This is a genomic window from Prochlorococcus sp. MIT2309, assembly GCF_059772305.1.
This window is the reverse complement of sequence record NZ_CM186282.1, coordinates 1716240-1773910: the sequence shown is the minus strand read 5'-3', so window position 1 is coordinate 1773910 and position 57671 is coordinate 1716240. Positions and strand designations below refer to the sequence as shown.

Sequence of the window (57671 nt, the reverse complement as noted above, 5' to 3'; positions counted from 1 at the left end):
TTTGACCTTCCTTTGGTGGATTAACTAATGGGTATTTCAATTTCCAATTTTCTATTTGAGCAAGCCAATCTTTTGTATTTGATTTAATATCTTTTCTCTTGCTTAATTCAAGTAATTTTTTTAGATTCTCTCCTACATCTCCCAGTACTGCAACTTCTGCAAAACGATTTTTATTAACCTCAGCAGGATCTATCTCAAAATGAATTACCTTTGCAGAGGGTGCAAAGGTATCGAGTTTTCCAGTAACTCTGTCATCAAAACGAGCTCCAACAGCAATAAGCAAATCGCAATCAGTTACTGCAAAGTTTGCGTAGGCAGTTCCATGCATTCCAAGCATCCCTAATGAGAGATATTCTTTTTCGTCAAATGCGCCTTTTCCCATCAAAGTTGTTGTAACGGGAATGCTATGACGCCTAGCAAAAGAGGACAAAACTTCATGAGCACCAGAGGAGACAGCACCACCGCCAACATATAAAAGTGGTTTATTCGCATTTTCTATCAGATCAAGAGCATCTATTAGAGATTGTTCGTCTGGAACAGGAGGTAACCTAAATCCCTTTGGGAGAACAGATCCAGGATCAACTGGCTCGTAGTAAAAAAGCTCTTGACCAACATCTTTAGGTATATCAATCAATACAGGTCCAGGTCTGCCTTCGGCAGCTATCACAAAAGCCTGAGAAACTACTGAGGCTATCTCCGAGGGATCTCTAACAACCCAAGAATGTTTAACAATAGGGAGTGTAATTCCAAAAATATCCGTCTCTTGAAAAGCGTCTGTTCCAATTGCGGGTCTAGGTACTTGTCCTGTTATGACTACTAATGGCACAGAATCCATTTGTGCTGTTGCGATACCAGTAACTAGATTTGTTGCCCCTGGACCAGATGTTCCAAAACAAACCCCAACTTTGCCGGTAGATCTTGCAAAACCATCAGCAGCATGAGCTCCACCTTGCTCATGCCTAACCAAAATATGCTTCAACCAACCTTGCTCCTCAGCTTTGTAAACTGCATCGTAGATCGGCAAAATTGCGCCACCTGGGTAACCAAAAATTGTATCAACTCCATTTCTTCTTAAAGAATCCATAAGGGCATCAGCCCCAAGAGTAAGTTTATTGCGTTTTTTTTCCGACTCACCCAGAGCCAAAGATGCTGACGTCAGGGTCACGGCAAATTCAATTTAATTAATTAACAATAAATGTTACTGGATACTTTAGAAAATGGATAAAAAAATATGAAATAAGAAAACAAGAAATTCTAAAACTGCCGTTCAATTTATCTAATTCAGAGCAATCCAAGGTTATGTAATGGTCCACTACCCATGAAAAACTCAATGAAAAACACCAAAAATACAATCATTGCAACTCTGCCATTCCATACTTCGGAACTGTTGTTCCACCCCCATTGCCATTTCTCTTGAGGATATAACTTTACTCTCTCAGGCAATTTTGAGGCATCATCAAGGGTAACTTCAGGTCCATCAAGACAAGAGGTTACCAAATCTGCAAGACCTTTAATGAAAATAGGGTGGGTATTTAATGCCCTAACACGGAAGAAATTTTCGATGCCAGATTTTTCAGCCAGCTCTCGATACTCAATATCTATTTCCTGAAGAGTTTCAATATGTTCACTTACAAAACTTATTGGTACAACTACAAGTTCTCTTGTTCCTCCTTTACCAAGAGTTGCCAAAACATCCTCTGTATATGGCTTCAGCCATTCTTCAGGTCCGACCCTACTTTGATAAGAAAGAGTATAAGGATTTGTATAGCCAAGCGTTTTTTCGAGTTTATCGATTATTAAAATTGAGCAATTTTCTATTTCATCTTTATAGGGATCTCCAGCATCATCAACATAACTTTTGGGTACACCATGAGCAGTAAAACAAACATGAGCTTCTTGGGGGGTGTTGCATTTTTGTATTTGCTCTTGGATAAGTTCAGCCATTGCTTGCACATACCCTTCTTGATCAAACCAACTCCTTATGCACCTAATTGGTATTTTCTTAAATTCATTATCAGAGACTCTTAATCTACTCAATTCTCTAAAACTCGATCCAGATGTACTTATAGAAAAGTGTGGGTATAAAGGTAGAACAACGACTTGTGTTACTCCATCAGCTTTTAGATCTGCAACAGCAGACTCAGTGAAGGGATGCCAGTAGCGCATTGCGATATAGCTAGTAGCGTCAATACCTCTTTGTCGAAGTTCACTCTGTAATTCTCTTGCTTGTTGTTCAGTAATGCGCCTAAGAGGCGAACCACCGCCAATAGCTTCATATGCTTTTTGAGATTTTGTACTTCGCAGGGTGCTTATTAACCACGCAAGGGGTTTTTGAAAGGCTGGAATAGGCAGTCTTATAATCTCTGGATCTGAAAAAAGGTTGTAGAGAAAGGGGCCGACATCTTTTATTCGCTCCGGTCCCCCAAGATTCATTAAGAGGACTCCAACGCGAGACATTCATAGAAGGCAATGCTTAAAATAGATTAGCTGCTGAAAACTTAAAATTAACTTGAAAAATTGTTAAAATGATGACATAAGCAACTTCCAAATTTTTCAAACCATTTAAAAATCATATTTTTATAAAACACCTCATAACAAGAAAGTAAGTTAGTAATAAAAAATCAAGATTGAAATTGGCTTTCTACAATTTTTGAGTTATAACATAATTAAAATCTTTTTTGTTAAAAATAAGACCTAGAAAAAATTACTACAAAGTAATATGAATTTCTCAGAGAATATAAAAATAATTAACGATAAAATAGCTAAAAATGGATCCAAGATAAAGATCGAAAAAAGAGGCAAAACATTAAGTTTTAGGGGAATTTTACCTTCCAAAGAAAACAGTAACCTTACAAAATACCAAAGAATCAGCTTAAATTTACCAGCAGACTTGGAAGGATTAAAGAAATCTGAGAAACTACTTGAATTATTGTTACTTCAACTTCAACACAATCAATTCAATTGGAGTAATTGGAATAGGTCAACTTCAAAAAAGAAGGGTTCAGCGAAAAATTCACTCAATGAGGCTATTAAAAACTTTGAGGCATTTTTTTTTAAGGAAGGTAGTTCAGCAAGCAAAAGGACAACTTGGGATTCAGCATACAAACCCTATCTGAAAAAACTTGAAATATTACAAGATAAAAAAAATTATTCAATCAATCCAAAGCTTTTTTTTGAGACTTTAGAAACTTATCAACTTAATAGCAGAAGCAGATTACAATGTTCATCTTCATTAGGAATCTTTGCAAAGTTTTTGAATATTGAGTTATCAGATAATTGGAAAAAAATAGCTTTAGGTTATGGTCTTAAGCAATATAATTATCGGGAATTACCAAGTGATGAGAAAATAATAGCTTTATGGGAACAGATACCTAATCCCGAATGGAAGTTGGTGTTTGGAGTAATGGCAACATATGGACTCCGAAACCATGAGGTTTTTTTCTCTGATTTCTCATCAATAAAAAAAACTGGGGATAAAGTAATAAGAGTTTTACCAACAACAAAGACTGGCGAACATGAAGTTTGGCCATTTCATCCAGAATGGGTAGATCTTTTTCAACTAGAAAAGCTAAGTAAAGATAAAAATCATTTACCTCAAATCAATATAAATTTAAGTACTACAACTCTTCAAAAAGTTGGTAGAAGAGTTTCCGAACAATTTAGAAGATATAAATTACCTATCACGCCTTACTACCTAAGACACGCATGGGCTGTAAGAACAATTTTGATTGGATTGCCTGATACAGTTTCGGCAAGAATGATGGGTCACTCGGTATCAATTCACAATCGTACATATCATCATTGGATAACGAGAAGAGACCAACAGAAAGCTGTAGATGCAGTTATTGATAAAATATAATCTTTTTTAAAGTAATTTTAAATAAAAACAACAAATATATTTATTATAGTTGCCAAATATAGATTAGAATTTTCTCTTAGTAAGAGACTACCAAAATGACTAAGGAAAACAAAGAAATTAAGAAAAAAATAGAAGCAGAAAGTCTAGATAAATCCTCCAATGAAATTGGAATAGGGGGATTCACAAAAGATGAAAAGGATGAGGAAAGCTATCGTAATAAGATGCAAAAAAGAAAAGAAATACAAATGAAAAGATTAGGCTTAAGAGACAAAAAAAAGGGATTGTTAATAGTATTTACAGGCAACGGTAAGGGTAAAACTACAGCTGCACTTGGTCTTGCTTTGAGAACTTTAGGACATAAGAAAAAGGTTGCAATAATACAATTTATCAAAGGTGGTTGGACGCCAGGAGAATATGAATCTCTTAAATTATTTGGTGAAAACCTCCACTGGCATTCTCTTGGTGAAGGATTTACATGGGAGACACAAGATAGAATTAGAGACAAGGAATTAGTCAATGAATCCTGGGAAAAAGCTCTTAAATATCTAAATGATTATTCCTTCAAGCTTGTAATACTTGATGAAATCAATATAGCAATTAAGCTTGGATATATTTCTTTTGAAGAGGTAATAGAGGGAATTAAAATGAGAGATCCAGCAAACCATGTTGTTTTTACTGGAAGAAATGCTCACAAAGAACTTATTGAAAAAGCAGATTTAGTTACTGAGATGAAATTAATCCATCATCCTTTTAAAGAAAAGGGAATTAAAGCTCAAGAGGGAATAGAATTTTAAGAAAGCAAATATTCTTTTAATGGATGTATTCACTTACTGTATAAATACCTTCTTATGAATCCTTATATGCAATAAAGTTTTTTTTTACATATTACTGTTCTAATCATTCCATCTCTTCATAGCTAGCAAACCAATACAGAACAATTTTCTGTTCGATACCCTTGCTACCGTCAATTAGTTATTGTTCATGAATGGCATTCGCACGAGCCCTCATAAAACTCAGTGGTGAAGCGCTGATGGGAGACAAACCATATGGAATTGATCCCGAAATTGTTCAATCAATTGCCTCGGACATCTCACAAGTTGTTTCTGATGGAATTCAAATAGCAATTGTTGTTGGGGGTGGGAATATTTTCAGGGGTCTAAAAGGTTCCGCTGCTGGCATGGATAGAGCCACAGCGGATTATGTTGGGATGCTTGCAACAGTAATGAATGCCATAACACTTCAAGATGGTCTTGAGAGAGCAGGCGTTGCAACAAGAGTCCAATCAGCTATTGATATGCAACAAATTGCAGAGCCATATATCAGAAGAAGAGCAATTAGGCATTTAGAGAAAGGAAGAGTAGTTGTTTTTGGTGGTGGCTGTGGAAATCCTTTTTTTACAACAGACACAACAGCAGCTTTAAGAGCAGCAGAAATAAATGCTGAGGTAGTTTTAAAAGCAACTAAAGTAGACGGAGTATATGACCGAGATCCGAAAAGATTCTCAGATGCAAAAAAATTCACAAACCTTACTTTTCAGGAAGTCTTAAGTAAAGAGATTGGTGTTATGGACAGTACGGCTATTGCTCTGTGTAAAGACAACAAGATCCCAATAGTTGTTTTTGATATCTTTCAACCAGGTAATATCAGAAAGGCTGTATCAGGAGAAAAAATTGGTTCAAGGATATCTATTTAAATCTGGAATTAATATTATTCTCATTTAAAATAAAACTATTATCAAAAAATATATGGAAAACCAAGAAGAGCTCGAGTCAAGTATGCGTAAATCCGTTGAGGCTGCTCAGCGAAATTTCAATACTATTAGAACTGGTAGAGCAAATACATCATTACTTGATCGAATATCCGTTGAATACTATGGAGCAGAAACCCCATTAAAATCACTAGCAACCCTTGGCACTCCAGACTCTCAAACAATCTCAATACAGCCTTTCGACATTAGCTCTCTACCTCTAATAGAAAAAGCTATAGGTACAAGTGATCTTGGTTTCACTCCAAATAATGATGGGAAAATAATCCGAATAAACATCCCGCCATTAACTGAAGAGCGTCGTAAAGAATTTTGCAAATTAGCCTCTAAATATGCTGAAGAAGGTAAAGTTGCTTTGAGAAATATACGTAGAGAATTAATTGAAAAAATAAAAAAACTCGAAAAAGACTCCGAAATATCCAAAGATCAAAGCCATGATAAACAAGAACAAGTTCAAAAAATGACCGACAAGTTTATTAACGAAATAGAAAAAAATCTTTCAGAAAAAGAATCTGAAATTCTAAAAGTTTGATAACCAAAGATGTCCTCATTATTGGAGCTGGTGCAGCTGGTTCTACAGCTGCATTTCATCTAGCATTAGCAGGAAAAAAAGTCGTTATTGTTGAAAAGAGCGTTAAATTATCGACTAAACAATGTGGAGGTGGTGTCGCATCATCAATACAAAAATGGTTTCCTTTTGATTTAGAACCAAAGGTAGAAGAAATAATAAAAACCGTTGAATTCAGCTGGTGCTTGAAAGATAGGGTAACTGCGAACTTAGGAAATGCAGAACCTTTCTGGATTGTTAGAAGAGAAGAACTCGACGAATTCATAAGAGAACATGCTGTTAATTTAGGCGTTGAATTAATAAGGCCATTTAATGCTATAGATCTCAAAAGAGATAACAATATATGGAAAACAACCTCGAGTGAAGGTATTCAAATTGAAGCCAAAACTGTAATCATTGCAGATGGTTCGGCCTCTCCATGGCCCCAAAAATTTAAAATTGGCCCTCAAAAACCTCACTTTGCATCAACATTATCTTTAAGGTTGAAAGGAAGAGGAACACTAAAAAATGGAACTGCAAGATTTGAATTTGGGTTAGTTCGTAATGGTTTTGCTTGGGCATTTCCTATGAATGATGAGATTAATTTAGGAATAGGTACTTTTTTGGATGAAAATATAGATATCAAAAGTGAGCTGATACTAAAAAAAATCTTGCCTAGCTTGGGCTTTAATTATCCTCAAAATAATCACAAACTAGTGTCCTTAAGAGTTTGGAATGGTCATTCTCAACTTCACGGCTCAGGCATCCTTGCCGTAGGAGATGCCGCTTCTCTTTGCGATCCCTTTCTTGCAGAAGGAATAAGGCCTGCAATATTAAGTGGTTATGAAGCAGCTAAAACAATAAATCTCTTGTTAGACGGAGATATTGAAGATTTAAGTCCTTACACAAATTCCATTAAACACAATTGGGGGAAATCTATGGCTTGGGGGAAAAGAATATCTCAAGTTTTTTATAGATTGCCCAAAATTGGATACAATCTTGGAGTTAAAAGACCAACAGCCCCAGAGAGAATAGCTCAAATACTTTCTGGAAAAATGAGTTATGAAGATATTGCCCAAAGAGTAATTAAAAGATTACTTTTTCAGAGAAATTAAGTATTTTTGGATTATATTAAAATTTATTTTCGAAGATATTGAAATAAGCGCTAAGAAGATCTAACTGTTATGACTTATCAATGGGGAGGGATTTTTTTTACTCTCAATGATGTTTAAACGCTCGGTAAGTTGAGTTTCAAGTGTATTTATGGCCTTACTAAATCCGTCAATACCCTCCTTAAGTTTTTCGGAGGCCATTCGGTCACCTGCCATCAATAGATCAAAGCTTGTTTGATCTATTTGAATATTCTCATTTATCTCTTTAGGATTTGATGCATTTAATTTCAATTCCAATTTTCCATTTTGAGATTTTAATTCCTCAAGAAGCTTGGGCGAAATTGTCAACAAATCACATCCAGCGAGTTCCTTAATCTCATCAAGATTTCTAAAGCTAGCTCCCATAACCTCAGTTTTAAAACCATTGAATTTGAAGTAATTAAAAATTTTAGTTACTGATACAACTCCGGGATCTTCATTACCAGGGTAATTTTCTTTTCCAGTAGCAGCTTTATACCAATCAAGAATTCGGCCAACAAATGGAGATATCAAAGTTACTCCAGCTTCAGCGCAAGCTACAGCTTGATAAAAATTGAATAATAACGTTAAATTACAATGAATTCCATCTTTTTCGAGAGACTCAGCGGCCTTAATACCTTGCCAAGTAGAAGCAATTTTTATTAACACTCTATCTTTGGAAATACCAAAACTCTCGTACAATTTAATTATTTTACGAGCCTTGGCAATTGTGGAATCAGTATCGTAACTAAGTCTTGCATCTACTTCAGTAGATACTCTTCCAGGGATGTAGTTTAGTATCTCCCTTCCAAAATAAACACAAATAAGATCTAATGCTTCTGATACGACTTCTGTAGTATTTGCTTTATTGCCACAGTTTCTGCGAGATGAATTTAATGACTCATCAATTAAGTATTGATATGAAGGATTTTGAGCAGCCGCTAAAATTAACGATGGATTAGTGGTTGCATCTCTTGGCTTGAAGTTCTTAATAGCCTCAAGTTCGCCAGTATCTGCGACCACAACAGTCATTAAGGATAATTGCTCAAGAAGGGAGGACATAAACATTTGTTATTGGACTTAAACCTAGCTATTTCTCGACTAAATTTCAGCTTGAAAAGAGTTTTAAATATTAATTATTTGATAAATTTTCATTATTTAAATAATTAGATGATTAAGTCCTTTTGAGTGTAGGGGGTACTTTCTCTATTACCAGCAAGCTTTCAATGATTTTTTTCGCAACAGGAACTGCCACAGTCGATCCGTATGCATATTCTTTTTTGGGATCATCAATTGCAACAAGAACTACATATCTAGGTTTATCAACAGGCAATATCGCAACAAAACTGCAAATTTTAGAAGTATAACTTTGTCCATTTTGTGAATTATCAGCTGTTCCTGTCTTCCCTGCTATTCGATAGTTTGGCGTCAAAACGCCTTTTCCACTACCATTTTCTACAACTGATTCCATCCAAGAAAGCACTGTTTTAGTGACCTCTGGACTAAAGACTTGGATGTTTTTTTGATCTTTTGAATGCCCCAAAATATCCTCAGAGAAACCTTTTGTGATGTGGGGAGTAACTTTCATTCCCCCATTTGCAATTAATGCATGCAATTGAACAAGTTTTAAAGGTGTTATGGAGAAACCTTGCCCGAAGGATGCAACTGCATGGTGAATTGGTTGTTCAAGAAATAATTTTTTATTTCTAAGTTGACCGCCAACTGCTCCTGGCAAATCAGTATCAGGAGCTTTACTAATTCCCAATTTATCTAACCACTCCCAATAAGAAGATGAGTCTAAGTTTTGCATAATATTTACCATGCCTACGTTGCTTGAGACTTCTAGAACTTTGGCATAATTCATAAAACCGTTAGCTTTATGATTCCAATTTTTTAAAGGCCAACCACCAACGGTAACTGTTCCTGAATCATAGACAGAACCATCTGATGTAATGACACCTTCTTGCAAAGCAAGTGCAAGATTTATCGGCTTGAAAACGGATCCGGGTTCAAATAAATCCTGTACGGACCATTCTTTGAAACGATTGGGAGAATAATTCCAATAGCTATTTGGATCATAGGTTGGCGTTGAAGCTAAAGCTAAAATTTCTCCATTGCTAGCATCCATTACGATGCCGACACCTTTAGAAGCATTCCATGCTTTAACTTGCTTTGCCAATTCTTTTGCAGTAATCATTTGTAAACGCGTATCTAATGTCAATTGCAACTCATGATCGTCTCCTTTGAAAACGCCAGCTTTTATCTCATCCGGTAAGGGAGTACCATCCGCTCCTTTTCTGAGATAATGAGTTTGCTCATTCCTCAAAAATCTCTTATTTAGACTTCTCTCTAGACCTGCCTGAGGGACCCTATCATGATTTAAAAAACCAATTACATTAGCGAAGAGATCGCCCTGTGGGTAAAATCTTTGGGGATAGGACTCTAAATCAATACCACTTATTCCAAGATTTTTTATCTGAGATGCAACTTCCTTGGATATGCCTTCCTTTACTCTTACACCTGAATCCCTTCCATCAAAATAAGATTTTAATTTCAATGTAGACATAGAAAGGTATGAGGAAAGTTCTGTTGCGACCTCTAGGGGTTCACGAATTCTATCGGCAGAATCACCTGGAAAATTAAAATATTTTGGATGAGCCCATAGTCGATATCTCTCTTCATCAAACGCTACAAGCTTACCATTCCGATCGATTATTGAGCGTCTAATACCTAACGGTAGATTCCTCTCAATTTGAAAGGATCTAGCTCGAGCTCTCAGAGAGGAAGATTGAATAATTTGAAGCCATGCCGCTCTGCCACTGAGAGTTAGTAAACCAAGGCAAAGAATAAAAAAAACTAATTTCAACCTATTAACTGGAATAATATTAAGCGGAATTGTCTTTCTATTTCCTCTTTTTCTAAAATGGTATCCTCCTGATGTGTCTATTGACATTTAATAACCCTCACTAAAAGGATATTTTTTTTTTAAATTTTCATTGGCAAATAATTTTAACTTAAACTTATCAATCAAATTAATTTTTTTCTCTTTTCCCTTTTTCAGATAAAGTAAATTAGAAGTTTTAGTCTCAACCAATGATTGATCTGAACTTTTAATTATTAAATGATGTCTTTCTAGCATAGAGATTGACTCCTTAAGCTTATTAATAAGATTTCTTGATGACTCCAAATTCGAGAAAGATTGTGTCCACAAATGCTGCCCATGAAGGGAAATTATTGACATTATTACTAGGACAAAAATTAATCCAATTAAAGATCCATCAATGATTCTATGTGTAGCAGCAAGAAGTGGATATCTACGAATGAGTTCTTTATTTGTTGAACTAAAAATTGATTGCTTGAATAAATTTTTATATTTAAAACTAGAATTTTCTATAATGGAATTTTTATTTTTTATTTTCTGATTTCCAACATAATGAAGATTCACAATTCTGAAATGGATTCGCAAACACTTTCAGTGAAACACTACAAATATGTGTTTGCAAGAGTAAATCAGATAATTCTCCACAATTTATTTTGCCAACAATAAAAGATTTGTGAATGTCATCCCATTCCAAAGTGCGTGCATGACAGCACAGGGTAAAAGCTTCCCAGAACTTAATCTCAAAATACCTAGGCCCACGCCAAGTACAAATAATGGTGGGAGCTCTCCCACACTTAGATGTGCAAGTGCAAAAACAAGAGCACTTAAAACAATTCCTCCATATCGGCCAAATTTCGCTGCCAAGACAGGTAAAAGAGCTCCCCTAAAAATCAATTCTTCAAAGGCTGGAGCTAATATAACAGTAGTTATCAATAGTAATATTAGTGCAAATTTATTTTGACTATTCAGAACAAGGTCAAGCAACGGATTACTTCCACCCGGATCTCCAAAAAATAAAGTTATCAACCAGCCAGATAGCAATACAAATGGGATTACGATCAACCATGCTCTAATTGCTTGAGATATTGATTTTTGAATAGGTTTTATTCCCCACTGTAACCAGCCCCCCTCTGGCATCTCGCTAATAGTAAGTTTTCGTAGCTGTTGAAATAGAATCAGCAGTGGAGGGATAGTCATAGAGATATATCCTATCAATACTCTCAAAGATTCTCCCACAGGCACACTCAATCCATCCGTTATGAAACCACTTAAAGGTATTATTACTGCAGGGAAGAGAACCTCCCCAAGTACAACAAATCCTCCAAAAATCAACAGCATCATGTCAACGATCGTGAGTGGTAGTTGTGTTTGATTTGGCCAAGGAATATTTTTTTTTCTAAAAGCTACCCATAATTGCTTTAATAAAAGAATGAGGCCAATAGCTACAGCTATAAATGGGAAAAACAGAATTGTTAATAATTTTATTGCAATCCATTTAGATGTTTCAGAAAAATCGCAATCATAGATATCTCCATTAACGGCATCACATGTTAATTGATATAAAAGTGGATCTTTTTTTAATTCCGCCAGTATATCTGGATTAGAATTGAATTTTGAGGCATACTCTGATGAATTCAAGAGAAGTTGTTGAATTGGAATTATTTTTTTATTAGTCAAATTACCTTTCAGAATTTCATCTCTAAGTTTTTGTGTTGGCTGTAGAGCAGCCAACACAATTTTATTTCTATCATCTAACTCATTGAAGGGGATTTCTTCAAGAAGACCTCTAAGGCTTTCTTTAGGATCATCACTTGTAAGTGATAAGAAAGGTTCAGGAAGAATATGAGATGCTACCACTGACATTTCTTGTTGCCTCAAGGAGAGTTTTGGAGCAACTGAGGGCCGATCAAAGCTTTCCTGAAGGCCTTTTTGCCAAACAAGTATAGTTAGGAAAAGAGAAAAGAAAGCCGCCAATAACTTCCATAGAGGAGTAGCTTGTCTCATACAGATCGAATAAAATGGATTAACTGAACAACGAACATTTAATTTTAATCAAGATTCGTTTGTGGTTTTCTCCATGTTAGTTCCAATCAAATCATCAAAGCCCTTCTGCACATGACTTTACGTCTGATTTTTGTCCGTCATGGCTTAAGTACCTTCAATAAAGATCATCGTATTCAGGGACGTAATGATCTGTCCACTCTTACTGAACAGGGGAAATTGCAAGCTATTGCAGCTGGAAAATTTCTATCAACAAGTCCTATTTCCAGAATTTACAGTTCGCCTCTTAAAAGAGCTGCAGAGACAACAAAAGGAATTGTTGAACAGCTTCAAAGTTCAATTATTCCAATTTATACTGACGACTTATTAGAAATTGATCTTGAAGCTTGGAGTGGTCTCACTCGTGATGAAGTTAAGTCAAAATTTCCTGATGCCCACGAGATATGGAAACAAGATCCTGAGCAGCTTGAGATAAAAAGACTTAATGGAGAAACTTATAAACCAGTAAAAGAATTGATGTTACAAGCAGATTCATTCATAAAAAAAATTATTGAATCGCATGAACAAAGTACTAAAGAGAATATTTTGGTAGTTGGGCATAATGCAATTTTAAGATGCTTAATCCTTAATTTACTAAATAATCCGCCACAGGGATTCAGAAAAATTCAAATTGATAATGCTTCCATATCCATAATCAATATTGATAAAAATAACAGAGATCATCGAATGAATCAGCTTGAATGTCTTAATAGCACCAACCATTTAGGCACTGGCATACCAAATAAGAAAAAGAAAGGTCGTCTAATTTTAGTAAGACATGGTGAAACAGATTGGAATCTTGAAGGGCGTTTTCAAGGTCAAATTGACATTTCCCTTAATCATAATGGGAAAAAGCAAGCATCAGCCGCGGGTGATTTTCTAAAAAATACACTCATCACTAAGGCATTTAGCAGTTCAATGAAGAGGCCACAAGAAACTGCTCAAATTATTTTGGATCATCATCCCAACGTAAAATTAAAACTCCTAAATGACCTCGTAGAAATAAGTCATGGCCTTTGGGAGGGAAAACTTGAATCTGAAATAAAAGAAAAATGGACAGAACTGCTTGAGATCTGGAAAGAATCTCCTGAAAAAGTTACAATGCCTCAAGGAGAAAATCTCAAGGAGGTTTGGGAAAGATCAAATAAGTGTTGGAAAGAAATTTGTGAATCTCTTGAAGATCGAGATACTGCTTTAGTTGTAGCTCATGATGCTGTCAACAAAACTATTTTATGCAATATTCTAGGCTTAACAGAAAAAAATATTTGGGCCATTAAGCAAGGGAATGGTGGAATTACTATTATAGATTTTGTTTCTGAAGGAAATCAACTTATTACTTGCTTTAATTTAACCTCACATTTAGGAGGTGTATTTGATACTACGGCTAGCGGAGCGTTGTAGATGTTTCGTACACTTTTTTTTGATAAGATTCAGACTCTTCATGACTCAGTGCAAAATGTTATTGAAGATTCTGCCCTTATTATCGATAATGAACTTAAAGCTTTTGGAGCAGAAGCCAGAAAGATTGCGAAAGAGCGCTCTATAAAAACTCAAAAATGTGATGGTTTACTTCTAGCACCATGCTTAGTAGATCCTCACTCAATTTTAATTTCTCCACTGAATAACCAAATTGAAACTCTTAAGAGTTTGAAAAAGAAGGCCTCTCAAGCTGGTTACGGACAAATAGCTCTTTTACCGAAGGGAAATCTTTGGAGAGATCGGCCAGAGCTTCTTAGTGGATTTAATAGTAAAAACAGTGACATAAGGATTCATCTATGGGGCGCATTAACTCTATCGGGGCTTGGGAGTGAACTTGCTCCACACGCAAATCTACTTGAAGAAGGAGCAATTGGAATAACTGATGGCGATTTTATGCCCGCTGTAGATATTATCCGCAAAGCTATCCTTGCGAATGAAATTGATACTTTTCCAATTCTTTTAGCTCCAAGAGATCAAATAATTCAAAGCAACGGCATTGTCAGAGAAAGCGTTGAGACCCTTCGTGCAGGATGGGAACCAGATCCCATAGATAGTGAGACTCTTCCTCTCTCTCAAATTCTTGAACTTCATAAGAAGTACCCGAGTTCACAAATCAGGATTATGAACTTGTCTACCAAAGAGGGTGCCTTTTTGCTTGATTCTCTGAAATCACCGCCAATTTGTAGTGTTCACTGGTGGCATCTAGTAACAGACAACTCTACTTTAAAAACTTCAGAAATAGGATGGAAAGTTATCCCTTCAATTGGAAGTCCACGAGATAGAGAGGCTTTGAAAAATTCACTTAATAACGGTTTAATTAGTGCTGTTGGCGTAAATAATATTTCCCTAAGTGAGCAAGATATTTTCTACTCCTCAGGGGAACGTCTACCAGGAATTAGTGGTTATAACTTACTTTTACCATGTCTATGGAATGAATTAATTATTAAATCTAATTGGTCTATTAAAAAGCTGTGGGATGCAATTAGTTTTGGCCCTTCAAGATTGCTCAATTTAAAACCCGAAGAATTATCTCTTGAAAGCAGACGATGGCTAATATTTGATCCTGAAGAATGCTGGGTCCAATCAAACAAAAATAATAATTCAAATTGTGTGGCTAATGAACCTCTCAAAAATCAAATTATCAAGGGGAAGGTAATTGCCTGCGGCTTGAGGGAGTGAGAAGACCAACCCTATTAATAGGCCAGAATCTCCAAACAGCTCTACCAATGATTTCCTTGTTAGGCAACATATGACCACCAGGCCATGATCTTGAATCCCAACTGTTAGCACGATTATCTCCTAAAACAAGTACGTGATTGGGAGGAACTACTGTCTGAATAGAATTACATGAGTTCAATATAAGAGTATCTGATTTACAATAAAGAGGCGCATAATTTTCAAAAACCAGCTTTTTATCGATAAATACTTTTCCCCTTCTATCGATAAATACACTATCACCTGAAATTCCAACAACTCTCTTTATGTAAGCATCGCATGCTGGGTCTACAAATCCTGTGAAAAAATTAAAGACAGGAAAAGTTAATAAATTACATTTCCATTTTTGTGGTAAATCATTTTCCCTTTCTGATATCAGTTTTTGATCAAATGAATATGGAGAGTTAAAGACTACTATTTCCCCTCTCTTTGGATTTCTTTGCCTAAAAGTAACTTTTTCAATGAGCAACCTATCATTTATTTTAAGATTTGGAAGCATCGATCCAGAGGGAATATATCTAGCTTCACCAAGAAAAACTCTTATTACAGTGTAAAAGAATATAGTTACAAATAAAGGAGACAAAATATCAGCGAAAGGGTCAAATTTATCAGAATTATCATTCCTTGAACTATTATTGAAAAGTTTATTAAATTCAATTTTTTTTAGTTTGTTCAACATGAAAACTAATTTGATTTTCAATCTTTCATGAAAGATACTTCCAACACCAATATATATCAATCATCTATTTATATTTGCTTTTATACATTTGGCAAGAAGTGATTCAACTGCATCAAAATCTCTCCACCCATCAATTTCTATAACCCTACCCTCGAGACTTTTATGTGTTCTAAAGAATTCAGCAACATCCTCCAACTGATTTGGAGCAATTTGCCTGATACTATTAATATTTTTTTGACGTGGATCTTCTACGGGAACACACAGTATTTTCCCGTCATAAGCTCCAGTATCGTGAAGGTCTAGAACACCAATCGGCCTAGACCTAATCAAGCAACCAGCAAAAGTTGGTTCTTCCATTATGACCATCGCATCAAGAGGAGCTCCGTCTTCGGCAAGTGTATTAGGGATAAATCCATAATCAAATGGATATCGAACAGACGAATGCAAAACTCTATCAAGAGACATGATGCCTGCCTGTTCGCAATATTCATATTTATTCCTACTCCCAGCGGGTATCTCTACAATGAGATTTACCAATCCCTCTGAGGGGCAGGGAGAAATAGTAGTTAAATCCATTGATTTCTCAAGGAAAATTTGTAATTTTGTAAATACATGAAAGATCTACCAAAATAATCTCAGTGGAGCAATCAAGTAATTCAAAGTAAAAATAATAACGTCAGAATTCTAATTTAATAAATTCGTTTGTGATCTAATCTAGTTGCTATGAAATTTTTTTAAAGGAATAATATTTTTTCTATGCGGCAGATCTATCATCAAAATCGGACTTATTAGAGATGTTAGAACTGGGTAACTTTTCTAGTTGCTTTCTGATCTCCCTGAGTTCTTCAAGTATTGAATTAAGAACATTCTGAGTAACCGTAGAGGGTGAATTTAGTACTTCAACGTTTACCTCTTTAATACGAAGAATATCTTTAGCAAAGCGCGCTACCTCATTAGGATGAAAAAGTAGAGGGTCTTTTTGATCTGTTCTGTATTCAGGGTTAAGTTTTCTTGGGTTAAAAGCAGGGTTGATATTCCTGGTGTCTGTATTTGTATACCTATACACAGAGGCCCTGGATCGATTGAGTGTTCTCTGAACTTCCTCAATACCTATCAAAGATTCAGGAGATGATCCGACCGATTGAATTTCGTTATTGATTCCCAAATCTTCAGAGGGTTTAGGAGTTTGTAACGACCCGTTGAACATAGTACTAAAAGTTTTTGTGCTCTCTAAAAATGTTGTCAGAACTTAGCAGATGTATCCCGCTAGTACAAGCAAGAAATATACCGATTTTTTTGAATAAGGTCACTGTTGTAAGAGGATATATTGTTTAGATGACAAAAAGACATCATGAGAGTCTCAAAAATAATGCTTTCAACGCAGAGAAATGTTCCTGCAGAAGCGGAAATAATCTCCCATCAACTTCTCCTACGGGGAGGTTTCATAAAAAGAGTTACCTCGGGTATTTATGCTTATTTACCCCTAATGTGGAAAGTTTTGCAGAAAATTACAAATATTGTTCAGGAAGAGATGAATGAAATTGGTGGATTACAGACATTGCTTCCACAAATTCATCCATCAGAACTTTGGAAGGAGAGTGGAAGATGGGAAGGTTATACAAATGGAGAGGGAATTATGTTCAATCTTAAAGACCGACAGGGTAGAGAAGTCGCTCTTGCCCCGACACACGAAGAGGTCGTCACAAAAATAGCGAAAGAAACACTTCATTCCTACAAACAACTGCCAATTATTCTTTACCAAATACAGACAAAATTTAGAGATGAAATACGCCCAAGATTCGGATTAATGAGAAGCCGTGAATTTATTATGAAAGATGCTTATTCTTTCCACAAAAGTGAGCAAGATTTAAACCTTACTTATAAAAGAATGGATCAAGCATATAAAAATATCTTCCTAAGGTGCGGTTTAAAAACAGTTGCAGTAGAAGCAGACAGTGGAGCAATTGGAGGATCTTCATCACAGGAGTTTATGGTTACGGCTGATTCTGGTGAAGACTTGATTCTTATTAGCAGTGATGGAAGCTACGCCGCAAATCAAGAAAAGGCAATCTCAGAGGCTACTACTCCGGTTAAGATTGCATCCAAATCAAATAAGCCAAAAGAGATCAAAACGCCAGGTCAAAGCAGCATAAAAGACTTATGCAAAGAGCAAAACATTGATGCATCACAAATAATAAAGGTAATAATTAAACTAGCTATTATTGAAGGAGGCAAAAAACAACCAATATTAATAAGTATTAGAGGAGATCAAGAGCTGAATGAGATAAAATTAATTAATGAAATTACTATACATTTAAAAAAATCTTTATTAGATCTTTTACCAGTAACCAATGAACTTTTAGCTAAAGAAGGTCTTGGAGATTTACCATTTGGTTCAATTGGACCTGACTTAAATAATAATTATCTTAAAGATGCATCAAGCTGGGAAAAATACTTTTTAAGATTTACTGATTGTACAGCTTCTAATCTCGATAATTTCGTCTGTGGAGCTAATAAAGTTGACACTCATAGGATTAGTTTCAAATGGGATTTACTAGGTGGTAAAGCAAAAGTTGTTGATATTAGAAAAGCAAATGCGGGAGATAGATGCATTCACGATAATAGACAAATTCTCTCTGAATGTAGAGGCATAGAAGTAGGGCATATTTTTCAGTTAGGAAGAAAGTACTCTAAATCTTTGAATGCTAATTTCACAAATGAGAAAGGTGGTCAAGAACCTTTTTGGATGGGATGTTATGGAATAGGAATTTCAAGACTAGCTCAAGCTGCTGTTGAGCAAAATAATGATGCAAATGGCATCATTTGGCCCTTAACAATATCTCCATTTGAAATCATAATAACCGTTGCAAATATGCAAGATGAAGTACAAACAAAATTGGGAGAAGATTTATATAAAAAATTAATTCATGAAAAAATTGATGTACTTTATGATGATAGAAATGAAAGAGCAGGGATTAAATTCAAAGATGCAGATTTAATTGGGATTCCCTGGAGATTGACTGTGGGTAGAGATTCCAGCATAGGAAAGGTGGAGTTGTTTAACAGATCCACAAATACTGCAGAGATTTTGTCCGCTGAGACTGCTCTTTTAAAAATACTGGGAGAAATAAAAAGTAAAAAAAGGTAATTTTCTCTTTGAAGTTATAGAGTTAGTAAAATAATAATTCAATTCTTAGGGATGATTTACTCAATACAAAAACTTCTCGGCAAGTTTTTCAAGTTTGCATTGTCATTATGTCTTTGCTTTTGCATAAGTTTTTTATCACTGAGTCATGAAGCCATAGCCGGTAAAACCTCCATGACTGGTGACTACACCAAAGACACCATAAACGTTGCAAAAAGCCTCAAAGACAATGTAATCGATGAAATAGCAGACACTGAAGATTCCCTAAGCGGGGAAGAGACTGTTTTTTTAATAACCGACTACATCTCTAGATATAGGAATAGATCTCAAATCAATAAAAGCCTTTCCTTTACAACTATGCAGACAGCATTAAACGCTCTAGCAGGGCACTACAAAACATTTCCCAACAGGCCAGTGCCTGAAAAACTTAAGAATCGTCTGAACGATGAACTATCAAAAGCAGAGGACCTTGTCTTGAAACAAAGCTAAAAGTTAATCTTTTATTCATTTCTTTGACTCAAGTGGGGTGTATCTGTAAATGTAGATCGTTCTGCATTACTACGGCTTAGTGCCGCATAATCCTTGGCAAATGTTGTAGTTATAGGTGCTCAGTGGGGTGACGAGGGCAAAGGCAAAATCACCGATCTTCTAAGCAGATCGGCAGATGTTGTTGTCCGTTACCAAGGAGGAGTTAACGCCGGTCATACAATTGTGGTTGAGGATAAAGTCCTCAAGCTGCATTTAATCCCATCGGGTATCCTCTATCCCAAGACTATATGCTTGATCGGATCGGGAACAGTTGTTGATCCGAAAGTTATGATCAGCGAGATAGAAATGCTGGTGGACAATGATATCGATATTTCTGGCCTTCAACTTGCATCAACAGCGCATGTAACCATGCCCTATCACCGATTACTTGATAAAGAGATTGAGAAAAGTCGTGGCTCTAAAAAAATTGGGACTACTGGTAGAGGAATTGGCCCTACATATGCTGATAAAGCTCAAAGGAACGGTATTAGGGTTATTGATCTTTTGGATAAAGACAAATTAGAGCAGAGACTTGCAACACCTCTTGCAGAAAAGAATGGGATTCTTAAAAAGATTTATGGAGTTTCTCCCTTAGAAATAGATGAAATTATCCAAGAGTATTACGAATACGGGCAAAAACTAAAAACTCATGTTGTTGATTGCACTAGAGCGATACATCAAGCTGCAAAAGATAAAAAAAATATTCTTTTCGAGGGCGCTCAGGGAACTCTCCTAGATCTTGATCATGGGACTTATCCTTTCGTTACGTCATCAAACCCAATTTCTGGAGGTGCATGCATTGGCGCTGGCGTAGGTCCAACTCTTATTGATAGGGTGATTGGTGTAGCCAAGGCCTATACGACCCGAGTCGGAGAGGGTCCATTCCCAACAGAACTTCAGGGAAGTATTAATGATCAACTTTGTGATAGGGGAGGAGAATTTGGGACCACTACAGGAAGAAGAAGAAGATGTGGGTGGTTCGATGGCGTTATTGGTAAGTACGCAGTCGAGGTAAATGGCCTGGATTGTCTAGCAATAACTAAATTGGATGTACTTGATGAGTTAGATGAGATAAAGGTTTGCGTTGCTTATGAACTAAATGGCCAAAAAATTGTGCATTTTCCAAGCAGTGCAGAGGATTTTGAATCTTGTAAGCCCATCTTTAAAACTTTAAAAGGATGGCAATGCTCCACTGCAGATTGCAGACGCCTTGAAGATCTTCCCAAAAAAGCAATGGATTATCTACGTTTTCTAGCTGAACTTATGGAAGTTCCCATCGCAATAGTTTCTCTTGGTGCGAACAGAGATCAAACTATTGTGATAGAAGACCCAATACATGGTCCCAAAAGAGCTCTTTTGAGAAGTTAGTTTTTATTAAAATATTAGTGCTTAACTTTTTATAAATTCAAAGATGGAAAAAACAAAATCAGAGGAAATAAACTCATTCGACATTCTTGGAATTGGTAATGCAATTGTTGATGTACTTGCTCATGCCTCCGAAACTTTTCTCTCAGAACACACATTAAATAAGGGCAATATGACATTAATAGACGAGTCAAAAGCTGAGAAAATATATCTTTCAATGAAAAACTGCACTCAGTCATCTGGTGGATCAGCCGCAAATACTCTCGTAGGAATATCACAATTGGGAGGTAAAGCAGCATTCATTGGAAGAGTTAAGAATGACAAATTGGGAGAAATATTTACTGAAGAAATCAATACAACCGGAACTTTGTTCAAAACGCCTTTTATCAATGAGGGACCGTCAACTGCAAGGTGTTTAATACTGGTGACTCCTGATGCAGAGAGAACTATGTGCACCTACCTGGGTACATCTGTATTTCTTCAGCCAAAAGATTTAAATTATGATCTTATTAGAAACTCAAAAATTCTTTATTTAGAGGGTTATCTCTTTGATTCAGGCGATGCAAAAGAATCATTTTTTAAAGCAGCAAAAATATCAAAAGAAAATATTAATCATAGAGTTGCATTATCTTTGTCAGATACTTTTTGTGTAGACAGGCATCGCGATGGTTTTATTAAACTTTTAAATGATTATGTTGATATTGTTTTTGCAAATGAAAGTGAGATTTTATCTCTTTATGAAAGAAAAAATCTAGAAGAAGCCTTAGATGATTTACAAGGAAAATGTGAAGTTGCAATAATAACTAGGGGCATTGAAGGATCAATTATTCTGACAAAAGAGAATAGAATATATATTGAACCAAAAATATTTGGGAAAGCTATCGACTCTACGGGTGCTGGAGATTTATATGCTGCTGGTTTTCTATATGGTTATATTAATAAAATGGATTTAAAGATATGTGGAGAAATGGGTTCAATATGCTCCGGTCACATAGTCACAAAAATAGGATCAAGAACTGAAACCTCTCTTCATGAACTAATAGATGATAATATCAAGAATTGACTGTATTATTAACCCATTTTTCATAATCAATTGATGATGATGCTCTTAGTAATAGGAATTCAGGATTTTCATATGGATGAATTTTTCTTATCTCTTCGATAAGAATTGACGACCTCTCAAATGTAGTCTTGATTGTTAATTGAATTTCACTCGAGATCTGAATTTCATCTTCCCACCAATATGTAGATTGAATTTCATTTAAACTTATACAAGCCGCTAATTTCTTTTTCAAAATATTATTGCTTAAATCTTCCGCTAATTTTTTGTCATCAATAGAAGTCAATAAGACAATCAAATTCCCTAAAGATTTTTCTTTTACCATTGGAATGAAATAAATAATTTAACCTAGGCAATTTTTGAGAGTTTAAACAAAATTTCTTTTAAAGAAGTAAATTTAGTAATACCAATTAAACTCTCAGGACGCCTTATTAACCATAACTTTAATCTCATATCTGTGGAAATTCTTCTCCACATCTTTTCCGTACGTCCTCCCGATTGTCTACACAAAATTCCAGTAACTCCCCATTTTTTGCACAAAGCTGATTCATAAATACCAATATCTGATCCTAATAGAGGCTTTATTACAGCAATATGCTCAGAGAGTAAACTTGAATTCAAAGCCGTTTTGAGACTTTTTGGATTAGGCAAAACCCTCGCAAATACCTCAGCACCAGCAGCTTTTACAATTTCAACTGCCACTGAAAGTTCTCTTGCCCCAATGGCCATCAAAATTCTTTCCCCTGTCATATCAAAACTTGAAATTTGATCAAGAGAGCTTAAAAAGCTCCCTTCGGAATGTTTCTCAATTGGCCGCTCATAACGAATATATTCAACTCCAGATTTATTGCATGCTGCGAGTAAATCTCTACTAATTCTGGAAGCAAAAGGATGAGTAAGATCAATTACACAATCAAAGCCTCCATTCTTTAACTTTATTTGTCTTAAAAATTTTTCAATCTCAATAACGTTACCAACCTGTCCAATCAAGAGATTTTCTAAGGGCATGTGTGAATATGAAAATGCGGCTTCACACGTAACAACAGACACTGAAACCTTGTATCCCTGATTTAGGAGAGATTCTGCAAAAGGAGGCCCCTCTCCAGTTCCAGTTAACAACCAAATACGTTTCTGGCAATTTCTCTCACATTGCATCAATATAAGCCCCAATACCGATTGAAAAAATGAACCATTGCTTCCTCGAGGTGAAGGTTAAACAAACACCCACAATTCGTTATACCCAAGACAATAAAATACCAATCGCCGAAATGGATGTTCTATTTGAGGGACTTCGTCAAGATGATCCTCCAGCAACAATAAAAGTTGTGGGTTGGGGAGCATTGGCTCAAGAATTGCAAGCCAAAGTTCGTCCTTCTCAAAGGTTAATTATTGAAGGGCGTCTAAGAATGAACACAGTATCAAGACAAGATGGCACTAAAGAAAAGAAAGCTGAATTTACACTCTCAAGAATGCACCAGCTTTCAAATAATGAAATGAATGAATCAAATAATCATTTATCGTCAAATCATATCCAGTCAAATGATCAAATCTCTTCAACTTCCAATCAATCAGATGAATTAAAAAATATTAGTTGGGATGCATCTCCACTGGTTCCTGATTCTGATGAAATACCGTTCTAAAATATTCAAATCAATCCTCAATGAGTTCAGAAGCTCTTGTGAGAAGGTGGCCCAATTCTCGCTCCAAGGCCGCGAGATCAAGACGTAGCTCTGGCCAGCGTCCGCTATCAATTTGCTTTAAAATCCAAGATCTGTCCTTATTTAATTGATCTACCAAATCAGCGTATGATTGATCATTAAAATCTGGTGAATTCATCAGTAATCCAAAAAATCAACTAAACCAAAAAGACAACTTAAGAGCATGAATCCACTCCTATCTCCAGGAAGTATAATGACCGTCGCTGGAGCTCTGCTGTCAGTTATTGGGCTTATTGCATATTTTACTAATGCAACGAACCTTAGCGTGCCAACTTTTTTTTACGGAGTTCCAATTTTATTAATTGGCTTATCATTGAAAACAGTTGAACTTCCCCCTGCCAAGAGAGTTAATCAGAATATTGATAAAAAACTATTATCTTCAGAAAATTCATTAGAGCTGAAAAAAGTTGTTAATGACGTTACAGGATGGAAGTATGGGCCTGCAGCTCACTTAGAGTCTTCACTCAAGGTTCTTCAATTATGGGATATCGACAACCCACCACAACTACTTGAGGTTGAAGAACTATCCATTAACGACGGATATGGAATACGCTTAAGGTTCGAAACTGCGGCTGTTCCTTTAGAGCGTTGGGAAGAGAAGAAGGATCGTTTGGGTAGGTTTTTTGCCAAAAATCTCATCGCAGAGATCACTTCCCCTTCCACAGGGATATTAGATTTAGTACTTTCTCCTCAACCGACAAAAGAACCAGATACAGAAACATGAATACAGCTAAGTCTGATATGAGTCATGAATCATCAGATTCAGATAAAAACATTAGTAAGAATATTGATTCACAAAGAGTTTCTGTTCTTAGTGAAGCGTTGCCATACATCCAACGTTTTTCAGGAAAAAGAATTGTTATAAAATACGGTGGAGCAGCAATGACTCATGAGAGTCTTCAACATGCAACTCTTAGAGACATAGCTCTTTTATCAACAGTTGGTGTTCAACCAGTTGTCATTCATGGTGGTGGTCCTGAAATTAACCTTTGGTTAAAAAAGCTTGGCATTGACAGCTCATTTAAAAATGGATTGAGGATAACTGATGATAAAACAATGGATATTGTAGAGATGGTACTTATCGGTAGAGTCAATAAAAAAATTGTAAGTGGCATTAACAAGCTTGGTGCAAATTCTGTTGGCCTTTGTGGCCTTGATGGAAAACTTATTGAAGCATCACCCTTGGATTCAGAGGCTTATGGACGAGTTGGTGAGATATCAAAAATTAATATCGATGTGCTTGAGCCAATTTTATCAAAAGGATATGTACCTGTCATATCAAGTGTTGCAGCAACAGAAAGCGGTCAGTCTCTTAATATCAATGCAGATACTATTGCGGGGGAAATAGCCGTAGCACTTGGAGCCGAAAAGCTTATACTCTTGACGGATACTCCTGGAATACTAAAGAATCAGGACCATCCGTCATCCTTGATCAACAAGATCAACAAAAAGGAATTACAAAAGCTTGTCGATAATGGTGTTATCGATGGTGGTATGCTCCCAAAATCGCAATGCTGTATGCATGCATTATCTAACGGAGTTCTTGCTTCTCATATAATTGATGGAAGAGTACCGCATGCACTCCTTTTAGAGGTTTTAACAGACACAGGTATAGGGACTATGGTGGTTGCAGAATAGATAAATGGACATAAGTTCCACAATCTTAGAAGTTAAAAAATCACTCCAAAGAGGCGACTACAGTCATAGCTTGGATATTCTCGAGTCTCTATCAAAAAAACATTCTGCAAGCAGCCAGGTAGGGGCTGAGATTCAACTTCTCATGGTGACAGCTTTTCTTGGCCAAGGCAAAGATCAAAAAGCTTTAGATAAATGCAAATTGCTTGAAAAAGTTAAAGATCCAAGTATCCGTGAACAAGCAAAACAATTAATCTCAATACTAGAGGCTCCTTATTTGCCGAGACCAGAAAATTGGTCAATTAAAATACCAGATTTAAACTTTGAGTCGTCTACTTTCTCAGTAAGGAAGTCTACAAAAAAAAAGAAAAAAACAATCACTTACCCTCCAACGGGTTCTACCAAGGCACTGGATTTTGGATTCTTACTTCTACTTTTGATTGTCCTATTGCTTTTGACATTTTATTTAAGCAAATGACCAGATCATAAATTTCTTCTCTATAGATTCAATGGGTCTGGATCTACAGAAAGACTTACATCTTGAGGTAGAGCTGCCCAAAGATCAGGGCCATATGGAAGTGGCAAACGACTTGATTCAGGGCCATGAAGCAGTATTTGCCAGCGACTCCGCCCAGCAATCCTTGATATCTGGGCGGGCGCAGGCCCAGAAATGGTCCACCCTTTTTTTTCACAATACGGTTTAATTTTCTTAAGCAGTTCTGATGCCGCTGAGGCTGTAAGTGATTCAGATCCTCCAGAAAGTCTCAGTAAACAAGCTCGGCTGTAAGGAAATAAACCGGATTTTTTTCTTAATTCTGATTCACTCTTTAGAAATTGCTCATAGGAACCATTTTTTAAATGAGTAATAACAGGATGCTCAGGACAATAGGTTTGTACGATTACATCTCCGAGCCGATCACCTCTTCCTGCTCGTCCTGCTAATTGCATAAACAATTGAAGAGCCTGCTCCTCTGCTGACAGATCTGGGCGATGGAGTACTCCATCCGCAGCCAGAACAACTGCAAGAGTTACATTTGGGAGATCCATTCCCTTTGCCAACATTTGGGTCCCCACAAGAATGTCGGCTTCTTGTGATGCAAATTTATCTAGAATTTTCCGATGGCCTTCTTTCCCTGTAGTTGAGTCCCTATCAAATCTCATGATTTTTAAGTCTTTAAGCTCCTTCTCAAGATGCTCCATTACCCTTTGTGTTCCAGCGCCGAACGGTTTGAATGCAATTGATCCACATGAGCTACAAGTATTTCTAATGTCTTCTTTATGATCACACCAATGACAACGTAGCCATTTATATTTATGGAGAGTCTGATGAATAGTCAAGGCAACATCACAATGAGGGCACTGGACAACTTCTCCACAACTTCGGCAACTCAAAAAACTACTATATCCACGCTTTGGAACAAGTATCACTGCTTGTTCATTGGAATCTTTGAGTTTTTGAAGACGATTAAGCAATCTATAACTTAATAATCGTCTATTTCCCCTAGCCAATTCATCTCTCATATCAATGACATCGACATAGGGCAATGGCTTCTGTGAGATTCTTCTTTCTAATTTCGCCAATAAAATTTTTCCATCAGGAACAAGCCTCTTCCATGTTGCTAATGAAGGTGTTGCACTCCCTAAAATGACTTTTGCCCCATCAAATTCTGCTCTGCTAAGTGCTATTTCACGGGCGTGATAGCAGGGCATAGGGGATTCTTGCTTATAGGAAGTGTCATGCTCCTCATCAAGAACTATCACTCCCAGAGGAGCTAAAGGTAAAAAGACTGAGGACCTAGTGCCTATTACTATCTTAGGTTCATCTGTCTCTAATATTTTTTTCCAAACCTCAATACGTTCCCTTTTACTTCTATTACTGTGATATTCCAAAACACGTTTACCAAATCTATTAGAGAATCTGTCAACCAATTGCGGTATTAGACCAATTTCAGGAGTCAAAATAAGACAATGCTTTCCTTTTTGAATTTCTTTTGAGGCAATTTGCAAATAGACTTCCGTTTTACCTGAACCTGTCACTCCCCATAGTAAAAGTGCAGAGCCTTTGAGCATTCCGTTGTAGGAATCTACCGCTGACTTTTGTTCTTTAGTTAAAACCTGCTCTTTCTCTAATAATTCTGATAAGTCAGTCTGCTGAGAAATCAGTGTATCGCAAATATCTTTTCTTTCTTTTTTCTCCTTTTGTCCACCTCCTTTCTTAATAAAATTATTTACTAGGACATTTGAAAACCCCATTTTATTAAGGGTTCTCAACCAAGCACCACCTCCTGATTCTCTTAGAAAATTCTCTAAATCTTTTTGTCTTTTAGTGACATTATTTTGAGATTTTTCTATATCCAAAAGACTTATCCACCAATGTAATTTGGGCGCAAATGATTTATTTTTATTTTGTCCTAGCCACCCTGGTGGCAAAGCAGTTTTTAGCATTCTGAATCTACTTGTAAAGCAATCCAATGCCATTTGATCGATCCATTGACTCCAATTAGGATCAACAGCGGCAGGTTGGATTAACGCCTCAATATTTAATAGGGTGAATTGATTTGATGCGTTATCCTCAGAAAAATTAGTTTGATGTTGTGAAACCACCCTTTTGCCTACAACTAATCCATTTGTAAAATTTTTCTTCAATCTTACTCTGACCAAATCACCAGTATTTACCCCTAGCCCGAGACCATCTTTATACGTAAAACACTTTCCATCTCGCCCAATTTGAATCAAAACATCTAACTCTGTGTATTCCATATGATTGTCAATACTTGCCTAGTTTGAAACTTTTTCATAAACTTAAATTGTAAGCAACAAAAAAGCTGTTGCTGAGAGAGTATAGGATTTTGTTCAGAGGGTAGACCCGAAGCTCATGCAAAAGTGATCAATCACTTTCAGTTGAGCCGGTCTGAGAAAGCCCCAGACAATCTTTACTCAATCAATACTTAAACTAGCCATTTTCAACATCAAGAACTAGTAGTTCAACCTATCCACAAAATTTGAATCATTAAAATTTCACGTTTTAATGCTTTTTATTTTTTGTGAGCTTAACGTCGAACTCACATTGTTGTTGAGAATTATCTAATCAAGTGCTTAGACATAAGTCTTAAAAAATCTACTCCCTTTTACTTTTGACATGAATACCTCTGCCACCACTGAAACATCCACACCAAAAGAGGCAAAAGTCTTCCGGACAGATTCCACTGATGTCGCCCTAGGGAAAGAGTTAAGCACCAAAACAAAGAAAAAGAAAGTCGTAAAAACTAAAACATCAAACCAAAAGAAAAAAAGTGCTAACAAAAATAAAAAAATTACTACAAACCATACAATCGCTCAATCCAAAGAACTTGATAAAGCAGCAGATGAATTGCTCATCTCAGCAAGCGAGGAATCAGTCAATTCTTATTTAGATGCAGAAACCAGTGAAACAGACTCTCAAAATGCTTCTGATTTTGAATTAGATGCACGAGCTAAAGCCCTTGCAAGCATCAAGATAGGACCTAAAGGGGTCTACACAGAAGACTCTATAAGAGTATATCTTCAAGAAATTGGAAGAATAAGATTACTTAGACCTGATGAAGAAATTGAACTGGCAAGAAAAATTGCTGATCTTCTACAACTTGAGGAATTAGCTGCACAATTTGAAAGCGAGAATAGTCATTATCCTTCGACGAAAGAGTGGGCGGCATTGGTTTCAATGCCATTGATGAAATTTCGTAGAAGATTGATGCTTGGTAGACGGGCAAAGGAAAAAATGGTGCAATCAAATCTTCGTTTGGTGGTGTCCATAGCTAAAAAATATATGAACAGAGGCCTTTCGTTTCAAGATTTAATTCAAGAAGGAAGCCTTGGGCTGATCCGTGCGGCAGAAAAATTTGATCATGAAAAAGGTTATAAGTTCTCCACTTATGCGACCTGGTGGATTCGACAGGCGATTACAAGAGCAATAGCTGACCAGAGTCGAACAATAAGATTGCCCGTTCATCTCTACGAAACTATTTCGAGGATCAAAAAAACAACTAAGGTACTCAGTCAAGAATTTGGCAGAAAGCCCACTGAAGAGGAAATCGCTGAGAGCATGGAAATGACAATAGAAAAGCTTCGTTTTATTGCTAAAAGTGCCCAGCTCCCAATTTCACTTGAAACTCCTATTGGGAAAGAAGAAGATTCTAGACTAGGCGACTTTATTGAAGCCGATATTGAGAACCCAGAACAAGATGTTGCTAAAACTCTCTTAAGAGAGGATCTTGAAGGTGTTCTTGCAACACTTAGCCCAAGAGAAAGAGATGTGCTTCGACTCAGATATGGCCTTGACGATGGAAGAATGAAAACACTTGAAGAAATTGGACAAATTTTTGATGTAACACGAGAGAGAATTAGACAAATAGAGGCAAAGGCCTTAAGGAAACTTCGCCATCCAAATAGGAATGGAGTACTTAAGGAATACATAAAGTTGAATTAAATTTCTACAAAGGTAAGCAGCGTTTAATATCAATAATTCAAATAAAGAGTTTTTGAAAAAGTGAATTCTGGAAGTCTTGAGTTTATTGTAAACAGGTAAGAATTTTGACTAATGACGCTTGACCAACTGCGTATTGCCTCCCGCAGGAGCCAGCTGGCTATGGTTCAGACTGAGTGGGTAAAAGAAGAGCTTTCAAAAACACACCCTGGGCTGGAAATATCCATTGAAGCAATGGCAACCCAAGGAGACAAAATTCTTGATGTAGCCTTAGCAAAAATTGGAGATAAAGGCCTTTTTACGAAAGAACTTGAAGCTCAAATGTTAATTGGTCGAGCAGACATAGCAGTTCACTCATTAAAAGATCTGCCTACTAATCTTCCAAATGGGTTGATACTTGGTTGTGTCACAGAAAGGGAAGATCCAGCTGATGCTTTGGTGGTTAATAAAAAAAATGAAGAGTACAAATTAGAAACTTTGCCCTCTGGATCCATTGTTGGAACAAGTTCTTTAAGACGACTTGCTCAGCTGAGATACCATTTCCCCCACCTTAAATTTAAAGATGTCAGAGGAAATGTAATCACCAGATTGCAAAAGTTAGATTCTGGAGAATATGACTGCTTAATACTCGCAGCAGCTGGGTTAACAAGGCTTGGATTTAGCAATCGAATCCATGAAATCATTCCAGGGAACATATCCCTTCATGCCGTTGGCCAAGGGGCACTCGGTATCGAATGCGTGGAAGGAAACAATGAGGTACTCAAAATAATTAAAAGTCTGCAACATGAACAAACATCATTGAGATGTTTGGCTGAGAGGTCCTTTTTAAGAGAACTTGAAGGTGGCTGCCAGGTGCCAATTGGAGTAAATAGCAAGGTCTCAGAGGATAAGATTACTCTTGAAGGTATGGTTGCAAGCCTTGACGGAAAAAATCTTATTCGAGATTTCAAAAGTGGGCCTAAATCTGATCCTGAATCAATTGGAATAGAGCTTGCAGAAATATTAAAATCTCAAGGAGCGGGCGAAATTCTCAAAGAAATATTTGAGAATGAAAGATCTTAACTTTCTATTTAATTAGTTAACTTTGGATCGATATCAGAAAGATATCTCTCTTCACAGCTTTCGATAATCTTAATTGCTTTATCAATTCCAAAAAAACCATTAACCCTGCATGTTCCTGGTTTTTTTAGGTCTTTATAGTGTTCCCAATAGTATGTAGTTTCTTTAATCCAATGATCACCAAGTTGTTCGAAACTCACTATATGATCCATTCTCTTATCATCGGCTATCACCGCAATTATCTTGTCGTCAACTTCCCCACCATCATCAAAAGTCATAACCCCAATAATTCTTGCTTCAACTACAGAGCCGGGAATTAACGGCTCCGTTACTCCAACAATCTCAATATCAAGTGGATCGCCGTCCTCATCCCAAGTTCGAGGGATACATCCATAAGCAAATGGATATGCCAAAGACGAATAACCTACCCTATCTAATTTTAGATGTCCTGTTTCAGTGATTAGCTCGTACTTATTAATGGTATTTGAGTTTAATTCCACGATAGTATTGACTTTTTTATCTAATTTGTCTGCAAATGCTGGGAGCACATGAAGAAGATTAGGCATTAACCTGCTTGGAGCCTGATCTAAATTGGCCATTTAAAAATGAATTTCAAAAATTCATCTTACGATTACGAGGTATGAGATAAAAGGTCCAGCTTATTTTCTAAATAATTTAAAAAACTCTCGCTTGAAAGTTTTTGTCCAGAGACTTTCTCTACAAGTTCCTCTGCATTAACCTGCCTACCGTGACAGTGAACATTTGAGCGCAACCAATCAATTAAATTTGCCTCATTTTTAGATCGAATGCAGTTACCTATGGGGTCTTTCCCTTCAATTCCCTTTAGGTTGAGGTCACAAGACATTTTCTCAGATAATTGAGCGCTTATGAGATGTCCAAGAAGATATGAAGGGAAATAACCAAATGCTCCCTCACTCCAGTGAACATCTTGAAGACATCCCTCACTATCGTTAGAGGGACATACACCTAGCAAATCCTGATAACGCCTATTCCATTCGTTAGGTAAAGATTCAACCTCAAGTCCTTGTTCAAGAAGAGCAATTTCCAGATCTGTTCGTATAAGAATGTGCAAGCCATAACTTAATTCATCAGCTTCAACCCTATTTAAGCCTGGAGTTAAAGGGTTCATTGCTCTCCATAAATCATGCGCTGAATCTATTTTTGCTCCAAATTCTACGAAATCTCTCCAAAATCTTTCTGCGAAATCAAAACTCCTTGCAACTCTGTTCTCCCAAAAAAGAGACTGACTCTCATGAACTCCCATTGAAGTGGCTTGACCAAGAGGCCATGCAAACCACTGATGAGTTTGAGATGGCAAACCCTGCTCGTAAAGAGAGTGTCCCCATTCATGTGCAGTTGCCAGGAAACATGAAAGAGGTTGACCCTTTACGACTCTTGTTGTAATTCTGAAATCATTTGGACCAAGCGTTATTGAAAAAGGATGAGGAGATCTTGCAATTGCAGTTCTTTTAATATCCCTAGACCAACCTGAAAGTAATTTCTCGCATAATCTCTCCTGAGAATTTTCCGTCAAATCCCATGATTTTTTTTGTGGCAATTCCTGTGATTTAAGCCTATCAATTAATTCAGGGAGAGCTTTTCTAAGTGGAAAAAACAGCTCTTGAAGTCTATTAATGGTAATGTCCGGCTCAAATGGTTGAGCAAGAGTTTCCCAACAACTTCTAGGTTCAGAAAGTTGTTGGGATTGTTCTTGCCGTAATGAAATAATTTTTTTGAGAATCGGTGCAAAATAAGAAAAGTCTGATTTATTTCTTGCTTCTCTCCAATATGTGTAACCCTCGGTTTTTGCAATAGCCAACTCAGCAACCAAAGCAGGATCAAGACTTCTTTGACGCCTCAAGTCATTTTCAAGAAGTTCAATGTTTCGAGAACGTTCCAGTGTTTGAATTTCGCTCAATTTGTTTAGTGAAACATCTGAGGTGTATTCATCTTTTGCGCTTTCTAAAAGCTCCTTGAAGTAATCACTACTTTGTCGGGTGTGTAACAAGCGAGCAAGAAGGCTCAGTTGTTCTCCCCTCCAATTTGATCCCGCAGAGGGCATTCCAGTATTTTGATCCCAATAAAGAGTGCTTTGAATTGAACCTAGCAATTGAGTTTCTCTTAAGTACTTCCCAAGAAGACTCCAGGCAGATGAAGACAATTTTTTTCTTTTCTAGTTTCTTTTAGCCTAGTGTGAGATTCAACATTCATAATGATTTTTTTTTGATGCTTGGACTAATCTTTGAAAAATTGCATTTATAAAATGACAAACATACGAGAAAGGATTAACTCCCATCTACCAATAGTTCTTGAACTACTTAGAACTTTTTCCTTAATTGTCATTGCTTTATCTGCCATTTGTGGCTCACAGTCCTTAAAAAAACTTTCTGGGAATATTGAATTAACTGATCAGCCTTCACAAGTAAATTTAAAATTTTAAAAATATTGAAGATACTTGTCCTATCTTTACTAAGTTTTTAAAGTGAATCAAGTTACAGATGAGATTACTTTTCGCACTTCATGTGATGGATTTATAGACATAACAGAATCCCTAAATGTATGGGTAAAAAATAATAAAATTCAAAAAGGAATACTACTAGTTTTTCTAAAACATACAAGCTGTAGCTTAACTATTAATGAAAATGCAGATTCAAGAGTTCTTGAGGATTTGTATTGCTATCTAAATTCAATAGTCCCCGAGGAACAATATTGCTCTCTTGATAATAAGAGAAGCCCAAACAAATATCTTCATTCAGAAGAGGGCGTTGATGACATGCCTGCTCATATAAAAACCATGCTTACAAATACTAATTTAACTCTGAGTATTATCTCAAATAAAATATCTCTAGGCACTTGGCAAGCAATTTATCTATGGGAGCATCGTTACCAAGGAAGTGAAAGAAAATTAATTCTGCATGCAATTGGTGATTTATTTTAAAAAATATACTGGAACTATATACATGCATTAAAGTGAGAGGGTTAATAAAAAAGTAATGAATTCAAATCTACTTAGCCAAGAGGAAGTTAATTTATTTCTGAGTAAAAATTCATACTGGAAATTTTCTAATAATATGATTATAAGAAAATTTGAATTTTCAAACTTTATTGAGGCATTTGCTTTTATGATGAAAGTAGCATTAACCTGCGAAAAACTGAACCATCATCCAAACTGGAATAATGTTTATTCAATTGTAGAGATTGGATTAACCACCCATGACCTTGGAGGCGTTAGTAAATTAGATATTATTTTAGCTCAATCAATAGATAAACTATATATAAATAAATAGTTGTATAATTTTTACATTTAAAATCATTACATCCCTGCTAATCTAAAAAAAATAAATCATGAAGATGATTCAAGAAACTGAATTCACTCAAAATAATAGTCAAAGAAAAATACCCGTTACTATTCTTACAGGCTTTCTTGGCGCGGGTAAAACTACTCTTTTAAATCATATAATAAATAGGCAAAATGGTCTTAATACAGCAGTTCTTGTTAACGAGTTTGGTGAGATTGGAATAGATAATGAACTAATAATTACTACTGGTGAAGATATGATTGAATTAAGTAATGGTTGCATTTGCTGTTCCATAAATGGTGAACTTCTTGAAGCTATAGAAAAAATACTTAAGCGAAGAGATTCAATAGATTATCTAATAGTTGAGACCACTGGTTTAGCAGATCCCCTACCTGTAGCGATGACTTTTTTAGGTAGTGAATTAAGAGATAGTACGCGATTAGATTCAATTATTACTTTAGTTGATGCTGAAAATTTCAATGAGGAAATTATATCCAGTGAAGTAGGGCGAGCACAGATTATTTATGGTGATATTTTAGTACTTAATAAATGTGATTTGGTTACAGAAAAAAGACTAATTGAAGTTGAAAACAAGTTAAAGGATATCAAAAATGAGCCAAGAATACTCAGAACAATTAAAGGTAACACATCAATTTCAATGCTTCTAAGTGTAGGTTTATTCCAGACAGATATAGTTGCAAAAAATCAAACTATAGAGCATAAAGTTCATAGCGAAGATGAACATGAACATAAACATAAACATGAACATGAACATGAACATGAACATGAAATAGAGGGTTTTACTTCCGTTTCATTTCAAGTTGAATCTCCATTCTCTCTCAGAAAATTCCAAGATTTTCTAGACAATCAACTTCCAAGTGAAGTTTTTAGAGCAAAAGGTATTCTTTGGTTTAGTGAAAGCGAAAGGAGACATGTTTTTCACCTCTCTGGGAAAAGGTTTTCATTAGAGGACAGTGATTGGAAAACAGAAAAAAAGAATCAAATAGTGTTAATAGGTAAAAATTTAAATCAAAGCCAAATAAAATCTAAATTAAAAAAATGTATTTATCAAGAAACCACTCAAGACTCTTAAAATTTAAAATAAATTATTTATGAAAAATATAAATCTATGCATAAAAATTTTTTTTAATTCAATAGCTTCAGTTTCAAATAAAAAAAGATCTTTATTGAACTTTCTAGCAGTTTTCATTGCAATTATTGCTCTTACACCTTTAATTAATCTTATCCAAGAAGGATTTAATGGCTTAATAAAAGGATCTGTATCTTTAGGAACTGATGGCTTCAAGCAAATTCAAGGGTCCTTTACTCTGATGTTATTTACATCAATTTTCGGTGGACTTCTTGGTACTACAAATGGATGGTTACTCGCAAACTGTCGATTCAAAGGGAGGAAAATCCTTAGAATATTTCAGTTAATTCCTCTTGCCACTCCTGCTTATCTACTTTCGGCGACCCTAATAGATCTAGGTAGCATAAATGCAATAAGAATCCATGGTATGGCTTGGGGGGTTTTTATAATGTCGATGACTACTTATCCATATGTTTTTCTCCTGAGTACAGAGAGTTTTTCAATATGTGGAAAAAGACAATTAGAGGCTTGTCGAACACTTGGTATTGGGCCATGGGAAAGTTTTAGACGAGTTGCTTTACCAATAGCTTTGCCAGCTATTGGAGCAGGGATAGCTTTGATGGGTATGGAAGTATTGAATGAGCTTGGAGCAGTGAGACTTCTCAATATTCCATCAATTTCTGCAGGTATTGAGGAGAATTGGACCTCGCAAAACAATCCATCAGGAGCAATTGGACTTTCTCTCATAGCTCTACTAATCGTTATTTGCCTTATTACCTATGAAAGGCTACTAAGACATAGAAGCAGAAGATGGACAGATGGAATAGCCGGAGGGCAATCGCCAAACTGGGTAATTACTGGTTGGAGAGAATTCACAGCTCAAGCTGTTGGATTATTACCACCACTTTTTACCCTTGGAGTACCTATTCTTTGGGTCCTAAATAACCTTGATCAAATCACTCGTGGATTAGATTTTGATTTACTTCTTTTAACTGGTAGAAGTTTAATTATTGGCCTTTTAGCTTCAGTTTTGACTGTTTTATCGGCACTGATTCTCTCGGTAGCAAAAAGATGGGATCAAAGCAACTTTATTAAATTCATAACTTTCATTTCTGGAGTAGGGTACGCAATTCCTGGAGTTGTTTTAGCAATAGCACTACTTTCATTTGGTGGACCTCCATGGAGTTTTTCTCCATTCATCCTTTTGATTTGGGGATATTCAGACAGATTTCTTGCTGTTGCAAAGGGTGGACTTGACGCTGCTTTCGAGAGGATTTCTCCAAATATTGATGAAGCAGCCACAACGCTTGGCGCAGATTGGAAAACAGTTCTTAGAAAAATTCACATACCACTTTTAAAAGGGCCTCTAACAATTGGAGTACTTTTAGTATTTGTGGACACTTTAAAAGAATTACCTCTTACCTTTGTTCTTAGACCTTTTGATTTCGATACTCTTTCAGTGAGAATCTTCCAATATGCAAGCGATGAAAGACTTGCAGAGTCAATATTGCCTGCACTATTCGTTTTATTATTAGGTTTGATTGCATCAATAGCCTTAATACCTAGTCTTGAAAATTATGAAGCAAATAATGAAAATACCGACTAAAAAACTCACAAAGTCAACTTTCTAGGTATATTCTTTGACATAAAATAAACAATTAAATCAGACAAAGTACAAATCAATCTATAGGTCAATAAAGAGGCTAGTAATTTTACTTCTGATGTAGAATCACCTAAAATTAAAATCATTGATGCTTCAAAAACACCAACTCCACCAGGTGCTCCTGGGATTATCAAGCCCATCAACCAGGAACAGGAAAATACTGAGATCCAATTAAGAATAAACAAATTATTCTCAATAAAAAATGTTTTTAAACAAAACCAAAAACCAAAAAATCTAATTAGGATAAACAGCAATTCAGTGAATAATGACTTGAAGGGATATCCACCTGAAAAAATAATTGTTTGGTCAAAAATAGTTTTACTTGGCAAAGATATTTTTGCTTTACTAAGTTTTGAAATAAAAGCTTTCCCAAAACCCTTTACAAAAAAACCAATTATTTTTGGATTTAATAAAAAAACAGAAGAGATAAATAATATTCTCAGAAAAATATTGAAATTTCCTAATGAAATTAAAACTAATGACGAAATCAACATTAAGAAAGGTTCTAAAGTTACACAAATTAATGAATCTAGTGAAGGTATATATTTATTTAAAATTCTAAATCTCTCCGCTAAATGCCAAATACCACCAGGCAAATATTTAAATAAATTCGTCTTCAAATATAAACCAATCAAAGAATAATTAAACTGATTAATATTCATATTATCTAACAATAAAACCCATGCAAAAGCATTAAAGAAAAGACTTATTATTGTTAATAGTAATGAAATTAAAAGAATAAAGTATTGATTGAAGCTCAATAATTCTGATCGCAGTTGAGAGGCATTATCTATGACTGACAAAGACAAGAATAAAATGCTTGTTATAGTAAAAATTGCCTTAAGGCTTCCATTTTGATAAAGTTTTTTAAAATTTGAAAAATACTTATCAATAGCAGTAAAAGATTTCTTATTCAAAAGAACCAATCTCCTTCTGGTACAAAATTTAATTCATTAGAATATAGTAATTGCCTTACTTCCTCAATTGACTTTCCTGTTTCTCTACTAATAATTAATAATTCATTATGTTCAATTTTTGTGCTAACACTACCATCGGTTTTTTTTATTTGCTTAGCCTTGATTTTCTTATCTAAAATCATGCAAGAACCGACTCTTCTAGGCAATGTCCATCTCCCAGCAAAATATTCTCTAAGCCCCAAAGTAGTTCCTTTCTTAAACCAAATAGATCTTAATTTCTCTGCCAAATCATTCCTCACTAATGCCTTAATTGCAAACCCTTGACGAGATTTCTTCATCTGGACAGGATAAATAACAGCCTCAAGTGCGCCAGCATTTCTCAATTGATTAGCAAAATCTGCAATATCTTCAGGAGTTGCATCATCAACCCATGACTCTTGAATTAATAATTCTTCGAATCCTACTTCAGTAGTTTTGAAACTATTTCCCGATAAATTTTTCTTTGTATCATCAAAAAGAATTAACCTAAGAATATTTGGAAAACCCAAATCTTTTGAACCGATTCCAACACCCGTTGAAAGGATATTCATTATCCCGGGCTCACTAAAATTATTAATAAAAACAGAAAGTAATGCTATTCCGGTGGGGGTTGTCAGTTCAATATTATCTAAAATATGTTTACCAGTTAAAGCTATTTTATTTTTTCTTGCCATTTCCAAGACAGTTGGAGCAGGTAAGGGGATTAATCCGTGTGATGTTTTAATACTTCCCCTACAAGCGGGAGGAGGCGTAAAGAAAATATCACCTGGTTCAAAATAATCAATTGCAGTACAAACCCCAACTATATTGATTAATGTTTCAATTGAACTTAATTCGTGAAAATGAACATTACTGATATCACATTGATGAACAGAAGACTCAGCTATTGCAAGTTCATTAAAAACCCTTAATATATTTTTCCTTAGAGAATTATTCTCAAAAGAATCATATAAAAATGATTTAATTTCACTCCATTTTTTGCAACTTGAATATGATTTTTTTCTTTCAATCTTAATTTTAAAACCACCTAAACCATAACTTTTTATGTCTTGCAAATCAAAATCAAATGAATGACCTAGACCAATATTTTTAAGTTGTTGATGAAGTTTTTCTAATGGAAGTCCAAGACTAAGGAATGCAGACAAAAGCATGTCTCCGGAGATACCAGTGGAACAGTCAATTAAAAGACTTTTCGTTTTCATACTTTAAATAAAAAACTTCATTATAAGATCATTTTTTTAGAAAATTATTTCCCCTTTTTGGTGTTATTCTTTATTTTCTTACCTAATAAATCAAAAGTCTCAACTATTAGTTTTTGCCCTTTTCTTCTTACTTTTAAATCTAAAAAATTATGAAGAGCTTCAATTGGTATCTCACCCTCTAAATTTAATTTGAAAGGTGAGGGTTTAAAGCCATTTAGCCTTCTTTTTTGCTTAACTTTTACTATTAATTCATTATTTTGGGGTTTTGTAAAAATCAAGTCGCCTCTTATTGAAAAAAAATCATCCCCTTCCGGCAATTCCTCTTCTTTTTCATGTTTAGCTCTATCGGGATCTGATTGTTGAGACAACGTACTTGGCTCCCAAATACCACTTATTTGTAAATGCAATTTGGATTGTTCTCTTGACCTTGGGTAAACAACCCAAAGATGTGGATCTTCCAGAGAAATGTGACGTTGCATTAGGGATATCATTTTGCCCAAGACAACGCAATCAATTTCCTCATCGTAAGAATCAATTAATTTACCTCTAGTAAATTTTTCTTTTTCCAGAGATTTATAAATACCTCTAACTACGCCAATTGCCCGATATTGGTACTGTTCTGTAACAGGGGGGATAGGGTGGTCTCGCATTGATTATTAGGGGCGTGATATCTGCCCAAAAATAAATTTAGCCAGATTTTTAATTTTATTCAATTTAGTTTAATTATTTAGACTTGTATATATCTTCAAAAGAATTCTCATCGTAAAGTTCCAAAGCTTGATCTAAGGCATCAGAGGGGGTTGTGGCATCTTCCATACTTGAAAACTTCTGCATAATATTTATCAGTTGCATTGGCGTTTCAGGAATAGCTGAGTCTTTACTTTTCTCATCACCAAATGTTTCAAAAATATCCCTTTCACCATATTGAGAGAAATCTTCTGCAATAACAGACGGCATAAAAAATCCACAAAACAAACCTGCACAAAAAAATATTTTTGAGAAGTTAAATAAAGATTTACGGGGATATCTCATATTTTCATCCAAGGAGCTTTAAAAATAGTGAATTGTTTATATCATCATAACGAACCTTTAACGATTGAACGTGTTAATAGCGACCTGGAATGTCAATTCTGTAAGAACCCGTCAAGATCAAATTAAAGATTGGCTTTTAAAGTATGAGCCAGATATCCTTTGTTTACAGGAGACAAAAGTCGAAAATAAGAATTTTCCAAAAGACACTTTTACTGATATCGGTTATTCATCATTTTTTGATGGACAAAAATCATACAATGGGGTTGCACTAATATCAAAGGCAAAACTTGAAGATATAAGAATAGGTTTTATTGGAGAAATTATTAATATTGATAAATTTAGTGAATTTCATACTCAAAAAAGGGTGATCAGCGCCCTTATTGATGGCATAAGAGTAATAAATGTATATGTTCCTAACGGCTCAAGTCTCTCCTCTGAGAAATTTAAATACAAAGTTGAGTGGATGAAATATTTAAAGAAGTATTTAGATATTCAGTCAAAAAGAGATGAACCTACATGCATACTTGGGGACTTTAATATTGCGCCCACCGATAAAGATTTGCACAACCCCAAAAAGCTGACAGGTGGATTAATGGCAAGCGACGAAGAAAGAGATTTACTCTCAGAAATTTTAAAAGATAGATTTGAAGATGTTTTTCGAATGTTTGAATTTGATTCTGGGCATTGGAGTTGGTGGGATTATCGAACAGCTGCTTGGGAAAGAGATCTAGGGTGGAGAATTGACCATATTTATCTTTCAAATGACCTTTTAGAAAAAGCAATATCCTGCCAAATTCACAAAAAAATTAGAGGTAACCTCAGACCAAGCGACCATGCCCCCGTTTCCGTTGAAATAAATTGTTCTTTTGAGGAGGAGGAAAAGGAAGAAGAAGATTTTGAAATTTTGTAAAAGTCAGTCAGATAATTGTGAAGTTCTATTTTCAAATCACCACACTAACTTAATAATTAAAAAAATAATGAGTATTAGTTATCTCCCAGATTCTCGCAAATATCCAATCTATGACTAACTTTATGAGTTCTCAAGGACTCTTTTAAAAAAGTCAATAGAAGGAATTTCACCTATAAAAGTTGTAGAACTATTAAATTAAAAAGAGACGAATCAGACTGTTTTAGGCCAATATGGCCAACTGTGTTTATGAGCCCACTCGCTTAGTTGCCGTGACAAACGTGTTGAACACAAATCGTTCAGAAGAAATCTTTAATGCCGCTCAGGATCTTATGCCAGGCGGAGTTAGTTCTCCTGTCCGTGCTTTTAAATCAGTAAACGGCAATCCAATTGTCTTCGACAGAGTCAAGGGGGCATATGCCTGGGATGTAGATGGAAATCGCTACATTGATTTTGTAGGGAGTTGGGGTCCTGCAATTTGTGGTCATGCTCACCCTGAAGTTGTTTCAGCGCTTCAAGAAAACATCGAGAAAGGTACCAGTTTTGGTGCTCCATGCGAACTCGAAAATCATTTGGCTCATATGGTCATAGATGCTGTACCAAGCGTTGAAATGGTCAGATTTGTGAACAGTGGAACTGAAGCTTGCATGGCAGTTCTCAGACTTATGAGGGCTTTCACTGGAAGAGACAAGGTTATCAAGTTTGAAGGTTGCTACCACGGCCATGCAGACATGTTTCTTGTAAAAGCAGGTTCAGGTGTAGCTACACTAGGCCTCCCTGATTCACCTGGAGTTCCTAGAAGTACAACTTCTAATACCCTGACAGCTCCCTATAACGATTTAGAGGCAGTTAAAGAACTTTTCGCGGAAAACCCCGATGCCATTTCTGGCGTAATACTTGAACCAGTTGTTGGTAATGCGGGATTTATTACCCCTGAGCCAGGATTTCTTGAAGGGCTCAGAGAATTAACTAGAGAGAATGGCGCACTTCTCGTTTTTGATGAGGTTATGACTGGCTTTAGAATTAGTTATGGAGGGGCCCAAGAACGCTTCGGTGTAACCCCTGATTTAACGACTCTGGGCAAGGTAATAGGCGGGGGCCTCCCTGTTGGAGCATATGGGGGGAAAAAAGAAATAATGTCAATGGTTGCCCCAGCAGGACCTATGTACCAGGCTGGTACGTTGAGTGGTAATCCACTAGCCATGACAGCTGGCATAAAAACACTTGAGCTTTTAAAACAGGAAGGTTCTTACGAGAGGCTTGAATCAATCACGCAAAAATTAATTCAAGGTATTACTCAAGCCGCAAAGGATTGTGGGCTACCCATAAGTGGAAGCAGTATTAGTGGAATGTTTGGTTTTTATCTTTGTGAGGGGCCTGTAAGAAATTTTGAAGAAGCAAAAACTGCAAATTCAGAAATGTTTGGGCAGTTGCATAGATCTATGCTCAACAAAGGCGTATATCTAGCTCCGAGTGCATTTGAAGCTGGCTTCACGTCCCTTGCTCATTCAGAAGATGACATTAGCTTGACAATAAAAGCTTTTGAAGAAAGTTTCTCTGAGATAACTTGAGCAAAAAAAGCCCTAACAAAAGTTAGGGCTTTTTTAAATTAATTCCCTCTACCACCAACAATTACAGGAGTTCCGCCTCCTTTGGATCCAGGCAAGGCAGGAACTACTTGAGTTTTGCCATCCCATTTGTCAAGAAATAATTTGAATAAAACTTGATCGTCGAGACTTTTTGTAAGTGTTTCGTATCTCAAGGCTTCCTGTTCTGCAATCTTGACTTCAGTTTGCGCTCTGAGAAGTTGTTGTTCAGCAATTTGCTTTTGCTCAATTGCTGCTCTGTATTCTTCCGCTATTTGAAGTCCTGTAAGATCAAGTGCTTGTACGTCAACATAATCAAATTTGTCTAGCTCTGCGGCAACTGTCTCCTCAACTATTCTTGAAATGTCACTCCAGTTACTTGCAATGGCGACTAACTCATATTTTGAAAATACAGACTTGAGAGCCTTCAAAAGAGATGGTTTGATAATCCTTGGATAGACTTCTGAATCTGTGTAAGAAATAGTACTGAAAACTCTTCCAGCTTCACTAGATCTTACGGCGTATTTCACTGTTGCCGTTGCCTCAATAACTTGTAAATCCTTTGTGAGGGCCTCAAAGTTCTCAGGTATAACTTTTGTACGAACATCAAAAGGATAAGTTGCTTGAATAAAAGGAATCTTGAAATTAAGCCCAGGTCTTCTTGGCTTACCACTAACTTTTCCGAGTGTCGTAACCACAGCAACTTTTCCAGCTGGAACTACAAAAAGCGCTTGTGTAAGTAGCAAGAAACCAGTAAAGGAGAGCACCAGCAGCAAAGTTGTTGCTCCACCAGGTCCATTGGGGGTCACATTGCGAAATGGCGTTGTCATAGCATTTGTCGATTGAGTTTATTTTATAAATAACCAGCTAATTGTGTGAATTATATGTTTTTATCTAATCAATGGATAACAAAACCTTCACCCTTTCAAGGATTTTTAAGTATAAATTTTCATCAATTTCTCTAATATCATATTCAGAGGGCATTACACCATGAATATGCTCATGAACAATCATCCAACAGTTCCTTTCAATTTCTGAGAAGGAATTTTCGGAAATTTTAATTGCTTTTTTTGACAACTCCTCAACCAAGGTGAAATCAATTTCACTCATAATTAAATTTCAATAAGTCAAAGAACTTATATTAACTACAAATATTAATGCATATAGAGCCAACCTTATCTAAAATTCTCATATTGAAGAGGAATTTCTAATGATTCCTCTTGTGATCTTAAAAAATTCATAGCAGATTGAAGATCATCTTTATTCTTACTACTAATCCTCAACGCATCGCCTTGTATTGAAACATTTACTTTCTTGAGTTGATCTCTTATTGATTTACTTAGCTTTTTGGCTATCTCTTTAGACAAGCCTTTTCTTAATAAAATGACCTGCTTTACTTTGTTGCCACTAATCGTTTGAGATGGTTGAAAATCAAAAATTTTTAATGACAAATTTCTTTTTGTTGTTTTTTGTCTTAAGACCACTTCTATAGATTGAAGAGATAAATCACTTGCAGTTATAATTATCAGCTCATTTTCTCCTAAATTAATTTCAGTATTTGTGTCTTTAAGATCGTAGCGTTGAATCACTTCCCTCTTAAGTTGATCAACTACATTAATCAACTCCTGGCGATCAAAATCTGAGACAACATCAAAAGAATAATTGGAGGCCATCTCAATAATCTATAAAACACCTCTTAAATTTATATCATATCTTATGATATAAGAAGTGATTTAATTAAAAACTAATTAATGATAAATTACATATTAAATTATGGTTTATAGTCTCAATCAAAAAATAAAAGGCTTACTGTTTTACCCATCTCTTCTGCATTTTGACAACTATTTAAAAGAGTTTCACTATCGTGAAAAGCGAAACAAATTAATTGATCGCATCTACTAATAATTTCTTTGTTACAAAGACTACTTGCCATAGGTAAAGATAATTCATCATTATCTGGTTTTTCCACTAGGTGGAGTACATCATTTAATTGATTACGAATTTCAACTGTTTGGCGATCCAAACTTTGGGGAAGGATCACAGTTAGAAGAGATGGCTCGATACTAAGAACAGCCCTAATAACAGCAGCATTTACTCCTTGTGAACCAGATGTAATAATTGAGTGTTCCTCTTGAGCAAGGGATCTGGCAATTAACTCAATGATGTGAATTGAGACAACTGGAACATGCCTACTCCCCAAAAAAGCAATTCTTCTTTTTCCCTGATTTTGCAATAGGGCCAGTTCTTGGGCCAATGTATCAACACGACCAACTGCAGGGAGATCAAGTGATGGACTCACTGGTACCTCCTAAAGTGCTTTGGAAAATTTAAATGCTTCATATTGCTTTAATTATCTCCGATAGTTGCAATCAGTCGGTGCAAATCGCAATGCTCTTCAACAAGACGAAATGCATAGCTAGCCTTAACTGATTCGTGGAGTCGAACATTCCCAAAAGCATTTTCAATCACTTCAACAGTTGAAAGAGTATCCCTGTCAACTCTCAGCAAAGGAACCTCCAACTCTTCAGCGCGATTAACCAACTGAGGCAAAGGTTCACCAACACCCGTTAATATCAAACATTGAGTAGATGCCTCTAATGCCGCCAATTGTAAATCAGTTCGATCAGCGCCAGTAACAACAGCCATATTTCTTCTCCGCCTGAAGAACTCCATCGCTGAGTTGACGCTCATAGCTCCGATACTGAGGGTCTCAACAAGTAATTCCAACCTTTCAGAGCAACAGATAACCCTTGCATCAAGTCGTCTAACTAATTCCTCGACAGTGACACTTCTTAAAAGGGGAGATCTAGGCATGATTCCAAAAACTTCAATTCCAAGTTTTTTCAAAGATGGAATGATTTTTATTTTTATGTTTTCTATCTCCTCTGGATTTATGGCATTTAAAACAACCCCCAATAAGCGATCCCCCAACTGAGATTTTGCAGCCAATAAATCATCAACACTCCTATTATCTTGCCAAGAATGAACAAGAAGCACTGGAATATCTAAGTTCTTTGAAACTGCTATTAAATTCAATCCATACAAAAGCCCTTCATTCAAAGTTCCCGCCGCCTCAAGAATATTGATTCCATCAATTGGCTCAGAAATATTGTTCCTGAGGACTTCAAATTCAGCTCCTGGTTCCAGGTCAGAATGCAATAAACGAGACTCAGAGGTTGCAGAAAACAAGTAATCAACCGATGGAATTAATTGGTCTTTTGTTAATCCGAGTGTGTTGCCAATGAATCTCACATCATCATCAATAATCTTCTTATCAAATACTCCGTCTTTAGGCGGAATATCAATAGTTGTAGCCAATGGTTTTCCAAACCTTACTTGTTTTCCATTTGAGAGAAAGTGCCTAGCAATTCCAAGGACTAAAGCAGATTTTCCACTATATGGTTCACATGATCCGATCATTAAGGTCTTTGCCACGACCGGACTCCTCTTTTAACTTATCTGATAATTTTATATTCAAAAGTGAAATCCTCAATACAAACAAAAATAATACTTGGAGATCAACAACTTAGGATCAACACATTTAATACCTGAACTACCTACTTAAAAACTCCACGCAAGCAATTCCAGTAAACTCGTGACTTCAAGTTAAGAAAATGCAAGTAATGCAGGGTCAAGATTCTTCTTGGACAAATCTTCGAATTGCCATAACCGGAGCATCAGGGAGCTTAGGTAAAGCATTAATAAAAAAATTCAAGGAAAAAGGGGCTAATGTAACTGGTCTAACTAGCTCTCAAATTGACAATAAAAAGCTATCTGATGATAATCCAAATCAATGGGTAAAATGGGATTGTGGTAAAGAGTACCTTTTAGATGATTTATTTAAAGACATTGATATATTAATAATCAACCATGGAGTAAATTTTCAAGGTTCCCAAAAAGATTCAGATATCAATAAATCAATAGAAATAAATGCCTTAAGTGCCTGGAGACTTATTGAAAGATTTGAATGCTCAGTTAAAAAGTTAACCTTAAATAATAAAAAGCGTGAAATATGGATAAACACATCAGAAGCCGAGATTCAACCTGCTCTCAGCCCTACTTACGAATTAAGTAAAAGGCTTCTTGGAAATATAGTTTCTTTAAAAATATCGAATTGTAATTTCGATAAAAATTCTAATATAAAATTAAAAAAGATTATCCTTGGTCCATTCAAATCAAATCTTAATCCTATAGGTATACTTAAAGCAGATTTCGTTGCCAACCAAATACTAAAAATAGCAGATAATACTAATGGATTTCTTATTATAGTTAGTCCTAATCCTATAAGCTATTTATTGATACCAATAAATGAATTAGCTAGGTTGATTTATTTCAAATTAACAAGATCTTTTTATTCCCTAGAGAAGGGTTAATATTTTTATTCTTCTCTATGAGTAAGAATTTCATGGCCTTTTTCAGTTACTAAAACTGTATGCTCCCATTGAGCAGATATACTTCCGTCCTTAGTAATAACAGTCCATCCATCTCTAAGAGTCTTGCAGTTTTTCCTACCAGAATTAACAATTGGTTCAACAGCTAGGGTCATACCTTTTCGCAATTTTACATTTGGCAAATCATTAGTTCTGAAATTGAACACAGAAGGTTCTTCATGAAGATTCCTTCCCACTCCATGACCAGTAAAGTCCTCAACTACACTGAATCCATTTTCTAAGACTAAATCCTCCACAGCTCCAGCAATATCCATCAAAGAATTACCTGGCTTTATTTGTTCAATTCCAGCATGCAAAGCCTCTTGTGCGACTCGGCTTAATCTTTTAGCTTCTTCAGAGACATCTCCAACGCAAATAGTAATACAACTATCCCCGTGATAACCCTGAAAATAGGCACCAGTGTCAACTTTCAAAAGATCACCAGATTTAATTAATTTCTTTTTCGACGGAATTCCATGAACTACTTCGTTATTAATGCTTGCGCAAATGCTTCCAGGGAATCCATGATAGCCCTTAAAACTTGGCTTAGCTCCCATTTCTCTTATTCTCATTTCAGCAAATTCATCAAGATCAGCTGTGGTCATTCCAGGCCTAACCATATCTGAAATTTCTTTGAGTACTTTCGCAACAATCTGACTGGAGTTTCTCATTATTGCGACTTCACGTGAAGACTTAATTTCAATTCCTCTCCTATTTTGAATTACTGGACCTTCGTTAATAGGAATTTTTTGATTTGATCCAGCCAACAAATCTGAGAATGATTTCATAATTAGAGCAAGTTTTTTGTCTTTAATATTTTGAGAAGTACCCCATAGGGAATTTAGTTAGTTTTTTTATTGGTTGCTCCCCCTAAACCATAAACCTGCCAACTTATTTGGATTTCTATTGAATGAACTCCTTCACAGATCTAAATTAATGAATCTGATCATTTCAGCCCCATGGGAGTGCATTAGCCAAGTTCTTGATTTGAGAGTGCAAACTAAATTTTTCCCAAAAAATTCATAAAAATCATAAAAATAATTGCAAAGCAGAAAACGCTTATATTTCAAGCTTGTTACTCAGCTCAAATATTTACAAGAATTTTGATTCCACAAAAGGATTGACTAATGAAAATAAGAAAAACTTGCGGCCCAAAATTCCCAAGCTTATTTCAATCTGAGTAATCAACGGTTACAATTACAACCTGGCTATTTAAATGGAATTTTGATGACAGAAGACTTAAAAACAACTTCAACTGCTGCATCAGTTGAGAATGAGGCTAAATCCTCGGATTCATCCAAATCTGTTGAATCGGCCCCTTCTAAAGAAAACAACGCTTCTCTTAGTAACTCAAAGATTTCGACTATGAGTCCTAACGCAATTATTAGGGAATTCGAAAAATCTCAACAAAAAGAAAATCTTCCTGAAATTTACGTTGGAGATACAGTTCGTGTTGGAGTCCGCATAAGTGAGGGAAATAAAGAGCGTGTTCAGCCCTATGAGGGAGTAATAATTGCAAAAAGACATGGTGGGTTAAATCAGACCATAACTGTAAGAAGAATATTCCAGGGAATCGGTGTTGAGAGAGTTTTTATGGTTCATAGTCCGCAAGTTGCTTCAATAAAAGTCGAGCGCCGCGGTAAAGTTAGAAGAGCGAAGCTTTTCTATCTGCGTGAACGTGTTGGCAAAGCTACACGAGTCAAGCAGCGCTTCGACCGCTGAGGTTTCGGCCTCGTTAATCCGAATGTCATTATTGAGTAATGACCCAAGGGGATATACAATGCGCCGTTAGTTCAGTTGGTAGAACGCAGGTCTCCAAAACCTGATGTCGGGGGTTCGAGTCCTCCACGGCGCGTTCGAACACCCTCATTAATCCAGTTACTTTGTTTAAAGAATGGAGCTAGATCTTCAACCTGGTGACGTCGTAAAAGTTCTTGAATCTGCAGCCTTAGGTTGGGTGCGGGCAAGAGTAATTCGTGTCAAATCAGGAGGTCGCGTTGTTGTTCAAAGCGATCAGGGTAGAGAATTCACCGCAAGGGGGAATCAGGTGCGCTTAATAGAACCTGCCGGATTTCGACCCTAATCCCGTTTGTTTTGGGATCTTAGAGATTACATGAATTTTATCTTCGTTTTTGATACTCAAAATTTTTTAAAAAAACACAAATTATTGAGTAAATGAGTACGGAGTATTAGATTGTTTCTCTAAGTAACTGAAAAACATTCAGTTATCTCAAGCGAATAGTTTCCCCACCGGCAACTAGAGGCCTGGGACCGTAGTTCAACTGGTTAGAGCACCGCCCTGTCACGGCGGAAGTTGCGGGTTCGAATCCCGTCGGTCCCGTCCATTACTAAATTCATGTGACGGTTAGAGTCAGGCTCGCCCCTAGTCCCACTGGTAAGCTTCACATTGGTACAGCAAGAACTGCTTTATTTAACTGGCTATTTGCAAAAAAGAATAAAGGGAAATTTCTTCTGAGAATTGAAGATACCGATAAAAAGAGATCTAAAAAAGAACATCTAGATAATATTCTTGATGGATTGAGGTGGCTGGGTATTCAATGGGATGAAGAACCTGTCATTCAAAGCTTGCACATAAAAGAGCACCAAAAGGCAATAAAATTTCTTTTAAGTGAGGGCCTTGCCTATAGATGTTTTGCATCAGAAGAGGAGTTACAAGAAATGAGAGATTCACAAGTAAAGCAAGGACTACCACCTAAATATGACAACCGTTCAAGAGGTTTAACCCAAGATGAGGCTCAGAGATACGTTTCTGAGGGCAGATCATCTGTTATTCGTTTTCGCATAAATGACTCTGAATCAATTAGATGGAATGATTTGATTAGGGGAGAAATGAATTGGTCGGGGAAGGATCTGGGAGGAGATATGGTCATTTCAAGGCCCGCTAAAGGAATGCAAATAGGAGACCCTCTATACAATTTGGTCGTAGTTGTAGATGATTCGGCGATGAACATAACTCACGTAATTAGAGGTGAGGATCACATCTCAAACACAGCCAAACAGCTTCTTCTTTACCGTGCGCTTCAATTAAAGGAGCCTTTTTTTGCTCATACGCCATTAATTCTTAATCAAGAGGGAAAAAAACTCTCTAAAAGAGACGATGTCACATCAATTTGTGATTTTCAAACAATGGGCTACACATCACACGCCTTAACCAATTACATGGCATTACTTGGATGGTCAATCCCTGAAGGGAATTCAGAGAGATTCAAAATTGAAGAGATTTTTGATTTATTTTCTCTAGAAAAAATTAATAAATCTGGTGCAAAATTCGATTGGGAAAAACTTAACTGGCTGAATTCTCAGGTGATTCATGAATGGCCTGAGGATTACCTTTACAAAGAAATTAAGTCCTTTTGGGAAAATGAGGGATGGGCAATTCCTCACGAAAAATGGGGCCTTGAATTATCAAAACTTCTTGCTCCTTCGCTAGTTACTCTTCGTGATGGAATTGATCAAGCGAAGTCTTTTTTTGAAGAGCCAATTCCAGATAAGAATGCTGCCGAACACCTTAAGAATGATAGTTCTATTGAAATACTTAATTTTATAATCAATCAACTAAGGCATAGTGAATGGGACGGAACGGACAAGTCCATAGCTGAAGAATTAATAAAAAAAACAGTGAGTCAGACTAAATCCAAAAAAGGGATAATCATGAAAACATTGAGATCTGCCCTTTTGGGCAAAATACAAGGACCTGATTTAATAATTACATGGTCTTTACTTGCCCAAATTAGTGAAGATCTACCAAGATTCAACAAATATATTTAAGAATCTTTTTTCAGAAGCCCTAAGAATTTCGCCAACGGCTGAGCGGTCAATCCCTGAATACTTACCGTCATTAGAATTGTAAGAAAAACTAGTCCCTGCAAAGGACCTGCTCCCAAAACTCCAGCTTGTTCAAGACGTATTGAAAATAATGATGCAACAGCAGCTGTAACTATTCCTCTAGGTGCTAGCCAAGCCAAAAATATCTTTTGTTTAAAATCTAATGGCAAACCTAGAGTAGCCAAGCTAACAGCAAAGGGTCTTACAACGATCATCAAAACCAAAACGCATGTAATTCCTCCCCAACCAAGAGGGCTTAACTCTCCCCATGAAACATCAGCTGCCAGGAGAGGAAACAACATTGTTATTGCTAACTGTGCCAATTGCCGTATTAGCTCATCAAGTTCATCTGCATTAGTAGAGGGTCTTCTTCCTACAACAAAGCCCGCTGCAACAGAGGCTGGCAATCCAGATTCAGGCAAAAGCCACTCAGAAATACCATAAAGGAGAAATAAAAAACCAAGAGTTAACTGTAATCTTATTCCTAAAGATGGATCACTTGGGAGACGTCGCAAACATTCAGAGAGTATCCAACCTGTAAGCAGACCAATCAAAACTCCACCACCTAATCGAGCGAATAAGCCGAGCGCTAATTCTTTCCATCCATGTAAATCGCCTACCAAAAGCTCTAACAATAAAAGTGCTAGTACTGCTCCAATTGGTTCAAGAACTAGCCCTTCTGCTTCAAGAACATCACTCAATGGAGAATCGAGTCTAATTTGCTTGACTAACGGAGTGACAACAGTCGGTCCAGTTGCTAAAACAATAGCGCTATAGACCGCAGCGACATTCCAACCCAAACCTGCTAAAAAGTGAGCTGCAAGTAAACCAGCGGCTAATGATATTGATAACCTTATGAAAGATATTCTTATTATTATTGATTTTATGGTTTCACCTGGAAGCCTCAAATTCAAGCCACCATCAAATAGAACAAGACTCACCAAGAGCCCAACGATAATCTCTAAACCGTCACCCAAATCAAGTGGTTCAACTAAACCGAAACCTGAGCGACCTATTAAAAGACCAGATAATAGAAGCAATACAACTCCCGGGAGGCCTGTTATCAATGACAAAAACCTTGCCCCCGCTCCAGCAAAAACGGTTATTCCCCAGAGCAGACCAAGGCGCTCAGGAGTCATCGATTCCCACGTAAAATCAAAAGGACTTCACCTGAGACCATAATTTTCTTCCGATGAAATCTCTTTTAGATTATTAATATACTGGATACTTAAACATTTACTAAAACAAAATAGTTAATACTCCTATTTAAATTTATCAATAATTTTTAAGTGCTCTCAATTAATTTTTAGGTTTAATATTTCTATAGAAGGGGAGGAATATTAACTACTGAAGAAATAATTTGTCCCGAATAGAAAAGCGCAAAGGAAAACTATGCCCAAAATAGCCATTCTTCCATTCCATATTTCAGCTTGAGGAGTAAAACCTCTTCTCCATGCATTCAGTTCACTCCTACTAACGCTTCTTGAAGATTGCTCAGAATCATTTTTAGGTTCGGGGCTCATAGATATAAAAAATTTAAAAAACCTTTAAAGCTAAAAAGGTGGAGGAGTTTGATATAACGAGTAAGCCTTGTTAAGTGGCAGCCTTCCTGATACGCCTAAAGAAAGAGAACTTTCGTTACTGCCAGATTCTAATCGGATTAAGGCTGCACTGCCGATCATGGCTGCATTATCTGTGCAAAAGGCTTTAGGGGCTAAATAAACATTTATTTTTTTTTGGGCAGCTTCAGAAATCATTAATGACCTTAGTCGATTGTTAGCAGCCACTCCACCAACCATTACTATTGAATCTATTTTTTGATCAGTTGCGCATTTCACTGTTCTCTCCACTAGAACATCAGCAACAATATTTTCAAAGCTTGCTGCCAAATCATGAATAGGCAAATCTTCATTATCAGCCCTTAGTTTCTCAATCGTTCTAAGCATTGCCGTCTTTAGTCCACTGAATGAAAAATCATATGGGTAGAATCCTCCCTCAGGTCTGGAAACTCGCCCTTTAGGCAGATTAAACTTTTGAGGATTTCCTAATTTTGCATATTTCTCAATTTCTGGACCACCAGGATACGAAAGTCCCAATAGGCGGCCAACTTTATCAAAGGCTTCTCCAGCAGCATCATCATGACTTCGACCTAATCTTTGGAAACTATTCTGAAGATCAACTCTTACAAGTTCAGTATGTCCGCCGCTAACTAAAAGAACCAAATATGGTGGGTTAGGAGGATTGGCTGAGAGCAAAACAGATGCAAGATGCCCCTCCAAGTGATGAATTCCCATGAAAGGTATACCATGCAAGGCTGCAAGCGCTCTTGCTGAAACTGATCCAATCAATAAAGAACCTGCTAATCCAGGACCAACTGTTGCTGCAATTGAATCTATGTTCTCAAATGATGTTTGAGTTTTTTTTAAAATTTCATCAATTAAATAAGGAATGGTCTCCAGATGTATTCTTGAGGCCAATTCAGGAACTACGCCGCCCCACTGGGCATGTTCTTTGATTTGAGATGAAATGACATGTTCAATTACCTTTATTCTTTTGCTTTCTAGACTCATCAAAGCAACTGCTGACTCGTCACAACTTGTTTCGAGCGCTAGTACTGTTTTTACATTTTGACTTGATTTCATTTAAATTCTTATATGCAAGGGCTTTTAAGAAGCTAATTAAATGAAAAAGCAATTTACCCCCCTCTCAAGCCTACTTGGCATTTGCTTGTCAGCATTGATTTTTTTAGGCTTTGTACCTCTGGCTAACGCTGCTAAAGGTCCTGTTCTAAATAAAGATAGAGCACCCACAACTTTTGTGGCTCAGCCCCTTACACCTTGCTCGGAGAATCCAAGATTTCAAGCAAGAGCAAGTGAAGCCAAAACAGCTAAAGACATAGCAAGATTCGATAGATATAGCAAAGCCGTTTGCGGAGATGATGGCCTTCCCCATTTATTGATAGGCCCACCTATTGAACCATTTGGCGCTCTTCTTAATAGAGGACATGAAGGAGATCTTTTAATACCAGGGGTGATGTTCATATACATTGCTGGAATAATCGGTTGGTCTGGGAGGGAATACTTGCGCTACTCTAAAACTCAAAAAAATCCTGCTGAATTCGAGATTATCATTGACACCGCAGTTGCTTGGCAATGTTTAAAGAAAGGGGCTGCTTGGCCCCTTCATGCAAATAGAGAGGGGAAAAACGGCGATTTACGGGAAAAAGATGATAACGTTTCTTTAAATGGTCCTCGTTAAAGCTCTGACAATTCACCCTTACCTCCAAAAAAAATGTTCAAAATTTTCTACACAAAATGGTTTAGATCTGCTCCCGTAGTAGCAGCAATCTGGATCTTTCTTACAGCGAGTATAATCGTTGAATTCAATAGATTTTTTCCTGACTTGCTCTTCCACCCAATATAACTCAAAGATAAATTCTATATTATTTATAAGTTAAAGAATCAACTCCTCCAACTTTTTTAAGGCAGTTGATATGTTGTCATTTATTACAACAGCATCAAATTCATCTGTTGCTAAAAGTTCTTCTTTAGCTCTATTTAATCTTCTTTTTATAGAGTCCTCAGACTCTGTACCTCTGCTTCGAATCCTTTTCTTAAGTTCATCAAAACTTGGTGGGGCAATAAATATTTGAAATGCTTCAGGACAACTTTTTCGCACTTGTCTAGCTCCCTCCAGTTCAATCTCAAGTAGAACTTTTTTACCTCTTTTACGAATTCTCTCAACATCTGCTTTTGGAGTTCCGTAGAAGTTACCTGCGAACTCAGCCCACTCCAAAAATCCTTTTTGGGCAATTAACTCATCAAACCTCTCTTTTTCTATAAAATAATAATCAATGCCATTCTTCTCACCATCCCTGGGCATTCTTGTAGTAGCAGATATAGAAAGCCATATATCATTATTTCTCTCTAATAGTTTCTTAACAAGAGTTCCCTTACCAACACCACTAGGCCCAGTTATTAAAGTTAGTCTGTGTAAAAGTACCATTACTTGAAAATTATCAACCTCCAGAATATATAAAAGATTCAATCCCAGGAAAAGATATGACCAAACATGCATTGCAATTGATGGATGTAACTGGTCTGAAAGCAGTTATTACCGATCTCAGCTCAAAAATACTCCCAAGCCGCTTTGAGAAAGCATTACAACCTGAACCAAACTCACTTTGTATTGGGCTCAGAACTCTTAGTGGACTTACTTGGATTGAAATGAGTTGGTTTGTTGAGGCACCAAGATTAGTTGAAAAAAAATTACGATCAAATGATGGTGCAAAAAGTACTCTTGCAACTCAGATTCAATATGGATTAAAAAACCTTGCCTTAGTAGAAATAAAGCAAGATGGATTTGAGAGAATTGTACATTTTGGATTTGCAAAAAATCCCAAAGAACCTGTTGAAAAAAAAATTATTTTAGAATTGATGGGCAGACATAGTAATTTATTCTTTATTGACAGTAATAAAAAAATTATTACCCTTGGAAAGAAAATAAAACAAAATCAATCGAGACTCAGGCCTCTTGGAACGGGTGATAAATATTGCGCTCCCCCATCATTAAAAGGAATCAAACCAAGTCTTTGTGAATCCTTTTCAAATTGGAAAAGAAGACTAACAGTTACGCCTGTTTCACTTAAGAAAGCTTTGCAGGAAACTTATCAGGGTATTAGTCCCTCTCTTGTTCTTCAATTAGCTAATGAAGAACGAATACAGGCGATCCAAATTTCTGAATTAAAAGTTGATACTATCTCTGAAGAAAACTGGGAATTAATATATAAAAGATGGCAAGCTTGGATTCAAAGTATTCAATCAAAAGAAAAAGTCATTTATTTTGATGGGCCAACAGATTATAGAGTTTGGAAATTAAATATAATTAATAAACCTGACCTTGATGTAGCAATAAAATTGAACTCTTATTACAAGGAGAAATTACAAATTAGAAAAATTAATAAACTTACTGATCAAATTCATGGAAGTCTTTCAAGACTTAAAAAGGTTGAATTAGAATACTTAAAAAAACAAAATGAACTTGATATTTTAAGAATGAATGATGAGGCCTTTAAAGACAAAGCAGACAGGCTGCTTTGTCTAAAAAATCCAACAAAGGATGAAATTAAAAAAGCTCAAACTTTGTATAAAAAATCTAAAAAGTTAAAGCGCTCAAAACAATATATTAAAGAGAGAATAAAGTTTCACAAAGAGAGACTCTCAAGAATAGAAGAAAGCTATGTTCTTTTAGAAAGTATTATTTCAATTAATTCAATTAGTAATAATGATACAATTCAAAGTCTTATAGAACTTCAAGATGAACTCAATGAGTATTTAATCAAGTCACAAAAAATTCAAAAAAGATTTGTTAGGACAAAATCTATAAAATCAAATCATCTAGAAGTTCTGTCTCCAAGCGGAGTAGTAGTTCAAATAGGTAAGAATCATAAGCAAAATGAATTTATCAGTTTCGAAAAAGCTCGAAGGGGCGATTTATGGTTTCATGCTCAAGAAATACCTGGAAGCCATGTAATTCTCAAAGGGTCAAATAAAGCTTTCAACGAAGAAGATATTCAATTCGCAGCTGACTTTGCTGCTTTTTTTAGTAAAGGAAGGGGTAGCAAAAATTCTGCAGTTGTAATGGCAAAGACTGTTCATCTTAAAAGGATCCCAGGCTCCACTCCAGGAACACTAACTTTTAGAGAAGGTGAAACACTTTGGGGGAAATCAGATAGAGCTTTGAAACATATGGCAGCAAAATCAAATGATCATGGCTTATTATCATGAAAAAGTACATTAAAAAAATGATTGATTTCCTATTGGGTACCCACGAGTTTTTGGGAAATCATTCCTTTCCAGAATTTTTAGTTGGATATATATTTGGAGCTGCGTTGATAATAGGCGCTCCGACAGTCTTTCTCCTTTTAGCATTCATGAGCGCTTTGATGAAAACCAATGGAAAAATGGGAGGATATAAAGAATACGCAAATTATGGGAAGTCATCTCTAAATGATTGCCCTCCGTTTATTCTCCCTGATCCAACCAAAACAAATTAAACTAGGCAGATAGACATGTTTTTGGCAAAGTTTAAGATAAAACTAAATCTAAAATTAGCGCCTTAAAAGTAAAAATGAAAATAACAATTAAAATTATTATCAAGGGTAGTGATAATGGTTAATATAATTCAAGAAAAAGAGAAGATTGACAAGCAAATGAGCATGTCTTTTGCTGATCATTTAGAGGAATTAAGAAGTAGAATCATAACAAGTTTTTTATCAATTATCGTTGCTGCAGCTTGTTCCTTATTTTTTATTAAGCCACTTATAAGAATACTTGAGAAACCAGCAGAATCAATACACTTTTTACAATTAGCTCCCGGAGAATTTTTATTTGCATCAATTAAAGTTGCTGGCTACTCAGGATTAACAATTGCTTTGCCAATAATTGTTTATCAAATTCTCAAATTTATACTTCCTGGATTAACAACTCAGGAAAAACGTCTAATAGCGCCAGCAGTAATTGGCTCAGCTGTCTTATTCTTTTTTGGTTTATCTTTTTCATTACTTGTTTTAATCCCAGCTGCGCTGAGATTTTTAGTTTCTTTTGGCTCTGATGTAGTTGAACCACTTTGGTCAATAGAAAAATACTTGGATTTTGTCTTCTTATTAATGATTAGTACTGGATTAGTATTTCAACTACCTGTTCTGCAGTTGATATTGGGATATCTAGGAATAATTAAAGCAAAAACAATGTTATTAGGTTGGAGGTGGGTAATTGTGGGATCAACTTTAGCTGGTGCAATTCTCACACCATCAACAGATCCAGTAACAATGCTTTTACTTGCATCTGCTATGAGTTTCTTATTTATACTAGGAGTTGGCTTGGTAGCTCTTGTAGAAAATATTAAACAACAAACTCGTCTGACCTCTCATCCGTCATCAAATGCAAAGTAAGGGCTCTACCTATTCTAGGTTTTGATTCAAGATCATTAATCCACAGTCTAAAAATATCTGCTTGTCCAACTCTGTTTATGATTTCTACAACATTATTAATCCTCTTGCGATAGTTTGACT

62 protein-coding genes, 2 tRNA genes and 1 pseudogene (2 of these 65 cut by a window edge) are annotated in these 57671 nt (G+C 36.1%); 35 read left to right on the top strand and 30 right to left on the bottom strand.

Translation table 11 applies throughout. The annotated features are described in order from the left end of the window. Together ilvB and hemH are read right to left on the bottom strand one after the other, a co-directional pair. A protein-coding gene (gene ilvB / locus AC6EJA_RS09695) for a biosynthetic-type acetolactate synthase large subunit (protein WP_498502452.1) crosses the window boundary here: on the bottom strand, nt 1-1165 show its 5' portion. The gene continues 692 nt to the left of window position 1, outside the view; the window shows 1165 of its 1857 coding nt (coding positions 1-1165); the start codon lies at nt 1163-1165; its stop codon lies beyond the left edge, outside the window. A 116-nt stretch (nt 1166-1281) separates the two neighbouring features. After that, nucleotides 1282-2457 (bottom strand): ferrochelatase, encoded by a 1176-nt coding sequence (gene hemH, locus AC6EJA_RS09690; protein WP_498502451.1) that lies wholly within the window; start codon nt 2455-2457, stop codon nt 1282-1284. 262 nt (nt 2458-2719) lie between these two features. Here hemH and AC6EJA_RS09685 point away from each other — a divergent pair, with 262 nt between their 5' ends. The 5 genes from AC6EJA_RS09685 (at nt 2720) to AC6EJA_RS09665 (ending at nt 7286) form a co-directional block, all read left to right on the top strand. Then, nucleotides 2720-3859 carry a site-specific integrase gene (locus AC6EJA_RS09685; RefSeq protein ID WP_498502450.1) on the top strand — a complete coding sequence of 380 codons (1140 nt, stop codon included), beginning with the start codon at nt 2720-2722 and terminating at the stop codon, nt 3857-3859. A 95-nt stretch (nt 3860-3954) separates the two neighbouring features. Beyond that, on the top strand, nt 3955-4653 hold the full coding sequence (cobO, locus tag AC6EJA_RS09680) for a cob(I)yrinic acid a,c-diamide adenosyltransferase (RefSeq protein WP_498502449.1): 699 nt from the start codon (nt 3955-3957) through the stop codon (nt 4651-4653). A gap of 191 nt (nt 4654-4844) precedes the next feature. Next, nucleotides 4845-5552, top strand: a complete 708-nt coding sequence (gene pyrH, locus AC6EJA_RS09675) for a UMP kinase (protein ID WP_498502448.1) — start codon at nt 4845-4847, stop codon at nt 5550-5552. 52 nt (nt 5553-5604) lie between these two features. Next, complete coding sequence (frr, locus tag AC6EJA_RS09670) at nt 5605-6156, top strand: ribosome recycling factor (RefSeq protein WP_498502447.1); 552 nt, start codon at nt 5605-5607, stop codon at nt 6154-6156. Then, the gene (locus tag AC6EJA_RS09665; protein ID WP_498502446.1) at nt 6153-7286 is read left to right on the top strand and encodes an NAD(P)/FAD-dependent oxidoreductase; all 1134 of its coding nucleotides are present in this window, start codon (nt 6153-6155) and stop codon (nt 7284-7286) included. Before frr ends, AC6EJA_RS09665 begins: the two co-directional genes overlap by 4 nt. A 60-nt stretch (nt 7287-7346) precedes the next feature. On the opposite strand, the gene AC6EJA_RS09660 is transcribed toward AC6EJA_RS09665, so the two are convergent. From AC6EJA_RS09660 to AC6EJA_RS09645, 4 genes are all read right to left on the bottom strand, one after another. Next, nucleotides 7347-8363 carry a transaldolase gene (locus AC6EJA_RS09660; RefSeq protein ID WP_498502445.1) on the bottom strand — a complete coding sequence of 339 codons (1017 nt, stop codon included), beginning with the start codon at nt 8361-8363 and terminating at the stop codon, nt 7347-7349. 112 nt (nt 8364-8475) lie between these two features. Next, nucleotides 8476-10254 carry a peptidoglycan D,D-transpeptidase FtsI family protein gene (locus tag AC6EJA_RS09655; RefSeq protein WP_498502444.1) on the bottom strand — a complete coding sequence of 593 codons (1779 nt, stop codon included), beginning with the start codon at nt 10252-10254 and terminating at the stop codon, nt 8476-8478. Continuing rightward, on the bottom strand, nt 10255-10746 hold the full coding sequence (locus AC6EJA_RS09650; RefSeq protein ID WP_498502443.1) for a hypothetical protein: 492 nt from the start codon (nt 10744-10746) through the stop codon (nt 10255-10257). Between the two features lie 84 nt (nt 10747-10830). Then, a complete protein-coding gene (locus tag AC6EJA_RS09645; protein ID WP_498502442.1) occupies nt 10831-12186 on the bottom strand; it encodes a CPBP family intramembrane glutamic endopeptidase in 1356 nt (451 codons plus the stop codon). A 111-nt stretch (nt 12187-12297) separates the two neighbouring features. On the opposite strand from AC6EJA_RS09645, the gene AC6EJA_RS09640 reads away from it, so the two are divergent. Beyond that, a complete protein-coding gene (locus tag AC6EJA_RS09640) occupies nt 12298-13623 on the top strand; it encodes a histidine phosphatase family protein (RefSeq protein ID WP_498502441.1) in 1326 nt (441 codons plus the stop codon). Continuing rightward, entirely contained in the window at nt 13624-14880 is a 1257-nt protein-coding gene (locus AC6EJA_RS09635; RefSeq protein WP_498502440.1) for an amidohydrolase family protein, read from the top strand. It begins immediately after the preceding gene. Here AC6EJA_RS09635 and lepB read toward each other — a convergent pair. From lepB to AC6EJA_RS09620, 3 genes are all read right to left on the bottom strand, one after another. Further along, nucleotides 14843-15595, bottom strand: coding sequence for a signal peptidase I (gene lepB, locus AC6EJA_RS09630; RefSeq protein ID WP_498502439.1), 753 nt, complete (start codon nt 15593-15595; stop codon nt 14843-14845). The genes AC6EJA_RS09635 and lepB overlap by 38 nt on opposite strands. Before the next feature lie 60 nt (nt 15596-15655). Further along, complete coding sequence (locus AC6EJA_RS09625; RefSeq protein WP_498502438.1) at nt 15656-16171, bottom strand: inorganic diphosphatase; 516 nt, start codon at nt 16169-16171, stop codon at nt 15656-15658. A gap of 178 nt (nt 16172-16349) precedes the next feature. Further along, nucleotides 16350-16802, bottom strand: coding sequence for a DUF8631 domain-containing protein (locus AC6EJA_RS09620; protein WP_498502437.1), 453 nt, complete (start codon nt 16800-16802; stop codon nt 16350-16352). A 144-nt stretch (nt 16803-16946) separates the two neighbouring features. Here AC6EJA_RS09620 and AC6EJA_RS09615 point away from each other — a divergent pair, with 144 nt between their 5' ends. The 4 genes from AC6EJA_RS09615 (at nt 16947) to AC6EJA_RS09600 (ending at nt 21696) form a co-directional block, all read left to right on the top strand. Then, a complete protein-coding gene (locus AC6EJA_RS09615; RefSeq protein WP_498502436.1) occupies nt 16947-18743 on the top strand; it encodes a proline--tRNA ligase in 1797 nt (598 codons plus the stop codon). 51 nt (nt 18744-18794) lie between these two features. Continuing rightward, nucleotides 18795-19229: a photosystem II protein Psb27 gene (gene psb27 / locus AC6EJA_RS09610; RefSeq protein ID WP_498502435.1), complete on the top strand. Its 435-nt coding sequence runs from the start codon at nt 18795-18797 to the stop codon at nt 19227-19229. Between the two features lie 93 nt (nt 19230-19322). Continuing rightward, nucleotides 19323-20636: an adenylosuccinate synthase gene (locus tag AC6EJA_RS09605; RefSeq protein WP_498502434.1), complete on the top strand. Its 1314-nt coding sequence runs from the start codon at nt 19323-19325 to the stop codon at nt 20634-20636. A gap of 43 nt (nt 20637-20679) precedes the next feature. Beyond that, the gene (locus tag AC6EJA_RS09600) at nt 20680-21696 is read left to right on the top strand and encodes an adenosine kinase (protein ID WP_498502433.1); all 1017 of its coding nucleotides are present in this window, start codon (nt 20680-20682) and stop codon (nt 21694-21696) included. On the opposite strand, the gene cutA is transcribed toward AC6EJA_RS09600, so the two are convergent. Together cutA and AC6EJA_RS09590 are read right to left on the bottom strand one after the other, a co-directional pair. Further along, entirely contained in the window at nt 21686-21979 is a 294-nt protein-coding gene (gene cutA / locus AC6EJA_RS09595) for a divalent-cation tolerance protein CutA (protein ID WP_498502432.1), read from the bottom strand. The genes AC6EJA_RS09600 and cutA overlap by 11 nt on opposite strands. 62 nt (nt 21980-22041) lie before the next feature. Beyond that, on the bottom strand, nt 22042-22848 hold the full coding sequence (locus tag AC6EJA_RS09590) for a precorrin-6A/cobalt-precorrin-6A reductase (RefSeq protein WP_498502431.1): 807 nt from the start codon (nt 22846-22848) through the stop codon (nt 22042-22044). 29 nt (nt 22849-22877) lie between these two features. Between AC6EJA_RS09590 and AC6EJA_RS09585 the strand changes: the two genes are divergently transcribed. Further along, entirely contained in the window at nt 22878-23333 is a 456-nt protein-coding gene (locus AC6EJA_RS09585; RefSeq protein ID WP_498502430.1) for a single-stranded DNA-binding protein, read from the top strand. A 10-nt stretch (nt 23334-23343) separates the two neighbouring features. Here AC6EJA_RS09585 and AC6EJA_RS09580 read toward each other — a convergent pair whose 3' ends face one another. Then, nucleotides 23344-23529, bottom strand: coding sequence for a DUF8666 family protein (locus tag AC6EJA_RS09580; RefSeq protein WP_498502429.1), 186 nt, complete (start codon nt 23527-23529; stop codon nt 23344-23346). Nucleotides 23530-23574: 45 nt separating this feature from the next. Between AC6EJA_RS09580 and AC6EJA_RS09575 the strand changes: the two genes are divergently transcribed. The 3 genes from AC6EJA_RS09575 to AC6EJA_RS09565 are packed head-to-tail and all read left to right on the top strand — an operon-like array spanning nt 23575 to nt 25524. After that, on the top strand, nt 23575-24135 hold the full coding sequence (locus AC6EJA_RS09575) for a DUF2854 domain-containing protein (RefSeq protein WP_498502428.1): 561 nt from the start codon (nt 23575-23577) through the stop codon (nt 24133-24135). A 17-nt stretch (nt 24136-24152) separates the two neighbouring features. Further along, nucleotides 24153-25049, top strand: a complete 897-nt coding sequence (gene argB, locus AC6EJA_RS09570) for an acetylglutamate kinase (protein WP_498503594.1) — start codon at nt 24153-24155, stop codon at nt 25047-25049. A gap of 4 nt (nt 25050-25053) precedes the next feature. Beyond that, nucleotides 25054-25524, top strand: coding sequence for a hypothetical protein (locus AC6EJA_RS09565; protein WP_498502427.1), 471 nt, complete (start codon nt 25054-25056; stop codon nt 25522-25524). A 20-nt stretch (nt 25525-25544) separates the two neighbouring features. On the opposite strand, the gene priA is transcribed toward AC6EJA_RS09565, so the two are convergent. Further along, on the bottom strand, nt 25545-27806 hold the full coding sequence (priA, locus tag AC6EJA_RS09560) for a replication restart helicase PriA (protein WP_498502426.1): 2262 nt from the start codon (nt 27804-27806) through the stop codon (nt 25545-25547). Nucleotides 27807-28185: 379 nt separating this feature from the next. Here priA and rpoD point away from each other — a divergent pair, with 379 nt between their 5' ends. Together rpoD and hemC are read left to right on the top strand one after the other, a co-directional pair. Continuing rightward, nucleotides 28186-29511: an RNA polymerase sigma factor RpoD gene (gene rpoD / locus AC6EJA_RS09555; RefSeq protein WP_498502425.1), complete on the top strand. Its 1326-nt coding sequence runs from the start codon at nt 28186-28188 to the stop codon at nt 29509-29511. 111 nt (nt 29512-29622) lie between these two features. Then, nucleotides 29623-30570, top strand: a complete 948-nt coding sequence (gene hemC, locus AC6EJA_RS09550; protein ID WP_498502424.1) for a hydroxymethylbilane synthase — start codon at nt 29623-29625, stop codon at nt 30568-30570. 8 nt (nt 30571-30578) lie between these two features. On the opposite strand, the gene AC6EJA_RS09545 is transcribed toward hemC, so the two are convergent. Both AC6EJA_RS09545 and AC6EJA_RS09540 read right to left on the bottom strand, forming a co-directional pair. Beyond that, nucleotides 30579-31166: an inorganic diphosphatase gene (locus tag AC6EJA_RS09545; RefSeq protein ID WP_498502423.1), complete on the bottom strand. Its 588-nt coding sequence runs from the start codon at nt 31164-31166 to the stop codon at nt 30579-30581. A 32-nt stretch (nt 31167-31198) separates the two neighbouring features. Next, complete coding sequence (locus tag AC6EJA_RS09540) at nt 31199-32749, bottom strand: carboxypeptidase M32 (RefSeq protein WP_498502422.1); 1551 nt, start codon at nt 32747-32749, stop codon at nt 31199-31201. Nucleotides 32750-32851: 102 nt separating this feature from the next. On the opposite strand from AC6EJA_RS09540, the gene AC6EJA_RS09535 reads away from it, so the two are divergent. The 5 genes from AC6EJA_RS09535 (at nt 32852) to AC6EJA_RS09515 (ending at nt 36583) form a co-directional block, all read left to right on the top strand. Continuing rightward, nucleotides 32852-33028: a hypothetical protein gene (locus AC6EJA_RS09535; RefSeq protein ID WP_498502421.1), complete on the top strand. Its 177-nt coding sequence runs from the start codon at nt 32852-32854 to the stop codon at nt 33026-33028. A gap of 42 nt (nt 33029-33070) precedes the next feature. Continuing rightward, nucleotides 33071-33526: a secondary thiamine-phosphate synthase enzyme YjbQ gene (locus AC6EJA_RS09530; protein ID WP_498502420.1), complete on the top strand. Its 456-nt coding sequence runs from the start codon at nt 33071-33073 to the stop codon at nt 33524-33526. Between the two features lie 55 nt (nt 33527-33581). Beyond that, nucleotides 33582-33875, top strand: coding sequence for a 4a-hydroxytetrahydrobiopterin dehydratase (locus tag AC6EJA_RS09525; RefSeq protein ID WP_498502419.1), 294 nt, complete (start codon nt 33582-33584; stop codon nt 33873-33875). Between the two features lie 64 nt (nt 33876-33939). Further along, nucleotides 33940-34980 carry a CobW family GTP-binding protein gene (locus AC6EJA_RS09520; protein WP_498502418.1) on the top strand — a complete coding sequence of 347 codons (1041 nt, stop codon included), beginning with the start codon at nt 33940-33942 and terminating at the stop codon, nt 34978-34980. Between the two features lie 19 nt (nt 34981-34999). Further along, on the top strand, nt 35000-36583 hold the full coding sequence (locus AC6EJA_RS09515) for an ABC transporter permease (protein WP_498502417.1): 1584 nt from the start codon (nt 35000-35002) through the stop codon (nt 36581-36583). A gap of 5 nt (nt 36584-36588) precedes the next feature. Here the strand turns inward: AC6EJA_RS09515 and AC6EJA_RS09510 are convergent, their stop codons facing one another. The 4 genes from AC6EJA_RS09510 to AC6EJA_RS09495 form a co-directional block, all read right to left on the bottom strand. Then, nucleotides 36589-37449, bottom strand: coding sequence for a lysylphosphatidylglycerol synthase domain-containing protein (locus AC6EJA_RS09510; protein ID WP_498502416.1), 861 nt, complete (start codon nt 37447-37449; stop codon nt 36589-36591). Nucleotides 37450-37553: 104 nt separating this feature from the next. Beyond that, entirely contained in the window at nt 37554-38798 is a 1245-nt protein-coding gene (larC, locus tag AC6EJA_RS09505; protein ID WP_498502415.1) for a nickel pincer cofactor biosynthesis protein LarC, read from the bottom strand. A gap of 44 nt (nt 38799-38842) precedes the next feature. Beyond that, entirely contained in the window at nt 38843-39448 is a 606-nt protein-coding gene (gene patR, locus AC6EJA_RS09500; RefSeq protein ID WP_498502414.1) for a heterocyst master regulator PatR, read from the bottom strand. A gap of 73 nt (nt 39449-39521) precedes the next feature. Next, nucleotides 39522-39842 carry a hypothetical protein gene (locus tag AC6EJA_RS09495; RefSeq protein ID WP_498502413.1) on the bottom strand — a complete coding sequence of 107 codons (321 nt, stop codon included), beginning with the start codon at nt 39840-39842 and terminating at the stop codon, nt 39522-39524. Nucleotides 39843-39900: 58 nt separating this feature from the next. Between AC6EJA_RS09495 and xth the strand changes: the two genes are divergently transcribed. Beyond that, a complete protein-coding gene (gene xth / locus AC6EJA_RS09490) occupies nt 39901-40740 on the top strand; it encodes an exodeoxyribonuclease III (RefSeq protein ID WP_498503593.1) in 840 nt (279 codons plus the stop codon). 230 nt (nt 40741-40970) lie between these two features. Next, a complete protein-coding gene (gene hemL / locus AC6EJA_RS09485) occupies nt 40971-42308 on the top strand; it encodes a glutamate-1-semialdehyde 2,1-aminomutase (RefSeq protein ID WP_498502412.1) in 1338 nt (445 codons plus the stop codon). A 38-nt stretch (nt 42309-42346) separates the two neighbouring features. Here the strand turns inward: hemL and AC6EJA_RS09480 are convergent, their stop codons facing one another. From AC6EJA_RS09480 to AC6EJA_RS09460, 5 genes are all read right to left on the bottom strand, one after another. Next, nucleotides 42347-43153, bottom strand: a complete 807-nt coding sequence (locus tag AC6EJA_RS09480) for a prohibitin family protein (protein WP_498502411.1) — start codon at nt 43151-43153, stop codon at nt 42347-42349. Between the two features lie 64 nt (nt 43154-43217). Then, on the bottom strand, nt 43218-43433 hold the full coding sequence (locus tag AC6EJA_RS09475) for a DUF8662 family protein (protein WP_498502410.1): 216 nt from the start codon (nt 43431-43433) through the stop codon (nt 43218-43220). A 65-nt stretch (nt 43434-43498) separates the two neighbouring features. Next, nucleotides 43499-43996, bottom strand: coding sequence for a YajQ family cyclic di-GMP-binding protein (locus tag AC6EJA_RS09470; RefSeq protein ID WP_498502409.1), 498 nt, complete (start codon nt 43994-43996; stop codon nt 43499-43501). 113 nt (nt 43997-44109) lie between these two features. After that, nucleotides 44110-44622, bottom strand: a complete 513-nt coding sequence (locus AC6EJA_RS09465) for a DNA recombination-mediator protein A (RefSeq protein WP_498502408.1) — start codon at nt 44620-44622, stop codon at nt 44110-44112. Nucleotides 44623-44669: 47 nt separating this feature from the next. Continuing rightward, nucleotides 44670-45758 carry a phosphotransacetylase family protein gene (locus AC6EJA_RS09460; RefSeq protein WP_498502407.1) on the bottom strand — a complete coding sequence of 363 codons (1089 nt, stop codon included), beginning with the start codon at nt 45756-45758 and terminating at the stop codon, nt 44670-44672. A 179-nt stretch (nt 45759-45937) separates the two neighbouring features. Here AC6EJA_RS09460 and AC6EJA_RS09455 point away from each other — a divergent pair, with 179 nt between their 5' ends. After that, nucleotides 45938-46696, top strand: coding sequence for an NAD-dependent epimerase/dehydratase family protein (locus tag AC6EJA_RS09455; RefSeq protein WP_498502406.1), 759 nt, complete (start codon nt 45938-45940; stop codon nt 46694-46696). Nucleotides 46697-46701: 5 nt separating this feature from the next. Here the strand turns inward: AC6EJA_RS09455 and map are convergent, their stop codons facing one another. Further along, a complete protein-coding gene (gene map, locus AC6EJA_RS09450; RefSeq protein WP_498502405.1) occupies nt 46702-47541 on the bottom strand; it encodes a type I methionyl aminopeptidase in 840 nt (279 codons plus the stop codon). 580 nt (nt 47542-48121) lie between these two features. Between map and rplS the strand changes: the two are divergent. From rplS to gltX, 5 genes and pseudogenes are all read left to right on the top strand, one after another. Further along, nucleotides 48122-48475 (top strand): annotated as a pseudogene (rplS, locus tag AC6EJA_RS09445) (50S ribosomal protein L19); the annotation flags it as partial. Between the two features lie 60 nt (nt 48476-48535). Then, nucleotides 48536-48608, top strand: a tRNA-Trp gene (locus AC6EJA_RS09440). 39 nt (nt 48609-48647) lie between these two features. Next, nucleotides 48648-48836 carry an SH3 domain-containing protein gene (locus AC6EJA_RS09435; RefSeq protein ID WP_006043540.1) on the top strand — a complete coding sequence of 63 codons (189 nt, stop codon included), beginning with the start codon at nt 48648-48650 and terminating at the stop codon, nt 48834-48836. A gap of 184 nt (nt 48837-49020) precedes the next feature. Next, nucleotides 49021-49094, top strand: a tRNA-Asp gene (locus AC6EJA_RS09430). A gap of 17 nt (nt 49095-49111) precedes the next feature. Further along, on the top strand, nt 49112-50542 hold the full coding sequence (gene gltX, locus AC6EJA_RS09425) for a glutamate--tRNA ligase (RefSeq protein ID WP_498502404.1): 1431 nt from the start codon (nt 49112-49114) through the stop codon (nt 50540-50542). Here the strand turns inward: gltX and AC6EJA_RS09420 are convergent. From AC6EJA_RS09420 to tsaD, 3 genes are all read right to left on the bottom strand, one after another. After that, nucleotides 50539-51738, bottom strand: coding sequence for a cation:proton antiporter (locus AC6EJA_RS09420; protein WP_498502403.1), 1200 nt, complete (start codon nt 51736-51738; stop codon nt 50539-50541). The two genes, gltX and AC6EJA_RS09420, sit on opposite strands and share 4 nt — an antisense overlap. A 201-nt stretch (nt 51739-51939) precedes the next feature. After that, nucleotides 51940-52122, bottom strand: a complete 183-nt coding sequence (locus AC6EJA_RS09415) for a high light inducible protein (RefSeq protein WP_498502402.1) — start codon at nt 52120-52122, stop codon at nt 51940-51942. Between the two features lie 30 nt (nt 52123-52152). Continuing rightward, nucleotides 52153-53241, bottom strand: a complete 1089-nt coding sequence (tsaD, locus tag AC6EJA_RS09410; protein WP_498502401.1) for a tRNA (adenosine(37)-N6)-threonylcarbamoyltransferase complex transferase subunit TsaD — start codon at nt 53239-53241, stop codon at nt 52153-52155. Nucleotides 53242-53281: 40 nt separating this feature from the next. Between tsaD and AC6EJA_RS09405 the strand changes: the two genes are divergently transcribed. After that, entirely contained in the window at nt 53282-53857 is a 576-nt protein-coding gene (locus AC6EJA_RS09405) for a Photosystem I reaction center subunit III (RefSeq protein WP_498502400.1), read from the top strand. A 33-nt stretch (nt 53858-53890) separates the two neighbouring features. Beyond that, the gene (gene psaJ / locus AC6EJA_RS09400) at nt 53891-54022 is read left to right on the top strand and encodes a photosystem I reaction center subunit IX (RefSeq protein ID WP_498502398.1); all 132 of its coding nucleotides are present in this window, start codon (nt 53891-53893) and stop codon (nt 54020-54022) included. Between the two features lie 30 nt (nt 54023-54052). On the opposite strand, the gene gmk is transcribed toward psaJ, so the two are convergent. Further along, on the bottom strand, nt 54053-54604 hold the full coding sequence (gene gmk / locus AC6EJA_RS09395) for a guanylate kinase (RefSeq protein WP_498503592.1): 552 nt from the start codon (nt 54602-54604) through the stop codon (nt 54053-54055). A gap of 56 nt (nt 54605-54660) precedes the next feature. Here gmk and AC6EJA_RS09390 point away from each other — a divergent pair, with 56 nt between their 5' ends. The 3 genes from AC6EJA_RS09390 (at nt 54661) to tatC (ending at nt 57551) form a co-directional block, all read left to right on the top strand. Then, nucleotides 54661-56385 carry an NFACT RNA binding domain-containing protein gene (locus tag AC6EJA_RS09390; protein WP_498502396.1) on the top strand — a complete coding sequence of 575 codons (1725 nt, stop codon included), beginning with the start codon at nt 54661-54663 and terminating at the stop codon, nt 56383-56385. Between the two features lie 17 nt (nt 56386-56402). Further along, a complete protein-coding gene (locus AC6EJA_RS09385; RefSeq protein WP_498502395.1) occupies nt 56403-56654 on the top strand; it encodes a hypothetical protein in 252 nt (83 codons plus the stop codon). A 114-nt stretch (nt 56655-56768) separates the two neighbouring features. Further along, the gene (gene tatC / locus AC6EJA_RS09380; protein ID WP_498502394.1) at nt 56769-57551 is read left to right on the top strand and encodes a twin-arginine translocase subunit TatC; all 783 of its coding nucleotides are present in this window, start codon (nt 56769-56771) and stop codon (nt 57549-57551) included. Here tatC and AC6EJA_RS09375 read toward each other — a convergent pair. Then, on the bottom strand, nt 57502-57671 hold the 3' portion of the coding sequence (locus AC6EJA_RS09375; protein ID WP_498502393.1) for a DUF3067 family protein. It continues 175 nt past the right edge of the window; only the last 170 of its 345 coding nucleotides appear in the window; the start codon falls outside the window, past its right edge — the gene reads right to left on this strand; its stop codon occupies nt 57502-57504. The two genes, tatC and AC6EJA_RS09375, sit on opposite strands and share 50 nt — an antisense overlap.

Coding starts and splice junctions, on each gene's coding strand:
- tatC (WP_498502394.1), top strand. CDS start 56,769: ATGGTTAATATAATTCAAGAAAAAGAGAAGATTGACAAGCAAATGAGC.
- AC6EJA_RS09420 (WP_498502403.1), bottom strand. CDS start 51,738: ATGACTCCTGAGCGCCTTGGTCTGCTCTGGGGAATAACCGTTTTTGCT.
- hemH (WP_498502451.1), bottom strand. CDS start 2,457: ATGTCTCGCGTTGGAGTCCTCTTAATGAATCTTGGGGGACCGGAGCGA.
- AC6EJA_RS09435 (WP_006043540.1), top strand. CDS start 48,648: ATGGAGCTAGATCTTCAACCTGGTGACGTCGTAAAAGTTCTTGAATCT.
- hemC (WP_498502424.1), top strand. CDS start 29,623: ATGACGCTTGACCAACTGCGTATTGCCTCCCGCAGGAGCCAGCTGGCT.
- larC (WP_498502415.1), bottom strand. CDS start 38,798: ATGAAAACGAAAAGTCTTTTAATTGACTGTTCCACTGGTATCTCCGGA.
- psb27 (WP_498502435.1), top strand. CDS start 18,795: ATGATTTACTCAATACAAAAACTTCTCGGCAAGTTTTTCAAGTTTGCA.
- AC6EJA_RS09620 (WP_498502437.1), bottom strand. CDS start 16,802: ATGTTCAACGGGTCGTTACAAACTCCTAAACCCTCTGAAGATTTGGGA.
- AC6EJA_RS09405 (WP_498502400.1), top strand. CDS start 53,282: ATGAAAAAGCAATTTACCCCCCTCTCAAGCCTACTTGGCATTTGCTTG.
- gmk (WP_498503592.1), bottom strand. CDS start 54,604: ATGGTACTTTTACACAGACTAACTTTAATAACTGGGCCTAGTGGTGTT.
- AC6EJA_RS09600 (WP_498502433.1), top strand. CDS start 20,680: ATGGAAAAAACAAAATCAGAGGAAATAAACTCATTCGACATTCTTGGA.
- AC6EJA_RS09470 (WP_498502409.1), bottom strand. CDS start 43,996: ATGGCCTCCAATTATTCTTTTGATGTTGTCTCAGATTTTGATCGCCAG.
- AC6EJA_RS09480 (WP_498502411.1), bottom strand. CDS start 43,153: ATGACAACGCCATTTCGCAATGTGACCCCCAATGGACCTGGTGGAGCA.
- AC6EJA_RS09590 (WP_498502431.1), bottom strand. CDS start 22,848: ATGCAATGTGAGAGAAATTGCCAGAAACGTATTTGGTTGTTAACTGGA.
- frr (WP_498502447.1), top strand. CDS start 5,605: ATGGAAAACCAAGAAGAGCTCGAGTCAAGTATGCGTAAATCCGTTGAG.
- AC6EJA_RS09455 (WP_498502406.1), top strand. CDS start 45,938: ATGCAAGTAATGCAGGGTCAAGATTCTTCTTGGACAAATCTTCGAATT.
- AC6EJA_RS09415 (WP_498502402.1), bottom strand. CDS start 52,122: ATGAGCCCCGAACCTAAAAATGATTCTGAGCAATCTTCAAGAAGCGTT.
- AC6EJA_RS09520 (WP_498502418.1), top strand. CDS start 33,940: ATGATTCAAGAAACTGAATTCACTCAAAATAATAGTCAAAGAAAAATA.
- tsaD (WP_498502401.1), bottom strand. CDS start 53,241: ATGAAATCAAGTCAAAATGTAAAAACAGTACTAGCGCTCGAAACAAGT.
- AC6EJA_RS09545 (WP_498502423.1), bottom strand. CDS start 31,166: ATGGCCAATTTAGATCAGGCTCCAAGCAGGTTAATGCCTAATCTTCTT.
- AC6EJA_RS09660 (WP_498502445.1), bottom strand. CDS start 8,363: ATGTCCTCCCTTCTTGAGCAATTATCCTTAATGACTGTTGTGGTCGCA.
- AC6EJA_RS09580 (WP_498502429.1), bottom strand. CDS start 23,529: ATGAATTCACCAGATTTTAATGATCAATCATACGCTGATTTGGTAGAT.
- hemL (WP_498502412.1), top strand. CDS start 40,971: ATGGCCAACTGTGTTTATGAGCCCACTCGCTTAGTTGCCGTGACAAAC.
- priA (WP_498502426.1), bottom strand. CDS start 27,806: ATGGAATACACAGAGTTAGATGTTTTGATTCAAATTGGGCGAGATGGA.
- AC6EJA_RS09535 (WP_498502421.1), top strand. CDS start 32,852: ATGACAAACATACGAGAAAGGATTAACTCCCATCTACCAATAGTTCTT.
- AC6EJA_RS09645 (WP_498502442.1), bottom strand. CDS start 12,186: ATGAGACAAGCTACTCCTCTATGGAAGTTATTGGCGGCTTTCTTTTCT.
- AC6EJA_RS09515 (WP_498502417.1), top strand. CDS start 35,000: ATGAAAAATATAAATCTATGCATAAAAATTTTTTTTAATTCAATAGCT.
- AC6EJA_RS09625 (WP_498502438.1), bottom strand. CDS start 16,171: ATGGATTTAACTACTATTTCTCCCTGCCCCTCAGAGGGATTGGTAAAT.
- rpoD (WP_498502425.1), top strand. CDS start 28,186: ATGAATACCTCTGCCACCACTGAAACATCCACACCAAAAGAGGCAAAA.
- map (WP_498502405.1), bottom strand. CDS start 47,541: ATGAAATCATTCTCAGATTTGTTGGCTGGATCAAATCAAAAAATTCCT.
- cobO (WP_498502449.1), top strand. CDS start 3,955: ATGACTAAGGAAAACAAAGAAATTAAGAAAAAAATAGAAGCAGAAAGT.
- AC6EJA_RS09635 (WP_498502440.1), top strand. CDS start 13,624: ATGTTTCGTACACTTTTTTTTGATAAGATTCAGACTCTTCATGACTCA.
- AC6EJA_RS09385 (WP_498502395.1), top strand. CDS start 56,403: ATGATTGATTTCCTATTGGGTACCCACGAGTTTTTGGGAAATCATTCC.
- AC6EJA_RS09475 (WP_498502410.1), bottom strand. CDS start 43,433: ATGAGTGAAATTGATTTCACCTTGGTTGAGGAGTTGTCAAAAAAAGCA.
- AC6EJA_RS09525 (WP_498502419.1), top strand. CDS start 33,582: ATGAATTCAAATCTACTTAGCCAAGAGGAAGTTAATTTATTTCTGAGT.
- AC6EJA_RS09685 (WP_498502450.1), top strand. CDS start 2,720: ATGAATTTCTCAGAGAATATAAAAATAATTAACGATAAAATAGCTAAA.
- lepB (WP_498502439.1), bottom strand. CDS start 15,595: ATGTTGAACAAACTAAAAAAAATTGAATTTAATAAACTTTTCAATAAT.
- AC6EJA_RS09585 (WP_498502430.1), top strand. CDS start 22,878: ATGAACCATTGCTTCCTCGAGGTGAAGGTTAAACAAACACCCACAATT.
- psaJ (WP_498502398.1), top strand. CDS start 53,891: ATGTTCAAAATTTTCTACACAAAATGGTTTAGATCTGCTCCCGTAGTA.
- AC6EJA_RS09390 (WP_498502396.1), top strand. CDS start 54,661: ATGACCAAACATGCATTGCAATTGATGGATGTAACTGGTCTGAAAGCA.
- AC6EJA_RS09655 (WP_498502444.1), bottom strand. CDS start 10,254: ATGTCAATAGACACATCAGGAGGATACCATTTTAGAAAAAGAGGAAAT.
- pyrH (WP_498502448.1), top strand. CDS start 4,845: ATGGCATTCGCACGAGCCCTCATAAAACTCAGTGGTGAAGCGCTGATG.
- AC6EJA_RS09640 (WP_498502441.1), top strand. CDS start 12,298: ATGACTTTACGTCTGATTTTTGTCCGTCATGGCTTAAGTACCTTCAAT.
- AC6EJA_RS09575 (WP_498502428.1), top strand. CDS start 23,575: ATGAATCCACTCCTATCTCCAGGAAGTATAATGACCGTCGCTGGAGCT.
- AC6EJA_RS09565 (WP_498502427.1), top strand. CDS start 25,054: ATGGACATAAGTTCCACAATCTTAGAAGTTAAAAAATCACTCCAAAGA.
- AC6EJA_RS09615 (WP_498502436.1), top strand. CDS start 16,947: ATGAGAGTCTCAAAAATAATGCTTTCAACGCAGAGAAATGTTCCTGCA.
- patR (WP_498502414.1), bottom strand. CDS start 39,448: ATGCGAGACCACCCTATCCCCCCTGTTACAGAACAGTACCAATATCGG.
- argB (WP_498503594.1), top strand. CDS start 24,153: ATGAGTCATGAATCATCAGATTCAGATAAAAACATTAGTAAGAATATT.